This window comes from Arthrobacter sp. 49Tsu3.1M3 (genome assembly GCF_900168135.1).
Lineage (GTDB): Bacteria > Actinomycetota > Actinomycetes > Actinomycetales > Micrococcaceae > Arthrobacter.
Genome location: NZ_FUZD01000007.1, coordinates 111,746 through 169,416, shown reverse-complemented (window position 1 = coordinate 169,416; position 57,671 = coordinate 111,746). Strand labels below are relative to the sequence as shown.

Below are 57,671 nucleotides of genomic sequence, written 5' to 3'. Positions count from 1 at the left end.
GCATCACTACCTGTTGCGGGCCACCGGCGGGGAACTCACCATCGAAAATGATCCGGACAAGGAAGCCGTGGACGTCGCGTGGGTTCCGATCCAGGAGCTGGCGCGCAAGCTGTCCTTCCCCAATGAACGCCGCATCGCGGATCTGGCCAAGGAAGTCCTGCCGGAAGACCGTTGAAGGCCGTCGGTGCGGCCGGTCACGTCGACGGATAGCGACTAATGCCCCGCGCGGGTGAGACGATGAAGACGATGTCATCAGCCAAACCCGCCCCCGTACCCTCCGGCCCCGCCGATTCCAAGGCTGCCCAATCCGGAGAAGCCCGTTCCAGCGCCGTCATGGCCGCCGGAACCCTCGTTTCGCGTTTCCTGGGCTTCGCCAAGACCTGGATGCTGGCCGCCGCCCTGGGCCTGGGCTCGACGGTCAACGACACTTTCATCAACGCCAACAACCTTCCTAACCTGATCTTCCTGCTGGTGGCCGGCGGGGTGTTCAATGCTGTTCTGGTGCCGCAGATCATTAAGGCCAGCAAGGCGCCGGACAAGGGCGCGGACTACATCAGCCGGCTGCTGACGCTGGCGGTGCTGGTGCTGCTCGTGCTCACGCTGCTGGTCACGCTGCTGGCGCCGTCAGTCATTCAACTGACCACCCAGGGCTACTCGCCGCAGCAGAAGGCCCTCGCGGTGTCCTTCGCGTTCTGGTGCCTTCCGCAGATCTTCTTCTACGGCCTGTACGCCCTGCTGACCCAGGTCCTCAACGCCCACGGCGCCTTTGGACCCGCGATGTGGGCGCCGATCATCAACAATGTCGTGGCGATCGCCGGGCTGGGCATGTTCATCGGCATCATGGGGGCCAACGCCACCAATCCGCACACGATCGACAACTGGGGCCCGTTCCAGACCATCCTTGTCGCCGGGTTCTCCACCATCGGCGTCGTCACCCAGACCGCCGTGCTGCTCATTCCGGTGTTCAGGCTCCGGCTGGGGCTGCGGCCGCGCTTCGGCTGGCGGGGGGTCGGCCTGGGCCATGCCGCGAAGCTGAGCGTCTGGACCCTGGCGACGGCTGCCGTCGGGCAGTTCGCCTTCCTTTACGTCATGCGCATCGCGACGATCCCGGGCGCGGAACGGCTCCGCCTTCAGCAGGCGGGGGACACTGCCGCGGCCGGCAATATTCCGGGCAACGCGGTGCTGGAGGTGGCCAGTCAGCTGTACCTGCTGCCGCACTCCATCATTGCCCTGTCCCTGGCCACCGTGCTGTTCAACCGGATGACCCGGGCGTCCCAGGACGGAGACCGGGCCGCCCTGCGAAACGCGCTCTCCCACGGGCTGCGGACCATGGCCGTGGCAACCGTCTTCGGCGCGCTGGCGCTCTTCGCGCTGGCCGGACCGCTGGGCATGTTCTTCTCGGGCGGGCAGCGCCAGGACGGCGTCATGCTGGCCCAAACCCTTACGATCCTGGCCCTCAGCACCCCGTTCATGAGCGCCAACTTCATGATGTCGCGGGTGTTCTACGCCAATGAGGACGCCCGGACACCGTTCTTCATCCAGCTGGTCCTGGCGCTGGTCAACCTGGCGGCCGCGTTCGCGATCCAGTTCCTGCCGTTCGATCAGATCATCTTCGCCATCGCGATCCTCTACACGGCCGGCAATATCCTCTCCGTGATCGTCAGCGCGACCTTCCTGCGCCGGCTCCTGGGCCACCTCGACGGACCCCGCATCGCCAGCTCCTACATCCGCATGGGGTATGCGGCCCTGGGTTCCGCCCTCGCCGGAGCTGTGGCGTTGTGGCTGCTGGGCAGCTACAACCCGGACGGCTACGCCTGGAGCGACCGGACCGCCGCCCTGGTGACAATCGTCGTCGTCGGTCCCGTCATGCTCGCCGTCTATTTCCTGCTCCTGAAGCTCTTCCGGGTCACCGAGCTACAGGACCTCCTGCAGCCGCTGCTTGGGCGGCTCCGCCGCAGCACCGCCGCAGGGCCCGGCACGGGGCCGCAGGCAGGCGGCGCGGCGGAGGTCCGCAGGGCACCGGAGCGGGCCACCGTCTCGGTGGATACGGGCCTGATTCCGCGAATTTCCGGCGAGTTCGACGCCGAGTCGTTCCGTGCCGGTCCCGACATCCGGGAAGAGGATTCGTTCCCTTACGGCCGTCCCGCGGGTCCGGATGGCGGTTACCTGCCGGCAGAAGACCTCCCCAGCACCGCGCAGGGCGGCTTGGGCAAGGGCGATGTTCCCCTGCCGGGCCGCCGCACCTACCAGGGGCCGGCCGGCCACAACCCCTACTTCCCGTTTGGCGGGAAAAAGAAAAAATGATCCCGGCTCGGTTTCGAACTGCCGTGCTCACGCGGCCTGGACAGAGCATCGGCTAGGATCGAAGACTAACAAGGGAAGTTGCGGACCAGCGGTCAACCGGCTTACCGGAGGGCACACGGTCGCTCTCGGAGTGACCACGTCGGCAGGTCCCGGACAGTCTAGGAGGAGCCCGTGTCCCACCCGATCGATGTCGGATCAGTACTCGGTGGCCGCTACAAGGTCACTGCCACCGTACTGACCTCACATGACCAGGATCTGGTGCTGGACGGTGTGGACCAGGTGCTCAACCGCCCCGTGAGCATCCTCGTCGCAGGCCCGGGCAACGCCGACCAGGTGGCCCAGAGCGCCCGTGAAGTGGCTACGGGCGAACGTCCCGGCAACGTGCAGATCCTCGATCTTGGCGTCAGCGATGCCACCACGTATCTGATCACCAACCACACCTCGGCGGCGGATCTGCTGGATCTTGTGGTCTCTTCCAACCCGCCGTACGTCGAACCCTTCTTCACGGACACGCTGGGCAGCGAGATCTTTGGGCAGGCCCGCTCCCACGAACCCGAAACTTACGACGGGCTTTACGACGACGAGGAAGTCGACGCCGGGTACATCAACTATGGCCAGGCCCAGGGCGCAAACGGACAGCCGCCTGCCGCGCCGGCGGCGCCCGCCGCCGGCGTACCGTCGCGGCCCGCGTCGTCTCCTGCTGCCGCGGCAGGCGTCGGGGCCGCAGCCGGGGCTGCCGCGGCGGCCGCCAGGGCACCCAAAGCCCCCACCACCGCACCGCAGGAAACGGCGGCGCATTCAACGGCGCCGCAGCCCGTCCAGAACGGCGCTGCGCCCCGCCCGGCCGAACCGGCAGCCCAGCAGCCGGCAACCGCCGCGGCACCAAAAGTTTCCTTGTGGTCCGACGACGACTACACAGGTGACGATGAGCGCGGCGGAGAGCAGCACGGCGGCGCCGCCGCGGCTGCCGGAGTGGCTGCTGCCGGCTTCGACTCCGCGGACCGGGCCCCGGGCAATTTCCCCGCCTCCGCCCGTGCCGCCGTCGACCAGGATGAGGACGAGTACGAGTACGAAGACGAGGACGAGCCCAACCGGGAGCCGCGTTCCATGCGCTGGCTGGTGGGCGGGCTCCTGGCTGCCGTGCTGGTGGTGGGCCTGATCTTCGCAGTCACCAACCTTGGCAGCCTCTTCAAGAGCAGCCCGCAGACCAACGCCGCAACCTCCGCCTCCTCCAGCGCCCCGGAACCGTCCACCGCGCAGCCGTCGTCGACCGCCACCGAGGCGCCGGCGGCCGGACCGCCGGTCATCGAAGACGTGACGCGACTCGGCAACTTCGATTTCGCCGGAAATTACGACTCCGACCTCGTCAAGACTTTCGACGGGAACGGCGCGAGCTTCTGGTCCGACATGGAATTCGCGACGGACGACTGGGGCGGACTCGCCTCCGAAGTTCCGCTCGTGGTCAAGCTGAAGGACCCTTCCAAGGTCTCCTCCGTGACCCTGAGCCAGTTGGGGGCCTCCGGTGGCAACATCAGTGTCTTCACCAATGACAAGCCGACCCTGGACGGTGCAAAGCAGATTGGCAGCAACAGCTTTACGTCACCTGACCTGACCATGCCGCTGTCTGAACCCGTCACGGCACAGTACGTGATCGTGTCCATCAAGAAGCTTCCGAAGCTGGCCGCCCCCAAGACCCGCTACGGGTACGGCCTGCGCCTGGCCGAAATCAAAGTCCAGTAGCGGCCCTGCGCGGCCGCCGTTGCGCTGTGGGGCTGCGGCTGCGCTGTGGGGCTGCGGCTGCGCTGTGGGGCTGCGGCTGCGCTGTGGGGCTGCGGCTGCGCTGTGGGGCTGCGGTCGTGCGGCGGAGACCGTGCGCGCCGGCGGGCCGGTAATCCTGGGCCGTCTCCGGCCCCGGACCCGGCAAACCGGTACCCTGAGTAGTGGTGTTGCTCCGTGACGCCCATTTCGGCCGGAATATTCAATGCCCGGCAATAGTTGTGCCATGTGGCCGGCCATCGAGGCGGGCGCATCGACAAAGGAAGAGGTTCACCGTTCAGTGAGCAACGCAGAAAACACTGCCTCCGAAGTACGTGATGTCATCATCGTCGGCTCCGGCCCGGCGGGCTACACCGCAGCGGTGTACACGGCGCGCGCGAACCTGAAGCCGCTGCTCCTGGCAGGCTCGGTTACAGCCGGCGGCGAACTGATGAACACCACGGACGTGGAGAACTACCCGGGGTTCCCGGACGGCATCATGGGCCCGGACCTGATGGAGAACTTCGAGAAGCAGGCCGCCCGTTTCGGCACGGAGATCCAGTTTGAGGACGTCACCGCTTTGGACCTCGAGGGCGACATCAAGACCGTCACCATCGGCACGGGGGAAACCTTCAAGGCCCGTTCGATCATTCTTTCCACCGGCTCGGCCTACCGTGAACTCGGCTTGCCGAACGAGAAGAGGCTCTCGGGCCACGGTGTGAGCTGGTGTGCAACCTGCGACGGTTTCTTCTTCAAGGACCAGGACATTGCGGTCATCGGTGGCGGCGACTCGGCCATGGAAGAGGCCCTGTTCCTCACCAAGTTCGCCAAGTCCGTCACGGTGGTACACCGCCGCGATACCCTCCGTGCTTCAAAGATCATGGCTGACCGCGCCTTGGCCCACGAGAAGATCAACTTCGTGTGGAACACCGGTGTGGAAGACGTGTTGGGACAGGACAAAGTCACCGCATTGCGGTTGAAGAACCTGGTGGACGGCACGGAATCCGAACTGGCCGTGACCGGAGTGTTCGTAGCAATCGGCAACGATCCCCGCACCGATCTGGTCAAGGGCAAACTCGAGCTGACCGCAGAGGGAACCATCGCCGTGGACGGCCGCACCTCGAAAACCAGCGTCCAGGGCGTCTTCGCTGCCGGCGACGTGATTGATCCGACCTACCGCCAGGCCATCACCGCCTCCGGTTCCGGGTGCGTGGCGGCCCTCGACGTCGAGCACTACCTCGCAGATTTCCACGCCTAAACGGCGCGCAGCAACCAACGGAAGAGAGACAAAGGTTATGAGCAACGCAAAAGACGTAACGGACGCCAGCTTCAGCACTGATGTACTGGCCTCCGAGAAGCCCGTCATTGTCGATTTCTGGGCAGAATGGTGCGGCCCCTGCCGCAAGCTCGGTCCGATTCTTGACGAAATTTCGGTCGAGTACAGCGAGAAGGTCGATGTGGTCAAGGTAAATGTTGACGACAACCCGGCCATCGCCGCCGAGTACGGCATCACCTCCATCCCCGCCGTTTACCTGTTCCAGGGCGGCGAGGTCAAGAGCACGGTGATCGGCGCCCGGCCCAAGCAGTTCTTCGAGAAGGAATTTGCGGACGTCCTGTCCTAGGCTGACCTAAAGTGGCCCCCGCTTCTGGCGGGGGCCACTTTTTTGTTGTGCTCCACGACCCTCGGGCGGGGAGTAGGGCCTGCCGGATACCATGGAATTTTCCAGATTCCGCTATTGCAACCTGGGGCGGATGTCTTTGGGCGCAGTTTTCGCTGTAGCGGCTGACAGTTCCCTGGCCGCCGCCGTCGGCTCGCGGGGTGCGCCGCCCCTCGGCCGGCAATCTGCGATTCCTCCTGACATGCACGGATCGTGTCTGGCCATTGGATACGCGGCGCCGCCGTCTGGTTTCACGTGAAACATGATGGTTACGACACCCCACTCCACAGCACAGTGCACGGTCTTCACGTGCGCATCTAAAGTCTGTGGATTGCGAAAAAGGCCAATCTACCCGAGTTCGATTGCGTACATTGCTCGCCAACAAGATTGTTGGCCCAAATTCCACAGGATGGCTATATGCCAGGTCGCGCGCCGAAGAGTTTCACGTGAAACATCCAACTTCGCGGGGATAGGAAATTTCTGGCAGCTTTTTGGACTGAACCCCAATTTGAAGTGCCCTCCGTGCACTCCCGGGGCCCGCCGCGGGGGAGATGAAGACGGAAATGCCACTCACTGGGAATCTGACATTCGGCTGGGAAGATCTTCGGTCACGAAGGCGCTCGGGCGAATTGCCGTTAAGGTGCCGTACCCCCGCTGCAACCCGAGTTCAGGAAAGGCCAGCGTATGCCTGTCAGCGCTACGGGTTGCAAGAATTCCTGTAGGTCGCCGCGGATCTGGGCGCCGCGATGGGTCCACCCGACCCTGGGCGGATGGGCTGACCCTGGTCCGCGGCGAAATCGTCGACTAGTCGGCGAATGACCACGGCTGCTATTGACTGTCACTTAGACAAACTATTCAACGTGTTCCGGGACCGGCAATCCGGACCTGCCAGTAGCTGCCAGCCGTAGCCAGTGGCCGGCTGGTTCGGACACTATTTCACATGAAACAGCCCTGTTCGCACCTCAAGCCGAAGAACGTCACCGCTCACTTCCGCCGTTCCGATGTTTCACGTGAAACAGATGGGCTCATCACGAGATTGCCGACAACTCCCGCTCAACTCTGACTGCTGATGTTTCACGTGAAACAACCCCTGGATAGAATCCCCGGCTCGAGAAAGTCAGTTACGTGAGGGAGGGCTCTTAGTTAGAGCTGTGAGGCGACAGCCTAACGAGCTACATACCGTTGAGGGGAGCAGACGAGACCTAAAAATAGGCTCCCAAGCGTGCTGCCTGTTCGTCGGGCGCAGCTTAAGCCCTTGCTGAGCGGCCTGGGGAATCCAATTCATGCCCGTGAACCTCCATCGTTCCTGGCCCAACGTTCCTGCGCCATCGCCGATTGCGGCACCAGTCCCGGGTTGTCGACGGGATCTCAGGCAGATCGCCGCATCCGACCCCGTCGCAGCATCTCCAGACTTGCTGGTTTCACGTGAAACATGTCAGTGGACCCGGAACAGTCTGCGGTGAGGCAGAACCACACCCAGCTCCATAGCCCCGATGGGGGAGCTGTCACCAGCCCATTACAACCTCTGCGACCAACCCGGTGCGTGGACATGCGACCCAGGTGCCCCTGAAGCGGCGTGCAGTGCTCCCCGGAAACGGTGCGGGCACATGCGGATCAGCTCAGTCATCCGCAGTCTGGGGCAGAATCCCCATGCGTGTTCTTAGTTGCCCTGAGTCTGGGGCGGAGTGCCCACGGATGTTTCCAGCCTCCGGCTACAGCCATGAGCCCATGTTGTCTGATTTGATGCACACACGATGATCGATGTCGCTTCGATGCCGCAATTGAACGAACATGCCCCGCCGCTGTCACGTCCATCGCGGGCCCCGCTCCCTGTGCGGCGTAGGAGCCACGGACGAGACCTGCATTCCATAGTGCAACAGAACCGACACAGGGCGCTGAGACGACTCCACCGGTTAGGCCCGCCACGTTGTCCGATCCGTGGCGCGCCCCGAGAACTGGTCCGTCTGCGCCTCAGGTCCGCGTCCTACGTGCCAGCCCGTGCCGCGGCTCCGCTTCTACAGGGTTCCCGTTCGGGGCCCCTCCGGCGGCGGTCAAGGTCACTCTTGCAGTGCCTGTTCACGGTTCGTGGGCTGATCGGTTCATCAAACACGATCGCCGTTCAGCTCGCGGCTTGATCCTGCCCTCCCTGATCGATGCCCGCCATTTTCCGCCCCGGCCCGGTTCGGTCCCAGGCCCTCCAAGCTGCATTCCACTTGCCCCAAACCCCTGTGCTTTCAGAAGCCGGTCGCTCCACTTCTGCTCCAGCGGGGGACAGGATTGAGCCTGCTCCTGTGTCCCCGAGTAGGGCCCATTCGATATGCGCGGGACAAAGAGATCGCACGCTTGTTCCCACGAAGATTGGTGTCTGTACCCTGACCGTCGCGGCTCAGCGGGTTCAACTCCACGGCGGCTACACGAAGGACACCCAGGTCCAGCCGTGAACCTGCCCCTGCCCCGGCAGGCGTCGAAACCGCCGCTGCCCGCTATGGATATCCTGCGAGCCCTCGGCGTCTGCCCGCAAATCGTCACCCACTGAGTGACCACGTGCCGGCCTTCCGACTGTCAATCCACGCGTCGCCACCTCCGTCATCCTGGGCGTCAGGCGGAGGTCAGCGGCTGCCGACACCCAAGCTCTTCCGGCCCGTGAAGCGGCTACTAAATGCGGAGCTGACGTGATATCCACCAGTTTCTCCACAGAAGTTATTCACACGGTTATCCACAGGCCCTGAGAGATTATTCACATGCCTGTCCTAGTGAGCGGCCGAGCGCTGTCGCCCCACCGGCCCTGGCCGTTTGACCAGCCAGCCACGGTGGCTGGGATCTGCCAAGAACCTTCACTCAGGGCTCTGGACCCCAACCAGGACTGTGAGCGCAAATCCACGAAAAATTAACCGTAGAACGGCGATTTAGTACGTCTTCGCCAATGAAGCGAGCACCGTCGCCACGCACCATGGTCATGTTTCACGTGAAACGGGCAGCCCGCCCTGAAAGGAGGTTCGGGGCAGTTGTCACGGCACCCGATGGCGCGCGAATCCGGCGACACGAGCGGGCTGCAACCAGCCATTAATCCACAAAGTTATCCACAGCAATATCCACCGCTCTATCCACCGCGCCATCCACCGGCCGCTGGGTAAGATTCGAGCCAGGAACAACCCCGTGAACCTCCTCTGGATGCACCCTTGACCTGCGGTGAAGTCCCCTCCGGACGTGTCATCCCACGGCGGCCGGAAGCTGCAAATCCACCTGGGTCGAACCAACGTACGTCGAACGCCGGGACCGCCGACGTGCCATTGCATGGATCGCCGCGCGGGCCGAAGCCAGCTGTTGCACAGCACAAGGCGGAGACTTCACGCAGACGGGGGGAGCGGAACCGATGTCCCAAGGAACGCTCCCATCCCACCTCCATGGGATCGCCTTGCCATGCCAAGATGCGACGGCGGCACCCGCGGGCTCGATGAACTTTTCCCGGCAGCTCACCCTTCTGAGATCGGAGATCCTGACGGGCCTCACGCCCCGCTGAGTCTGCCTGGTCGGTCATCTTCCACGCCACGGACCCACCGTGTCCCCTGGCCGATTCAGACACGAAGAGCCTCGTCGACGGTGTGCATTCCCTGCGTTGTTTGCTTGCGACAGCACTGGACCTGTACCGACCAAAACACAGCCGGTCGACCTGGGGATTCGGATGAGGGAAGGGCCGGTCTGCCTAAGCGGTCGGGCTGGTCGAGCCAGCACAGTTGATACGACCAAGCACGCGTCCTGAATCCACGCAGACTGAGCCGTATGAACACCGTCCTTCTTTGCGGATTGAATCCCTCCGGCTGCTGCACTGACTTTCGGACCGTGTACGGTTAGCGGATTGAATCCTGCAGGCGACCGCGCCCTGGCGCCCGAGGGCGACAAACCTGGCCGCCCGCACCACCGGGCTCCGGGGGAGCGGACCCGCCCCCTATCCGTGTCTTGAACATGCAGCAGCTCGGGTGCTTCCCTGTGGTGGCCGCCGAAAGGAAACACATAACAGCCGAAGATCCCAGCCAGGCTGAGTCCGCAGCAGGCGTGGTCAACTTCTGGGATTAGTCGGCACGACCCCGGCCCTGCTTCACATGGACTCCACCTCCCTTCTCGCGGGTGCGTCGAGGCCGAAGCTCTTGCCGGAAGGCCCCGTTCCAACCGCCCTGCAGCCAGGATCCGCCGGTGTGCAGCAGTCCATACGCTGCACTCACATCCAGCAGCTACCGGCAAGCGGGCAAGTGCGTCAGCAGCATCAAAGTAGATGCGGGAGCTGTGCGGTGCCCGGTGTGCGATTCCGGATGACTGGTGCCGCGCGCGGCGTGCCGGGAAAGCCTCATAGAGGGCCACCCCGGCTATGGGATGAGCGTCGGGATCGCCGGCGGAAGCTGAGACCTGGCAGGAACAGCACGACCGACAGGGCACAGGAAGATCAGGCGCGGCTGGCACGCTGGCACGCTGGCAGGGCGCAACCAACAGCTGAATGCGGCGTCGGGATTGCAACCGTATGTTGCCGGTCTGGGACCCGCGGCAACCTGGTCGGGGAGTATGAGCGTAAGGATCAGAGTTCCTCTTGCCCGGGTCCCGACAAGCGGACCGGCACAATCAGGTACTGATTGGGGAATGGGGTCCGTGGGTGCCAGCCAGCGAAAAGGGGATGAGTGGCAAGTTGGCGGGGGAGTCGAAGGGACTGCAGCCATCCGCAAAATGAGGCAACTCGGGCCGGCTTTCGCGGTCCGACTCCCTCAAGAGGCCTTCTCCCGCGCGATCGAGACGACATGCTTCCTGTGGCACCGACGCCAGATCACCCTCCGTAGCAACGCCCGCATCCGTTCCCGCGCCAAGGTCGGCGTCCATGTCTCCACATTCGCCCTTGTCCCCATCTTCGTCGACGCCCGCATCGAGACCTCGGTCCAAGGATCGTTTCGAGGCGCGTCTCAAGCGGCGCCCACTTCTACCGTGACTACCTGACCGGGCCCACACATCCATCGCCCGAACCTGACGAAGCAGGTAGCCGGCCACCCTGCCGGCCAGTGCACGAGCTCAGGGTTCAACCCACTTCAATTTTCGTCCACGGAAGGTGCCTCCACGCCCCGTGATCGTAAGCAGAGAGAGTGCCACGGGCCTCTGCCAGGTGCGGACAGTGCCGCATCAGGGCATCTCGAGGCGTGCAAGGGCGCAGAAGCCCTCCAGCCTGCGTCGACTTCCTTCAGTCAACCACGCGGCCACACAACGCATCCGCGGCGCAATATGGCGCTCTCAGAGGCTCCAGGTACGTGACCCCGCAGGGACTGGCAACCGGTATAACAGTCGCTCCGAGGTTCGTCCGTAGCTGCGGCGAGCTTGCGCCGCCTCCACGCAGCTGCCGCGCCGTAGTGAGCCGCTTCTCCGAGTGAAGGCTGAAACCTCTTGATGCAGACGGTGGACCCTTGGTCAAACGACTGCATTCGGACGGCATCCCAGTCCACTGGCATTGCGGTGACCACGGACGGCGCCATCCCAGAGCCGGATTGCCACGTCGCAGGCGGACTCGCGTCGACGGGGGACGTAGTCCCGCTGCCGGATTGACGACTGCGCATCGATCTCCATCCGGTGACCGGAATCCTCTGCCCTTTTGTCCCCTCGCCTGGACGCCCAGCCTGCATGGCGTTCGATGGAGCAAGGCAAGGATTTGCCGCCCGGTTTCACGTGAAACATTGATGGACCCCTCCGTACCAACTGTTCATTGACCTCTGGAAGGTGGCAAAGATGGCTGTTGCTGACTAGCGCGGTCGCGGCGGCACCGGCGGAGACGGCGCCTGTCCGCATGAATGCAGAACTTTACAAGTGCCGTTTCGCTCCCTGAACCCCCTTCTCTGCAACAGAAGTATCCACCCACGGAACAACAGCGTGGACCGTAAGGCCACCTGCGGCGCAACGAATTCAACAAACTGGAAGCTCGGTCCCGGTCAGGGGTATCCGCCTGGATAGCACCCGCGCGTCACGCCGTAGGTTTCACCCGGTCTCGCCGAAGCAGAGCCAGCGATGCTGACAGGTTCCACAGAATAGCCACGGCGCAGTATCGGTCCCACTCCTGCAGCCGCAACGCGCAAAGGCCCGGGTCAGGAAGTCGGGAGAGTCACCGGTCACTCGTCGGCGGCACCGGTGTCGCAACTTGGAAATCCGGCAGTGGCGGGCACGGCAGCGTCGGACTCGGCACCACCGAATCCGCCGACACCGGCAGCATCGGCAGAGACAAAAAGGGAGGGTCTGTTTCACGTGAAACAGACCCTCCCGGACAATTCAGCGAGTCGCGACCTAGCTGGGCGCCCCCGGCGTGAGGACGTCCATGATGCGGTTCAGGTCCTCGACGCTGGCGAACTCAATGCTGACACGCCCCTTGCGGGCACCAAGCGAAATCTTGACATTAGTATCAAGGCGGTCAGACAGCGACGAGGCCAGGTAGTCCAATCGCTCGTGGCGGGCTCCCGGCCGCGGGATATTGTTCTTAGCCGGCGAGGCGGGGCTCTGATACAGGGTCACGGCTTCTTCGGTCGCCCGGACCGACATGCCCTCTGCAACGATCTTCTGCGCCAGTCGTTCCATGGCCGCGGCGTCAGGAAGTGCCAGGAGTGCGCGGGCATGCCCTGCAGAGATGACATTTGCCGCGACACGGCGCTGAACCAGCGGGGGCAGCTTCAGCAGGCGCAGGGTGTTGGAAACCTGGGGCCGCGAACGCCCGATCCGATCCGCCAGCTGCTCGTGCGTGGTGCCGAAGTCCTCGAGCAGCTGCTGGTAGGCCGCCGCCTCTTCAAGAGGATTCAGCTGGCTGCGATGCAGGTTCTCCAGCAGCGCGTCGCGAAGGAGGTCATCATCGGTGGTGTCACGGACAATCGCCGGGATAGTTTCCAGGCCCGCGGCCTGTACTGCACGCCATCGTCGCTCGCCCATGACGAGCTCGTAGGGTTCGCCACCCTCTTCGGTTGAGGTACGGACCACAATTGGCTGGAGGACGCCAATTTCCCGCACGGAGTGCACCAGCTCCGCCATGTCGTCCTCATCGAAGACCGAGCGGGGCTGCTTGCGGTTGGGATGGATGTCCGTGACCGGAATTTCGGCAAACCTGACACCGGGCACCTCGACGAGGTCAACAGTTGACTCGTTGCTGTCCTCCGGCGAGGAGTCGAACGTCAGCTGCTCGCCGGCGTCAGACGCGGCCGCCTTGGCAGCTGCGGGCGCCGACTTGGAGCCAGTCGACTTGGAGGCAGCCGACTTGCGGGCGGGCGTTTTCTTGGTCATTGCGGCGGCAGCCGCGTCGGCCTTATCGGCAGCAACGTCGGCTCCAACAGCAGCGGCGCCGGCTTCCGTGGTGTCAACGGAATCATCGGCCTTGACAGGCGTGGACTCCGGCTCCTTGGCCCGCGGGGCGTTGGCGTCCCGGAGTGTCTCGGCGTCGGAGGTCTTTTTTCGGGCTTCAGGGAAGAAAAGGTCCACGGGCCGGGATGGGGCAGCACCGTTTCCGGAGGCGTTAGCCGCGGCGGAACTTGGAATGAGTGCGCCAAGTCCACGGCCGAGGCCGCGTCGCTTATCGCTCATGGATAAATCCCTCCAGTGGAAGAGCCGGGATTCACCTGGCTCTGGTTAGTGCAATTCTTGAAAGATTCTAACGTTCCGCGATTTCCGCGGCGGCTTCCAGGTAGGACAGGGCACCGCTGGAAGAAGGATCATACGTCATGACAGTTTGCTGGTAGCTCGGTGCCTCGGAGATACGGACCGACCTCGGCACCACAGCGCCGAGCACCTGCTTCGGGAAGTGCTCCCGGACCTCGGCTGCCACCTGGGCGGCGAGGTTGGTGCGGCCGTCATACATGGTCAGCAAAATCGTGGAAACAACCAGATCAGCGTTCAGGTGCTTCTGGATCATCTCGATGTTCTTCAGGAGCTGGCTGAGGCCTTCGAGAGCGTAGTACTCGCACTGGATCGGGATGAGGACTTCGCCGGCCGCACAGAATGCATTGACCGTCAGGAGCCCGAGGCTCGGCGGGCAGTCGATGAAGATGTAGTCCAGCCGCTCCTCGCCATTCTTGGCCCGCTCCTTGGAGTACACATCGATTGCGCGGCGCAGCCGCTGCTCGCGGGCCACCAGGCTCACGAGTTCGATTTCGGCACCGGCAAGGTGGATGGTGGCGGGCGCACAGATCAGGTTGTCGATGTCGGGGCACGGGGCCACGACGTCCTTGAGCGGGACGTCATTGATCAGCACATCGTAGATGCTGTCGACATCGGCGTGGTGCTCGATTCCCAGGGCGGTCGAGGCGTTGCCCTGCGGATCGATGTCGATCACGAGCACGTTCAGGCCGGCTGCCGCCAGCGCGGCCGCGATGTTCACGGTCGTCGTGGTCTTCCCGACGCCGCCCTTCTGGTTGGAAACGGTGAAGATCCGGGTTTTCTCCGGTTTGGGGAGCTGCCGGCCGAGCAACCGCTCGCGGCGCTTGTTTTCGTGCGCGAGTTCGCGGGCGATGGGACTGGAATCATCGATGGAATCCAGTACGTTCCCTGTGTGCGGAAGGGATGTTTCACGTGAAACACCGGCCATCCCGGTCGTCTTCGCAACCGAAGCCGTGTGATTTCCGGAGTAGTCAAAAGCTGCTGCAGGAGCCGTAAACGCCCGTGCGGACCCCAGGGACACAAACGGCGGGATCCGTTGTGTGGAGGCTTCGCTACTGCTCACTATGACACGCTCACTCTCATTCGGCTCTTACTGCCGGTTACTAGCCTAACCTCTTCCCCTCAGACTCCCCGGGCACCGGGGCCGGTGCTAGGTAATCTTTTGAGGCTTGTTCACTACGATTCGCACAACGGTGGTGGGTTCCTCAAGCAGGTCTTCACCCACCACCACCACGGACGTCTGAATGCCGCCGAGTTTGCGGATAACCTTGGCGGCCTTTTCGATTTCCTGGCCGGCGCTGCGTCCCTTGATGGCGACGACTTCGCCCTTGCCGGCCAGGAGCGGAATGGTCAGCCCGGCGAGATTGGACAGCGCGGATACTGCGCGGGCAGTCACGACGTCGGCGTTCACGAGTCCCACAGCGAGTTCCGCGCGGGTGCGCATGATCGTGACGTTCTCGAGGCCAAGATCATCCACCACCTCCTGGAGCCAGATGACACGGCGCTCCAGGGGTTCGATCAGCGTCAGTTCCAGATCCGGCCGCGCAATGGCCAGGCAAAGGCCGGGCAGGCCGGCGCCGCTGCCGACGTCGGCGACATGGCTTCCGTGGGCAATCTGGCTCTCGATGACGGCGCAGTTAAGAACGTGCCGGCTCCAAAGCCGCGGTACTTCGCGGGGCCCGATCAGGCCCCGTTCGGTCCCGGACGTCGCCAGGTGCTCGACGTAGCGTTTCGCCAGTTCCAGGCGGTCGCCGAAGATGGACTCTGCTGCCTTGAGTTCCGGGGCGGTAATTTCAACCATCAAGCTAGTCAACGGTTCAGTCTGCGGAGACAACGATGTGCCGGTCGGCGCCTTCGCCTTCGGACTCGCTCACGAGTCCCAAATCAGCGACGGCGTCGTGCACGATCTTGCGCTCGTAGGCGCTCATCGGAGCCAGGGCAACTGCCTCACCGGAGTCCTTCACAGCGGCGACGGCGTCTTCAGCGATCTTCTGCAGGTCGCCGGCACGCTCGGCACGGTAGCCGTTGATATCCAGCACCAGGCGGGAGCGGTTCTCCGTCGCGGAGAGGACCGCGAGCCGCGTGAGCTCCTGGAGGGCCTCAAGGACTTCGCCGTCACGGCCGACCAGGCTGTCCAGCCCGGCGGCTTCTTCTTCGGCGACGATCGAGATGTACGTGCGGCCGTTGCGGACCTCGATGTCGATGTCGCCATCAATGTCCGCGATATCCAGCAGTTCCTCGAGGTAGTCCGCTGCGACGTCGCCTTCTTCTTCGAGGCGGCTGGCGGAAACACCCTTGCCGGTGCCGGCCTCCGCACCCTGTGACGAGTCGTCGGCCGCGCTCTGGGCGTCGTCCCGGTCCTCGTCAAACTCGGCGGAAATAGCGTGTTCGGTGCTCTCGGCGGACATTACTTCCTCTTCCTGTTCTTACGTTGCGGCTGGACGCGCTGGGTCTTGGCTTCGACGGCGGCCGCGGCGGAGGCTTCGGCTGCCTCGGCGTCGACCTTCTTGCCGCCCAGAAGGGGCAGGGCGGGCAGGCCCTTGGCTGCCCGGCGCTCGGCGAGAGCCTTGGCCGCCGGCGATCCCGGCGTAGGCATCCGGCGGATCACGAAGAACTGCTGTCCCATGGTCCAAAGGTTGGTGGTGGTCCAGTAGATCAGGACGCCGATGGGGAAGTTAATACCGCCCACACCGAAGACGACCGGCAGGATGTAGAGCATCATTTTCTGCTGGCGCATGAACGGGCTGGCCAGGGCCTCTTCGGACATGTTCTTGGCCATGATCTGCTTCTGCGTGATGAACTGCGAGGCCGTCATGGCCAGGATCATCACGATGGAGAGGATCCACACCGACATCTGGTTCCCGCCGCCGCCGTGGAGCAGGGAGGCGGAGAGCGGGGCACCGAAGATGGTGGATTCATCGAACTGCTTGACCTGTTCGGCGCTCATCGCACCGATGCCCTGGCCGCTGGATTTGGCCGAGCTGATGCCGGAGAGCACCTGGAAGAGCGCAAAGAAGAAGGGCATCTGGATCAGCATTGGCAGGCAGGCGGAGAACGGGTTGGTGCCGTGCTTCTTGTACAGCGCCATCTGCTCCTGCGCCATGGCCTGGCGGGAGAGCTGGTCCGTCTTGCCCTTGTACTTGTCCTGCATTTTCTTCAGATCCGGCTGCAGCAGCTGCATCCCGCGCTGGGCCTTGATCTGCTTGACGAAGACGGGAATCAGTGCGGCGCGGATGACCAGCACCAGCCCGATGATGGACAGGGTCCAGGTCCAGCCGCTGGCCGGCGACATGCCGATGGCGCTGAGTCCGTCATGGAAGCCGACCATGATGGCTGAGACCAGCCATTTGAACGGGGCCAAGATTGTTCCAAAGATGTCCATACGATTCCCTATTCGTCAGGCCGCAGTGCGGCCTTCTCCATCAGGCTGAGCAGCCAGGTATATGTCCGGATTGTTCAGCACAACAATTGTGGGGGTGCGGCCCGCGGGCCATTCCCGATGCCCGGCGGGGACATGGTCCACACCGCCGGCATTCCATGGATGGCAGCGCAACAGGCGCCTCGCAGCGAGCCAGCTTCCTTTCACCGCGCCGTGGACGGTGATCGCCTCAAGGGCATAGGCCGAGCAGCTGGGGAAAAAACGGCAAACCTGGCCGTACAGCGGTGAGATCACCTTGCGGTACGCCAGGAGCAACAGGATGAGGATATCGCGGGGCAAGTTCCAGACTGCCCGGCCCAACCATGCTGCTGCGGATTTTGCAGGAGGGACGACGGCGGCAGTTGAGTTACGCACGCGGGGTCCCTTCCTGTGTCGTCTCGTTAGAACCTGGTGAAGCAGCCTGCGAAAGGCGGTTGCCCAGCCTTTTCATGGTCGTCTCCAAAGCGGCGTCATAGTCGGCGAGCAGCTGGTCCCAGCTGGCTCCCGCTGCGGCGGGCAGGGCCCGGACCACAATGGCGAACCCGCTGCCGTATTTCTGCAACGACAATGCACCGGCTTCTCTCAGTCTCCTCTTAACGAGGTTCCTGACAACAGCGTTCCCGACACTCTTGGAAACGATGAATCCGATCCGGCTTGGTTCATCGGCAGCGAGAGCTGCCGCATATAACACTACGTTCCGGCGTCCATTGCGGACACCGGAACGTACAGTTGTTGAAAAATCGGTTGATGTCCGCAGACGGTTCCTGGTGGCTAGCACCGTTCAACTCGCACAGGGATGGACCGACGAGTCAGTTATTTAGGCCGACAGTTCGGTGCGGCCCTTGCCACGACGGGCTGCCAGGATGGCACGGCCGGCACGGGTACGCATACGAAGGCGGAAGCCGTGCTTCTTGGCTCGACGGCGGTTATTCGGCTGAAAAGTCCGCTTGCTCACGTTAGTTACTCCAGTGGATCAAAGGTGCGCCCACCCGATCAAGGGGAAGAACTGGCCGACGCTAAGTTTTGGTATGTGCCGCTTCCCTCGTATCTCACACGACGCGGGGCGTCAGGAAAGATGCAGATGAGGCGAAAAGCGTACACATGGGACTTCACAACGTTAGGGCTTGCCAACCTCCTGAGTCAAACCGGGGACCGCTCCGCAAGCTATCCCCAGCTGTGGCTAACTGCTCCCGCAGCCTGTGGATGAAGTGCGTCACGCGCCCCATTTCAGAACCACAACGGTGTAATTATCCACAGGACTGAACCCAGCTATCTTCTGGCGTTTTCATCCCCTACAGTGTCTCAGTAACCCCTTATCCACGGACTGTGCATAACCCTGTGGATTGAGCCGGCCGGTGGACAGCTCCGGACCGCGTGGATGCACGTAATGCAGGCCAGCAAGTTTGAGGAACTGATTGATGACAGTAGACGAAGCCAACCAAGCCAACACTGTCGGAAGTTCCTGGCGGCGGGTAGTGAGCCTCCTGGAGAACGACCACCGTGTCTCTCCCCGGCAGCGCGGCTTCGTCATCCTCGCCCAGGCGCAGGGGCTCATCGGTTCCACCCTGCTGGTTGCAGTTCCGAATGAGCTCACCCGCGAAGTGCTGCAGACCCAGGTCAAGGAAGCCCTCGACGACGCGCTCCGCAGCGTGTTCTCCGACGAAATCCGCTGCGCGATCGACGTCGACACGGATCTGGTGCCGCTGCACACAGAACCCGAACCCGCCGTCGAACTTTCCCTGGCCGCCGACCCGACCGTGGAGTTGAAGCCGCAGCCGATGCTGCCGAGCACCTCGCACGAATTCGGCCGGCTGAATCCGAAGTACGTCTTCGACACCTTCGTGATCGGTTCCTCCAACCGGTTCGCCCACGCAGCCGCCGTGGCTGTAGCCGAAGCGCCGGCGAAGGCCTACAACCCGCTGTTCATCTACGGCGACTCCGGACTCGGCAAGACCCACCTGCTGCACGCGATCGGCCACTATGCGCGCCGGCTCTACAGCGGGATCCGGGTCCGCTACGTCAATTCCGAGGAATTCACCAACGACTTCATCAACTCCATCCGCGACGATGAAGGCACCAGCTTCAAGACCACGTACCGCAACGTGGATGTGCTGCTGATCGACGACATCCAGTTCCTGGCCGGCAAGGACCGGACGCTGGAGGAGTTCTTCCACACGTTCAATGCCCTGCACAACAACAACAAGCAGGTGGTCATCACCTCGGACCAGCCGCCGAAACTGCTCGCCGGCTTTGAGGACCGGATGAAGTCGCGCTTCGAATGGGGCCTGCTGACCGACATCCAGCCGCCCGAACTGGAGACCCGCATCGCGATTCTCCGGAAGAAGGCCCTCAGCGAGGGCCTTTCCGCGCCGGACGATGCGCTCGAATACATCGCCTCCAAGATCTCCAGCAACATCCGCGAACTTGAGGGAGCCCTCATCCGCGTCACGGCGTTCGCCAGCCTGAACCGGCAGCCGGTGGATGTGGCCCTGGCCGAGATGGTGCTCAAGGACCTGATCACCGACGACGGTGCCCAGGAAATCACCTCCGCGCAGATCCTCACCCAGACCGCCGACTACTTCAAGCTCAGCATGGAAGAACTCTGCAGCAAGTCGCGCACCCGCACGCTGGTGACCGCCCGGCAGATCGCGATGTACCTGTGCCGGGAGCTGACGGACATGTCCCTGCCCAAGATCGGACAGGAGCTGGGCGGCCGCGACCACACCACCGTGATCCACGCTGACCGCAAGATCCGCGAACTCATGGCCGAGCGCCGGGTCATCTACAACCAGGTGACCGAGCTGACCAACCGGATCAAGCAGCAGCAGCGTAATTCCTGAGCCATCGGCCGGCGCCCTCTTACCTTATTAACAGGGCCCTGTGGACAACCCTGTGGATAGTTAAGGGGACAACCGCGGTTAATGGGCTTAAAACCCTTAAGGCGCCTGTGGATTGGCCAGCCGGCCAAAAATCTTGTCCCCATCCACACCCTGTTTAAAACCTGCTCCGCCCACAGTCCATGAACAGGGCTTAACCGCGGAATCGCACGGCAGGATCGAGTTATCCACAGTTTCCACAGCAGTTATTAACACTACTAATCCCAAGAAAATGAAATTCCCTCAAACAACAATCTCCTTCCCACCTCCGAGCAGCGCCCAGGCCCGTTCCGGACCGGCGCAGGAGACCGGCCCTGCGAACAACACTGATGTAACCCGGGGATGGGAGAAACGCTCACCTTGGGGCTAAGCTGTCTGCAGTGCGTCCGTCCCGGACATCTTTTGTGGTTCCTACCGGGCCATGGGGCCCGGGTGGGCGGACGATTCCCTTGTTGACGGAATTCGGCGTCCCTGCCGGGCTCCGCCGCAGCTTGAGCAGTTTCAGCGATTTTCAGCACTAACAGCAGCAATGAAAGGCGGCACCCTTCCGTGAAGTTCAGAGTCGAACGGGACGTCCTGGCAGAAGCCGTGACATGGACCGCCCGGTCGTTGTCTCCGCGGCCGCCCGTTCCCGTACTTTCGGGCCTGCTCCTGAAAGCTGAAGCCGGTACCGTCAGCCTTTCGAGCTTCGACTACGAGACCTCCGCGAGGCTCGAAATCCCCGCTGACATCAGCGCCGAGGGCACCATCCTGGTATCGGGCCGCCTGCTCGCGGACATCTGCCGCAGCCTGCCGTCCGCCCCCGTCGAGGTCGAAACCGACGGCAACAAGGTGACGCTCACCTGCCGCCGAAGCAGCTTCCACCTGGCCACGATGCCCGAGGCCGAATACCCGCCGCTGCCGGCCCTGCCGACGATCAGCGGCACTGTGCCCGGCGATTCGTTCGCCCAGGCCGTATCCCAGGTGATCATCGCCGCCAGCAAGGACGACACCCTGCCGATCCTGACCGGCGTGCGGATGGAAATCGAGGACGACCTCATCACTCTCCTGGCCACCGACCGCTACCGCCTGGCCATGCGGGAAGTCCCGTGGAAGCCTGCGACGCCGGGCATCTCCACGAGCGCACTGGTCAAGGCCAAGACCCTCAACGAAGTGGCGAAAACCCTGGGCAGCAGCGGCGACATCAACCTCGCCCTCGCCGACGACGACAGCCGGCTGATCGGCTTCGAGAGCGGCGGCAGGACCACCACCTCACTCCTGGTCGACGGCGACTACCCGAAGATCCGTTCGCTCTTCCCGGATTCGACCCCCATCCACGCCACCGTGCAGACCCAGGAACTGGTCGAAGCCGTGCGCCGCGTCTCGCTCGTGGCCGAACGCAACACGCCTGTCCGTCTCGCTTTCACCCAGGGCCAGCTGCACCTGGACGCCGGCACCGGCGAGGACGCCCAGGCCTCCGAAGAGCTCGAAGCCCAGCTGTCCGGTGAAGACATCACCGTGGCCTTCAACCCGCACTACCTCATCGAGGGCCTGAGCGTCATCGAAACCAAGTTCGTTCGATTCTCCTTCACCACCGCACCCAAGCCGGCCATGATCACGGCCCAGCAGGACGCCGAGGGCGAGGACCAGGGCGACTACCGCTACCTCGTCATGCCCGTCCGGCTGCCCAACTAGCCTGCCACTGCCGTGCCCCGGACCTCCGGAGCACGGCAGCTGCGGGCCATCACGGCCGTCCCCAACGAAGCACCCCAGCGCAGAAAAGAGTTCATCCCCGTGCACATCGGACTAATCGGCCTTGGAAAAATGGGCTTCAACATGCGTGAACGGATGCGCAACGGCGGGATCGAGGTCACCGGGTTTGACCGCAACCCCGACGTTGCCGACGTCGCCACCCTCGCCGAACTCATCGCCGCCGTCCCGGCGCCGCGCCTGATCTGGGTCATGGTCCCCTCGGGCGAGATTACCGACGCCGTGATCACCGAACTGGGCACCAAGCTCGACGCCGGTGACCTCGTGATCGACGGCGGCAACTCCCGGTTCACCGAAGACCAGAAGCACGGCGCAGCGCTGGCCGAAAAGGGAATCCGCTTTGCGGACTGCGGCGTGTCCGGCGGGGTCTGGGGCCTCCAGAACGGCTACGGCCTGATGGCAGGCGGCGATGCCGCGGATATCGAACGGGCACTCCCCGTCTTCGATGCGCTCCGTCCGGCAGGTGAGCGGGCCGACAGCTTTGTTCACGTCGGCGGCATCGGGGCCGGCCACTACGCCAAAATGGTCCACAACGGGATCGAATATGGCCTGATGCAGGCTTACGCCGAGGGGTACGAGCTCCTGGCCGCCAAGGAGATCGTCGCCGATCTTCCCGGAACATTCCGGGCCTGGCAAAAGGGGACGGTTGTCCGCTCCTGGCTCCTGGACCTCATGGTCAAGGCCCTTGACGAGGATCCCGGACTGGAATCCATCTCGGATTACGTCGAGGATTCGGGCGAGGGCCGCTGGACCGTCGAGGAGGCCATTGCCAACGCGGTGCCGGCCCCGGCGATCACGGCTGCCTTGTTCGCCAGGTTCTCCTCCCGCGAGGACAATTCGCCGGCCATGAAGATGGTCTCGGCGCTGCGCCACCAGTTCGGCGGCCACGCGACCCGGCCGGCCAAATAATCCTGCCCGGCCAATTGATCCTGCCTGTGAAGTCCTGAATCCCGCGTGTACCTAGAAAAACTCTCGCTCACCGATTTCCGCAGCTACGCCCAGGTCGATCTCAGCCTCGAGCCCGGAGTCACCGTCCTGGTGGGTTCCAACGGCATTGGCAAGACCAACCTGATGGAAGCGATCGGGTATCTGGCCACGCTCAACTCGCACCGGGTCAGCACGGACGCGCCGCTGCTGCGGTTTGGCACCGAGCGGGCCATGATCCGGGCCAAGCTGGTCCGTGGCGAGCAGTCCACCGTGCTGGAGCTGGAAATCAACGCGGGCCGGGCCAACCGCGGACGGATCAACCGGAGCAATCCGGTCCGCGCCCGGGACCTGCTCGGGATCTGCCAGACGGTGCTGTTCGCGCCGGAGGACCTGGCGCTGGTCAAGGGCGATCCGTCCAGCCGCCGCCGGTTCCTGGACGAGCTCCTGGTCAGCCTCATGCCGCGCCACGCCGCGACCAGGAGCGACTATGACCGGGTCCTTAAGCAGCGCAACGCGCTGCTCAAGTCGGCCCGCGCCGGAAAATTCAGCACCGGCCACGAGGCAACGCTCGATGTCTGGGACCAGCACATGGCCCGGGCCGGAGCCGAGCTGCTGCACGCGCGCCTGGAGCTGGTGGACCGGCTGCAACCGCACCTGAAAAACGCCTACGCGCAGCTGACCGACGGGTCCAAGGAGGCCGCTGCGGTGTACCGTTCGACGCTGCAGGACAGCCTGGACGACGACGGCACCACCTCAAGACCTGCGGATTCCAAACCTGCGGACGGAACCGCTGCCGAGGAGGCCGCACCGGCGGAAGACCTGCGCCTGCTCTCAGTCGAACAGCTCACCGACCGCTACATCCAGGCCTTCGCCGCAGCCCGGCGCAAGGAACTGGAACGGGGAATCTCGCTGGTCGGGCCACACCGCGACGAACTTGAGCTCGTGCTGGGCTCGGCACCGGCCAAGGGCTACGCCTCCCACGGGGAAACCTGGTCCATGTGCCTGTCCCTGCGGCTGGCCTCCTACTACGTCATGCTCGACGATGCCCGCACCGGCGGCTCGCCCCCGATCCTGATCCTGGACGACGTCTTTGCCGAACTCGACGTCCATCGGCGGCGTAAACTGGCGGCAATAGTATCCGGCGCCGAGCAAGTGCTGGTCACTGCCGCCGTCGAGGACGATATCCCGGCGGAGCTGACCGGACGGCGGGTGAAGGTCATCCCGGGAGGAATCGATGAGCAGGAAAATCGATGAATAAGGATACCGACGGCGGCCTGCAGCCCGGCCGTGACCCCGACGATATCGATGCCGCGCAGGCCGCATTGAACCGTATGCGCGACGCCGCCGCGGCCCGCGGCGAAATCCGGCGGGCGGTTCCGCGCTCCGGTGCCGGCAGCCAAAAACCCGCCCGCGCCGCCCGGGGAACCCGCGGGTTCTCCCAGTTTCACGGCACCGGCAGGGATCCGCTGGGCCTCGGAAAAGTCGTGGGACGCCTCGTGGCCGAACGCGGCTGGAGCTCGCCGGTGGCTGTCGGCTCCGTCATGGCGCAGTGGGCCGTGCTGGTGGGCCCGGAGATCTCGGCGCACTGCACTCCCGAGAGTTTTACCGACACCACCTTGCATGTGCGGACCGATTCCACGGCTTGGGCCACACAGCTGCGGCTGCTCAGCAGCAGCCTGCTGGAAAAATTCCGGACCGAGCTTGGCGATGGCGTCGTCACCAGCATCCAGGTGCTCGGACCCGCCGCCCCGAGCTGGCGCAAGGGCCTCCGGACGGTCAACGGCCGGGGTCCCCGCGACACGTACGGATAGCCCCGGCCCCTGGCGGGCACCGGATCTGAAGCACTTCTTGCAAAAACCCTTGAAAAATCCGCAAGCGGCGTGTAGGGCGCTTGAACGCCCCGGAGTCGTATAGGAACCCTAGGGCTGGACCCCGAAAGCCTTGCAGGGGGAGCCAGCGCCCTCCCAGCGGCACTTTCCCGCCCGTTTGGCGCCCTGGAATGCAGGTTTGGCCCCTATAACACGATAGAATCGGTGTAGATAACTGGGCGCCGGTGAAGCGTTGACTGAGTCCGTTTCCGACGCAATTTCTGCGTGCGGCGGACGGGATCCCCAAGTCAGCGGAAACACCCGGCGTCGTCAGTGACGTGCCTGTTGGCAGGAGCCTTTTCCACGGAAGGGGCAACGGCCGGCCTTCAACGAACATAGAGGAGTCGAAAGCGCCTGTGGCTAACGACAATGCAGAGATCCCGGCAGTGGAAGACGTAGCGGAAGCGGTGGAACAAGAGGCTGCGGCAGCGGCGCCGTCGGGGACCGCGACATCGCGCGAATACGGCGCCAGCGACATCACCGTACTTGAAGGCCTGGAAGCTGTCCGGAAACGTCCCGGCATGTACATCGGCTCCACCGGCCCCCGCGGTTTGCACCACCTGGTCTATGAAGTGGTGGACAACTCGGTGGACGAAGCCCTGGCCGGCTACTGCACGCACATCGAAATCGTGCTGCAGGCTGACGGCGGGGTCAAGGTGGTCGACAACGGCCGCGGCATCCCCGTGGACATGCACCCCACCGAGCACAAGCCCACTGTGGAAGTCGTCATGACGATCCTGCACGCCGGCGGCAAGTTCGGCGGCGGCGGATATGCCGTCTCCGGCGGCCTGCACGGCGTCGGCATTTCGGTGGTCAACGCGCTCTCCAGCCGGGTCGACACCGAGGTCCGCCGCCAGGGACACGTCTGGCGGATGTCTTTCGCCGACGGCGGCAAGCCGCAGGGCGGCCTGGTCCAGGGCGAGGAAACCACGGAGACCGGCACCACCCAGACGTTCTACCCCGATGCCAGCATCTTCGAGAGCACCGATTTCGACTTCGAAACACTGCGGGCCCGCTTCCAGCAGATGGCATTCCTCAACAAGGGCCTGCGCATCACGTTGACGGACGAGCGCCGCGCTCCGGAGGAACCGTCCGAGGACGACGACCTGGACCTGGACACCGTCCCCACCGAAGGCGAAATCCCCGCGGAATTCCACACCGTGGTCTATCAGTACGACGACGGCCTGCTGGACTACGTCAAGCACCTGAACTCCGGCAAGAAGGTTGATGTGGTCCACGAGGACGTCATCGCCTTCGAGACCGAGGACACGGAACGGCACATTGCCCTGGAAATGGCGATGCAGTGGACCAACGCGTACTCCGAGAGCGTCCACACCTACGCCAACACGATCAACACGCACGAGGGCGGCACCCACGAAGAGGGTTTCCGCGCCGCGATGACTTCACTCATCAACCGCTATGCGCGGGAGAAGAACATCATCAAGGAAAAGGAAGACAACCTCACCGGGGACGACATCCGCGAGGGCCTGACGGCAGTCATTTCCGTGAAGCTCTCGGAGCCGCAGTTCGAGGGCCAGACCAAGACCAAGCTCGGCAACTCCGAGGTCAAGGGCTTTGTCCAGCGCGTTGTCACAGACGGACTGGGCGACTGGCTCGAGCGCAACCCCGGCCCCGCCCGGGACGTCATCCGCAAGGCCATCTCCGCAGCCCAGGCACGCATGGCCGCGCGGAAGGCCCGGGACAACGCCCGCCGCAAGAGCCCGCTGGAATCCTTCGGCATGCCCGGCAAACTGTCCGACTGCTCCTCGAAGAACCCGGAACTGTGCGAGGTCTACATCGTGGAGGGTGACTCCGCCGGCGGCTCCGCCAAGCGCGGCCGCAACCCGGAGACCCAGGCCATCCTGCCGCTGCGCGGCAAGATCCTGAACGTGGAACGGGCCCGCCTGGACAAGGCGCTCGGCAATGCCGAGGTCCAGTCCATGATCACGGCCTTCGGCACCGGCATTGGCGAGGACTTCGACCTCGCTAAGCTGCGCTACCACAAGATCGTGCTCATGGCCGATGCCGACGTCGACGGCCAGCACATCACGACCCTGCTGATGACGCTGCTGTTCCGCTACATGCGACCCCTGATCGAAAACGGCTACGTCTACCTCGCGCAGCCGCCGCTGTACCGCATCAAGTGGTCCAACGCCCCGCATGACTACGTCTACAGCGACCGCGAACGCGACGCGAAGCTGCTCTCAGGCCAGGCCGCCGGCCGCCGAATCCCCAAGGACAACGGCATCCAGCGCTACAAGGGCCTCGGTGAAATGGACTACACGGAACTGTGGGACACCACTATGGACCCGGACCACCGGACCCTGCTGCAGGTCACGATGGATGATGCCCTGGCGGCAGACCAGATCTTCTCGGTCCTGATGGGCGAGGACGTTGAATCGCGCCGAAACTTCATTCAGCAGAACGCCAAGGACGTTCGGTTCCTGGACATCTAGCGGGCTTCCACGCCCCGAATATGCCCGGACTGATATATACCTGAAACGGAAAATATAGACTATGAGTGACGAAACACCCGAGGTGCCGGCCGGCTCCGAGCCCGTCCTTGAAGGCGCCATCCTCGACGGCGACGTGCTGACCGACCGCGTCGAGCAGGTGGACCTGCAGACTGAAATGCAGCGCTCCTACCTCGACTACGCCATGGCCGTGATCGTGGGCCGTGCCCTGCCGGATGTCCGCGACGGCCTCAAGCCCGTCCACCGCCGCGTGCTCTACGCGATGTTCGACGGCGGCTACCGGCCGGAGCGCTCCTTCAACAAGTGTGCCCGCGTCGTCGGCGAAGTCATGGGCCAGTACCACCCCCACGGCGACACCGCGATCTACGATGCCCTGGTCCGGCTGATCCAGGACTGGACCATGCGGTACCCGCTGGCGCTCGGCCAGGGAAACTTCGGCTCGCCGGGCAACGACGGCGCCGCCGCGCCGCGGTACACCGAAACCAAGATGGCGCCGCTCGCCATGGAGATGGTCCGGGACATCGACGAGGAAACTGTCGACTTCCAGGACAACTACGACGGTAAGAACCAGGAGCCGACTATCCTGCCGGCCCGGTTCCCCAACCTGCTGGTCAATGGCTCCTCGGGCATCGCCGTCGGCATGGCAACCAACATCCCGCCGCACAACCTCCGCGAAGTCGCCGACGGCGTCCAGTGGTACCTCGCGAATCCGACGGCCAGCCGGGAGGAACTGCTCGAAGAACTCCTCCTGCGCATCAAGGGACCGGACTTCCCGACCGGCGCCACGATCCTCGGACACAAGGGCATCGAGGATGCCTACCGCACCGGCCGCGGTTCCATCACCATGCGCGCGGTCGTCAGCGTCGAGGAACTCCAGGGCCGCACATGCCTGGTTGTCACCGAACTGCCGTACCAGGCCAACCCGGACAACCTGGCCATCAAGATCGCCGAACTGGTCAGGGACGGCAAGATCTCCGGCATCGCCGACCTCCGCGACGAAACCTCGGGCCGCACGGGCCAGCGCCTGGTGATTGTGCTCAAGCGCGACGCCGTGGCCAAGGTGGTGCTGAACAACCTCTACAAGCACACCCAGCTGCAGGACAACTTCGCCGCCAACATGCTCGCGATTGTCGACGGCGTGCCGCGCACGCTGAGCCTCGACGCGTTCATCCGGCACTGGGTCACGCACCAGATGGACGTCATTGCCCGCCGCACCCGGTACCGGCTGCGGAAGGCGGAGGAGGAAGCGCACATCCTGCGGGCCCTTTTGAAGGCGCTGGATGCGCTCGATGAGGTCATTGCCCTCATCCGCGCCTCCACCACCACCCAGGCCGCGCGCGACGGGCTGATGGAACTGCTCGAGATTGACGAGGTGCAGGCCACGGCCATCCTGGACATGCAGCTGCGCCGGCTCGCCGCCCTGGAACGCCAGAAGATCCAGGACAAGCATGCCGAGCTCGAGACCCTGATCACCGAGTACAACTCGATCCTGGCCTCCGAGGAGCGCCAGCGCGAGATCATCAGCACGGAACTGGCCGAAATCGTGGCCAAGCACGGCGACGACCGCCGCACCAAGGTGCTCATGGGCTTCGATGGCGACATGTCCATGGAGGACCTGATCCCCGAAGAGGAAATGGTGGTCACCATTACCCGCGGCGGTTACGTCAAACGGACCCGCAGCGACAATTACCGCTCGCAGCAGCGCGGCGGCAAGGGCATCAAGGGCGCCCAGCTGCGCGGAGATGACGTCGTGGAGCACTTCTTCGTCACCACCACGCACCACTGGCTGCTGTTCTTCACGAACCTCGGACGCGTCTACCGGGCCAAGGCCTACGAACTCGCCGAAGCCGGACGCGACGCCAAGGGCCAGCACGTGGCCAACCTGCTGGCCTTCCAGCCGGACGAGCACATCGCCCAGGTGCTGGACCTTCGGGACTACCAGCACGCGCCGTACCTGGTGCTGGCCACCAAGCGCGGGCTGGTCAAGAAGACCCGGCTGGAGGACTACGACACCAACCGGTCCGCCGGCGTGATCGCCATCAACCTGCGCGACGGCGACGAGCTCGTCTCGGCCCAGCTGGTTTCTGAGACCGACGATCTCATGCTGGTCTCCCGCAAGGGGCAGTCCGTCCGCTTCACCGCGACGGATGATGCGCTGCGCCCGATGGGCCGCGCCACCTCCGGTGTGACGGGCATGAAGTTCCGCGAGGACGACGAACTGCTCGCGGCCGACGTCGTCAAGGACGGCTCGTTCGTCTTCATCGTCACCGAGGGCGGATTCGCCAAGCGGACCGCGGTGGAGGAATACCGGCTGCAGGGCCGCGGTGGGCTCGGCATCAAAGTCGGCAAGTACCAGGAGGAGCGCGGGCACCTTGTCGGTGCCCTGATTGTCCAGGAAGAGGACGAAGTCCTCGTAGTCATGGAAGGCGGCAAGGTGGTCCGCTCTTCGGTGACCGGTGTGCCGGCCAAGGGCCGCGACACCATGGGCGTGATCTTTGCCAAGCCGGACAAGAACGACCGCATCATCGCCGTTGCACGAAACAGTGAACGCGGGCTGGAAAGCGAGGACTTGGCCGACGGCGAAGCGGCAGGTGAGGACGCAGAAAATCGGGCTTCCTCGCCGGATGACGTAACGTTGGCTGAAGATGGCGGACAGCAGGACGAGTCCGCAACGGCAGAATCAGTACCGGCCCCGGAGTCAGATGAGTCATCAGGCAATGCCGAGCTGGACGAAGACAACACCGGAGGTAACGAGTGAGTAATTCCGACTCATATCCCAAGCCGAGCAGCGGCGTGCCGAGCGGAGTGCGGCAGCCCGCCGCCGCACCGCGCGTAGGCGCCCCCTCGCGTCCGCAGCAGCGCCCCGGCGTGTCCGGCGCAGCCACGGGAACGGGACAGCGGCCCCCCGCACCCGGCCAGCGCCCCACGGTCCCCGGACAGCGCCCCGCCGTACCGGGCCAGCGCCCCGCCCAGTCCGGCGGGCAGGGCACTCCCGGGCTGATCAAGCCTGCTCCCAAGGCCAAGGTGCGCCGTGCCAGGCTGCTGGTCAGCAAGGTGGACCCCTGGTCCGTGCTGAAAATGGCCTTCCTGCTCTCCGTGGCTCTGGGAATCGTCACCGTGGTGGCGGCGATCGTGCTCTGGACCGTCCTGGACCTGACCGGGATCTTTGACCAGGTGGACAGCCTGCTCGGGACCCTCGCCGGCTCCGAAGGCGGCGGCTTCGAACTGAAGAAGGTGGCATCCCTGGGGCAGGTGGCGTCATTCGCCACCATCATCGCCGTGATCAATGTGGTGCTGCTGACGGCGTTGTCGATGCTTTCGGCGGTGCTCTACAACATTGCCGCGACCCTCGTCGGCGGCATCGGCGTGACCCTCACGGACGACTAATTCCCGTATTTTTCCGCGGATTCCCGCGGAAAAGGGCCTCGATTTGAGATCGGGCCGGGATGTGCTGTACAGTCATATCTCGGCCCGATGAGGCATCGGGGCGTATAGCTCAGGCGGTTAGAGCGCTTCGCTGATAACGAAGAGGTCCCAGGTTCAAGTCCTGGTACGCCCACGGAACCTGTACTGGTTCTGGCAGAGGTTAGTGAAGGTTCGTCCATGACAGAACCGGAACGGGGTGCATGTGAAGAAGTTGCTGGTTATCGCAGCCACGGTCGCAGGCGTCCTCCTCTACAGGAAAGTGCAGGAATCCGAAGCCCGGAAAGTGATCTGGAGCAATTCAACCGATACGGTTGACTAGCCCGGAACCCGGGGATGGAAGCTGGAAATCAGCTCTCCGGACCTAGGGTATGATTGTCGGGTTGCTTCTTATGGGGGCATGGCGCAATTGGTAGCGCACCTGCTTTGCAAGCAGGGGGTTCGGGGTTCGAGTCCCCGTGCCTCCACCATAGGAAATAGTGAAAAGAGCCAGGCGGCTAGACCGCCTGGCTCTTTTGTTTTCCCCGGAATGTCGCGGATTTTGCCAGCGCCGGCAGGATGTTCTGGTCTCACAACCAAACGCTGCTAGAAGCCCGGCCGGTAGTAGTTCGGTGAATTTTGGTAGTAATAGGTGTTAGGTTCAGTGTGCCCCGTGTGCCCCGGAATCCTGCGGAACTGGTGTCTTTATCTCCCTGGGTGCGCCCGGCGTGCGTCCGGCACCGACCCGGGAGCTGCCCGACCCAAATCTAGCCGAAGCTGTCGGCGGCAGCGGTGCGAGTGGTCGTTCAGCCCTTGGCGGCTTCAGAACACTCTGCAATCATGAACCCAACATGCAGGGAGGGATGACCCAATGTCTCCTCTTGATGAGGAAGCCCGAGCGTACAGAGAAGAAACAATTCTGCATATACGGAGGGGCATCCGGGGTGCCCAACTCCGGGTCACCTTGGACCAGCTACGGGGACGGCAGACGCCCTACGCAGTGAAGCGCCTGGCCCAGCGAACGCTCCCGAAACTGCCGTCTCCATTCGATACTTTGCGAACGCCGAATGGGAAGGTTCCGTCGGATCCGGCGTCACGGCGTGAAATGGCTCTGTATTTGCGCCGTGGGATCAGGTCCGCGCAGCTGAGGGTCGCCCTAGACGAGCAGCGGGGCCGTCCGACTCCCGAGGCTGTCAAGAGACTGGCCCAGAGAAAGCTTCCGACATGGTAGGTCGTGGGCTTGCCCTTAGCGTGGACGCATGCCCGTGGAACAGATCGAGGTGTTATCGTCCTCGTGGTCCTGTAGGGGCGTACAGATGCCCCCGCCGCGGATGCCCGTTTCGGGTCGTCTGCGCGCGCCGGCATTCACGAGGCCCTTCGGGAGCGCAGGCAGCACACCGCAGGAGCCTGTTCTCGTTATCGGTAAAACACTCCGCACACATACCCGGTCCTCCCGGACCGGAGAATCGGACGACTGATGGTGACCACAGAGATCGTGAACGCGTTTCGGCTCGAGAAGGAATTGGAAGACTATCTGGAAGCACATCTATCGCTTCCCGGACAGCGCCTGTTAGTCATCGGAAGGCAGGTTGAGAGGGGAAACCAGATAAAGCGGGGAAAGCAGGTCCTAACAGTCGGAGCACGAATCGACTTGCTCGCGATCGACGCGACCGGGGTCATCTACATCATCGAACTGAAGCTGGGTAAAGCCAGCGAAAGCATCATTGCCCAAATTCTCCGCTATCGCCGCAGGATTAAGCGGATGGACAGGGTGGAGCTCGTTCGGCACGTAGCGGACGGGCAACTCAAGCTCGACTTGGTCATGGCCTTCCGGCAGCATTTCGGTCACCCGCTGCCCGAGACGATCAACGGATCTCAGGTACTCGTCATCGCCGCAGCCTCCATCGACCCCAAAATCACTGACTCCATCCTGGAGCTGCTGGAGACGTCTTATTCAGTCGCAACATTCCGATACGTGGTCCGGTCAGGCACAGTCAGTTTCATCCCGTGTTGTCGCAGCGATCAGGACGTGGCTGAAGGCTCACACCTGGTGCCTATCGCGTCGGCGCCCCCCAAGCGCACCGCTGTGGCGCCAGGTCCAACCATTCGGATGCCCGTTGACGAGAACACCCGACGATTTTGGCTGGCTCATACTCAAGATTTCGCCTGTGTCGTGACCTTCAGATTCATTTACGAGCGCTACCAGCACTGGGTTCGCGCGCAAGATCCCGAAGCACGCCCCCGACAGGACGGACTGTTCGCTCGCGATCTATCTGCGATCGTCTCCGAGTCCAACGGGTGGATCCACGTCTTCGTCCCTCCACCTGGCAATAGGGCTGCAAACGACACACTCATGGCCCCGCCATCAGTTCGGACCTATCGCGCCCAAGGTCATTCCCATTCGGCATACCAGCGGAACCCCGTTCACTACGCCTCGGAACTCTAACGACGGTCACGGCAGCCCTCCCTCTTGCCTGACACCGTTCGGACTTCCTACTTGTCGTTCCTGGGGATGGGCGTGGACGGGGGGCGATCTCCGGAAACCTTGCCCCCATCCCTCCGTCGGGTTCGTTTACCTGACCCTTCATCTCGCTGCTACTTGTGCTCGACGGGCCTCATCAATCGAACAGATATCCACATGTGCATAATCCTGTGGGGAATGTGTGTTCGATAACGGTTGCGCATTCGTCCTAAAATTGAGCCGTGATCAAGGCTGGTTCCCCCGAGGACATGGACCGGATGATGGCGCGCCTGGACGCCGACAAGGTCCGTCCGATAGATGACACCTCGCCGATCCGGGACTTCCCGAAGTACGGCCGCCCTCTGGTGCAGGTCGGCAGCATCTATGGCAAGGCCGTCGCCTGGTCACGCGGCTACGGCCTCATCGAGTGGCTGGATCCCTCGGGCGGGTACCACCTGGGCTGGGCGCAATCGACCAGCATTAAGCGCGTGACGGCCGAGGAGTGGAAGGGAAGCAGCGGGCTATAGGGGGCTGGCGACGGGTCGCAGACATGTCAGAGAGTCAGCTCGCACTGAGGCGTCGAACGCAGGTGCTAATCGACGCAGGCAGTACTGGCATGCCGCGAAGGACTGAACCGGGATGCGATGGGAGCTCCGCCGTCCACCTTCCGAATCCAGGCCCATAGAAACTCTGGTGTGGCCGCGAACTTACACTCCGAGCTATTGCAGGACACGAACGGAACTGAGACAGCCGCAGTCGGGCGCGCCCCTCGATTTGCGGGTCAGATTCGCATGTCGGTGAAAGTGCGGTAACAATATCTGCATGGATCAAGTTCCCCAGCTACAGCCGCGCCCCTCCCTGCTTGGGATGCGACTCTACGGCCCCCCTCTTTCTGACGTGACCGTTCAGTTCGGTCCAGCGCTTACAGCTTTCTACGGTAGAAATGGTGCCGGCAAAACCTCTATTCTCAACGGCCTGCGAAACGCGTTTGCCGGACGAACAAAATACATTACTCAACTCATCATGCAGGCCGACAGCGGGTCGGTAGCTTTTGAGTGGGTAGTGCGGAGCATCAAAGAAACTGCCCGCGATCTTCCTTACAAGTTGAAATATGAAGGCACGGACGCTGATGTTATCGGGTACGCGATCCGCTCCTGGTTCCTATCGGGCGGAAGGCACTTTGATCCCTCCCTCAGCGAGGACGAGATAAAATCCGCGTTTGTCCATGAGTTAGCCGAACTGACCTCGATAGCCATCCTTCCTGCAGGTGGTGAGGAGTCATCTTGGGATGTCTGGCTCTGCATGCCTCCGCAAGGATCAGGATCCCCGGCCATCGAGGGAGCCGTGGCGCGGCTTGTCAATCTTTGGAACAAGGAGGACGAGCGGGAGACCCTGCTTCTAGCCAAAGAGGAGCAGCTTGAGGCGCAATTCGAAGCCGGGGAGATAACAGAAGGAAAGTTTTCGGAGAGACAAGACGAAATCGAAGTTGCGTGGGAAGAGATCGGTAAGGAAGTCGGATGGGGCGTTTTTGAACCAGTAGCAGGGTTCGCCTGGGACTTTGTTTGGTCCGACGATGCAGACAGCGTCAGACGGTTCATCAGCCGTATGCTTGGAGACGGCCTTCCAGTTCCCGTGGTCAAGCTCTTCTCCACCAAGACAATGCCATTCGAGTTGGAGGATGACGAGGACGACTCTGATCTAGACCGGGTTACAGCTGTGAAGCTGATGGCACGTCTCGATTCTCGGCCGGAGGAAGAAAAGGCGGCCCAAGACACAGACGAACTACTGCGTCGCTGGGTTCAGGAACTCGAAACTGAGGTTAATACTATCTACTCGACTCTCCTGCAGGATGCTCCTACTCTCACCCTTAAACTGTCACACCCGTCGCGGTGGCTGGCTGAAAAACCCGTGCAATGGATTGTTCGCTATGGCCACGAAGCCGTGCCTCTCATCTCACTCTCCCGGGCTGAACGTCGATGGGCCAGAATCGCCATCCGCAGGGCACTGGACTTCAACTCGCTTATCGCGGCTTCCGTCATTGACGAACCAGAAGCGGCGCTCCATCGCGCGGCTGAGCGGCACATGTCTGGGGGCCTCGAAGCACTAACGGCATTTGGACCCCAACTCATTCTCGCCACGCACTCTCCGGAAGTTCTCAACTCCAGTGCCACTAAGTGCGTCCATGTGTCGAAAACCGAGGGGAAAACGCGTGTCGGACAGGTTCCCGACTTGCGGCCGGAGTCCCTTGCAGTTTTGGGACTGTCTCCGTCCGACCTTCTGGGCCTTTACCGCATATTCCTCCTAGTCGAAGGTGTCCACGACGAGATCGTTTTGCGCGCCTTCTGCGGACCGGCCCTAGACGAAGCGAGGGTCAAGATTATCCCTATGCATGGAGGAAGGAATCTGCCTGGATCAATTGAGAGCCAGGTTCTGTTTGACCTCACAGACGCACATCTTGTCGCGGTATTGGACGATATCAGGATCCACGAAGTCAACGATGTGTGGAATGAAGCAGTGAAGCTATGGCAGTCCAACGAACAAGATCTGGCCATGACACGCCTGACCAGCGCATTCCGCGGGCGAAAGGGCAGCGAGTACGAGTGGATCACGAATTGGCTTGGGCGGGCGCTGAAGCACCAAGTACATTCACGCATAGAACCCTACGGTTTCCGTGCCCGCGACATTATCGAGTACCTGCCTGTCGAGGTGATGGTTCCAGAAGCCGAAAAGTCCTGGGACGATCTGCGGAGGGAACACGATCAGGCAATTCCGTCACTGGATAAGAGAAAGGGCCTTCATAACTTCAAACAGTGGCTGAGCAGGACCTACAAAGCTGACATATCCGTCAGCGCCATTAGCCGGGGCGCCGAAGCCGCGACAGATGTGCCTGAGGAGTTCCAGAAGTTCAGCTACCGGATACGTGAGATAGGGTCTCGAAGTAGGGCCGGGCGTTGATTCTGAAACGGAATATGACTTGCACAGCGGACCGGAGCACCATGAACGCCTATGGTGACCGCTGGAAGTAACGCGACCCAGTAACACGTCTGTGCTCCATCCCAGTAGTGCCGCGCGAATCCCGGACTCAACGTGGAGTTCGCGGCTGTCGAAGCTGGGGCGGGAGCACCTCAGTGCGTGTGGTGGCACTCGAAGCGGTCGTTGGGCCGGCCTGTGATGCTTATCGACGCGTTAGGCGGCCCCTGGTCCTTCCGGCCTGCCAACCGGGAACGGCGGTGTCCAGAAGTTTGACCTTTTCAGCTTCGAGCTCGCCGTGACGGTGCTTTTGTCGCTGGGCATGGACCCACACGCCGAGAGTGTGTTCCCGCTCAGAATCGCAGTTCTTGTGGCGGGGCCAATCGTTGCCTTCCTCACGGAAAACCACGAGCTGGGCCAGCCGCCGGTGCCATCTGGCTTCCTCGGCCGCTGCCCTGTGGTTCCAGCCCCACCCGGGGACACGGGCAAGGCCTTCGCCGTAAGCCGCATGAAGCGTGCCTTGGGCTGCCTCGCGGCGGCGGTCCGAGAGCCACCGCGCCATTGATCGTTCCTCTTTGTTCTCGGAGCGTTCGCGAGGGAGTTTGCCCTCGGCTTCAATCCAGGCGATGACCTCGTCCATGCGGGCAAGGCTCGAGGCAGAGGGCTTGGGTTTGGTGCCGGCGGCAGCCATGTGTGCCGCCTCGAGCCTCAGGTCCTGGCGGCGCGCGATGACAAGGTGGTAGCCGACGGTGGCAGGCTCAGCGCCGACGAGGTCAGCGATGCGTTTCCGGCTCAGCCCGAGCCGGTACATCAATACCCATTCCGCGTCAGGAGCGCGCCGCAACTTGCCGTCCATGATGGGTGTCATCTTGCCACGGGGCCGACTCAAAGGTCACCCGTGAGGGATGTTCTGATGCCGCTGGTGCTTGAAGTGGGCACCGATCGGAGTGTTCAGCATCCACCCGGTGCGACAGGGGCTATAGCCAGATATAGGAAGTTATAGGGGGTTATAGGAAAAACCCAATAACCCCCTATAACTTCCTATAACTGAGGGCGTGACCCTGTGGAAGCGCTTGGTGAAGGCTCACGTGCGCTGCCGCACTTGGACGCGTTGACGAATCCGAGGCCGCTCCTTCCAACTCCTCGGGGCATCCGATTGAGCTATCCGCGGCCGCGTATCAATGGTCTCAGCGAGCTCCGGGGACTGCGGTGAACAGTCCGGTTTTGAGCTGCAGTTCTCGGCAGGGCTGGATGGCCGATCAAGTCATCTGACGCATCGAGAGCCCACCCCGATTCGGGCGGGCTGTGTCCCATGGAATCAGTCAGATAGCTTGGCTTCCAGCCTGCCGCGACGAGGTTAGACCACACCCATCTGGTCATGCCGTTGGGAGCATTCGCTGCAAGTCTCGAGGTCCGTGTGATCGGCTGTGGGTACGAACCAATAGCCGCACAAACTAAGTACCGATGATCCCTCAACTTGGGCGTCAACGAGGCCATGTTTCCGGGCGTAGTGGGCGCGGAGGCCAATGCGGAGACCCCCCGGTACTGATTCCACGGGAAGGTTTCCTGTGCGGGAGAGTTCCTCTGAGTATGCCCGAGCAGCCGGGTCGATCAGAGCCGAGAATGCATAGGCGTCGTCTGTGTAGGTCGTCGAATGCCATACTTCCGCGTCACTTTGAAGAGCCGCGCGCGCGATCTGAACGGCAAGGTCAACTGCCTTTATTTGCTTGCGGTCGAGGACCGAGGCAACGAGAAAAACTTCCCCTAGCTCAACGCCGTCGACGTCGACTGATTCGATACTCATAGAGAGTTTCCCGATAGCGGCTCTTGAGGACGTGCGGGATGGCGCTGGAAATTCCAGTGTGAACGTCTCGCTGGGGCTTTGCAATGATTCGGCTAGCAACGCCAAGGCGCCGCAATGTATCTGCAGCTTCCAAGCATCCAGGGCCAGAATTTTGTCTTCGACCTTGCCGGCCAGGAGATCTTCTTCTGTGGGCAGCCAGGGTTGTGGACCTGAGCGGGTTACATCACGCATGAAGGCAGCGTAAAAATCATCGGTATCGCCTTGGCGGCGGACACCGGCGGCGCACAGCCATACGGTGCTCGTGCCAACAGTTGAATGGTCCGTGGCTGCACCTCTCCAACGTGAGGTCTTCTGTTTCCACCAGTGTGGTGCGGAAAGGCCCGAAATGCTTTCTCGCGACTCCGAACGCTGGTCGAGGCCAAAAGAGGCGTCGAAGTGCCTAACCAGCGGGTGATCGAGGGCGTTGAGGCGGGGCATGTTCCGGAGTTGAGCCGCTACCGAGGACTCCGGAGCTTCGCCAGCAATACATTTGTTGACGAGTGCACGAAGAGTCTTCGCGTAACGGTGATGGTTCGCATCATCCCAATCGGAAGTAAGGTCATCAACCAGGCACCTCAGGGTAACTCGTCTATCCAGCAACATCCGCCCAGCTTAGCTGGAGATCGAAATGCCGGCGTCGGGCTACTCCATCGAGTCGAGCAGGTCGTCTTCAAGCTCCTGACGCTTGGCGATGGACTGCGCATCCGCAGCGCGGAACGCCATCGTGCGGGTCAGGTATTCGCGGAGATCGACCATAAATATCCTGCGGTCACGCTCACCGACAACGTGGAATGGGAGCAGCCCGGCATCCAGAATCTTGTAGAGGTGTGTACGGCTGATTCCCAGCATCGCCGCGGCCCGGGCGGGGGTCAACTGGTCGTCATCACGTGCGACAGTGACGCCAACGCCGCTACGTAAGCCATCGCTCATCGCGCCCAATACCTTGCCAAGTTCCGAACCATCCGGAAGTGACGCACGCAGTCTACTCAGCGCATCAATTTCGTTCTCGGGCACGACGGAAGCGGACAAAGTGGTAGTCATGTGGAGTTCGCCTTCATAAGAGAACGCGCTAGCGTTCCGGGTCCAGGAAAATAATTTCTAGGTGTCACAAGTGTCACACCCGCCATGTCGCGCGTCAAGTCGCCGAAAATTGGATTCGTTTTCAGTGCCGTTCGTTTTTCATGAGCGGCGGGAAAAATGCTTCCTAGTGGAAAATTACCCCGGAGCGGATAGACCGCTGCGTTCGTGGGCGCGTCAGGGATGCCCGGGCGTGTCCTGTGCCTAGTCGTGTAGATCGAAGTCCAGATCCAGGTCCTGCGGTGTTCTGAGTCGTCGCCACGTTGAAGCGACCGGGCGGTGGGCAGGGCTAAAGCTATGGGCATCCGATCTACGGCGGTCAGCTGTTCCAGGTCGAGCCCAGTCAGCACCGGGACATCTCTGTTGGGCACCTGGAATGTGCGGAACCAACGGCCGCGACATTATGAAGTGCTGTGCCCTACCTTGGGCAGGAATCTCGGTGGTCGTCGGTCCGGGCGATGGGCCGGAGGGTCGAAAAATCCAGCAACATAATGACCGTTATGTTGTAACGATTTGAGCGGGGTTCCATCAAGGGAGGTTACAACCCCGCTTGACTTTGGCACTCAGGGAAGTCATGCTGAGAGTATCAACCTCAGTTACAAGCTACCTTGGAGTTCAAGTGATTATTCCCGTTACCGTCCACGTCCCCGATCACCGGGTGGAAGAGTTCTACATCCGCTTTGGAGAGTTCGTGGCCGACGTCCCAAATCCCGATGTGCCCACCCTGTTGCCGTCCGGGACCGTTCCCTCCTGGGTTGAGACTGATGAAGCCCCTTCCATGGCGGCAGCGCTATGGGATGAGATCTCGTTGCCGGGAAAGGGCATTCTCCGTCACATGATTGAAGCGGCCCGCGATGAGACCGCGCACCTCCTTCCAAAAGAACTCGCCGATCTAAGCCAGTATCCGAAAGGCGCTCCGGGGGTAGCTGGCGTTCTCGGTGGCGTCGGGAAGGCAATTCGTCGTGCGGGTCTTCCCGTGTACACCACTCCTAGGGGCACTTCTTGGCACTACATCTGGGATTGGGACGGAGAGCGCTACTCCATGACGCCTGAGGTCGCTCGCCTCCTGCGCAAGGCATCGCAACCCGGAGGGCGAACGTCAGATAGATAGCCTACGTAGAAGTGCTTGGGGCGGCTCCCGCCTTGCTGACGTGAAGCCTTGGCGGTAGTTGCCCTCTCTGTAATCATGGACGCAAGGTGCAGAGAGGAGCTATCCGATGCCTGCTGCGGGTGAGGAAGCCCGAACGTCCAGGGAAGAAACCATTCTGCGTGTACGAAGGGGAATCCTGGCGGCCCAACTCCGGATTACCTTGGACGAGGTACAGGGCCGACAGACGCCGGAGGCGGTCGTACGTCTGGCGCAGCTGACACTGCCGCGGTTGCCTTCACCGTTCAAGACTTTGAGAACGCCGGACGGGAAGCTCCGGACTGACCCAGCGTCACGGAGAGAACTAGCTCTACATGTTCGCCGCAACATTCTGGCCGCACAGTTGAGGGTGGCCTTGGACAAGGAACGGGGCCGCGTGACTCCCGAAGCCGTGACGAGGCTGGCCCAGATGGAGCTACCGGCCTTGACGTAGGCGCGGCTATGACAGCTGTGGGAGGCCGGTCGTCTGAAACGCCCCCGATAGTGCGGGGCTATGCCGTCGCGGACTCATTGTCCACCCCCAACTTAATATCGGAAATGTGAAGAGTGCGAGTGCGGTCTTTCCACTTGGAACGGTATAGACCTTGACCGGGCCCGACTTCAAAATTCGCCACCTGCTCCATAAAAAAGGCGCCCTTTTCCGCCAGTGTGGCAGGCCCAAGTAGCAGGCTGCTGTTCGTCGCACTGCAGGGGAGTCGATGGAGGCTCATGGAACGGCCTGCGACCACGATGCTTAGCCGGTCTGGTCGCCAAGATCGACCAGACTTTCGACAAGCCAAGCGGGGCCGGGAGGGTACGGTCCAGGACGGTCCCGAGTCCATTCCCTACATAGAACATCGAAGTCGTCGATGAACACGATGGCCGGCTTGGACGCCGTCCACCCGGCGCAACTTCGGTGCGTGCAAACAGGCTGCCTGTTCTTCCTCACCCCGGTCTCCACCGCGGTTCGGTAGAGGAACGGTCCTCACCGCGGGACAGAGGCCACAAGGATCGATTCCGTCGAGACCCGCCCGTCCTAGCCCAGACTCAAGGTGTAGTCGTTTCTCGCACCACAGTCGAAGATTGACCGCTATATCTCCGGACTGACCGCCGATCAAGTCGCGAGTCTTGCCGCCGCGGCACCCGTCGTCTTCGACTTTGCTCACACTGCCGTGCGGAGCATGGCAGCCTCGGAAGCGCCGGTCGTTGGCGCATCGGGATCCTGAGTGCCAAGATCCTGTGGTCCGGACGGGTGGGCTTCCACCGACTTCTCTTCTTCGATAGCCGCAACCGTTTCGTCCTTCTCCAAGGGCTCCAGGAAGGTGAAACGGTCACACGCGTTTCTCAACGTCGATGGCGTCTTCTTTTCGCCGATCCCGATCACGCGCTTGCAGGATTGGCGGAGTCTGATGTGGCCATGCAGCGGTAGTCGCAGTCCGATGCGACGAGGCAGAACGTATCAACGTTTCCGATGTCGAAGGGCCGTGCCATAGCCCAGGGAAGTAAAGTCCCAGACCAGAGAGAGTAGAGCTGGGGACTGCTGAAGGTCTAGTTGACGGTGTCAAACCTTCAGCAGTCCTGCTTTATGCAGGGTCGGCACAGCTACTGTAATGGGCCCTCAGAGGAGCGTCGGCTGAGCCGGACCCCGTCGGTCGCGTTCCTTGGCGAGGGCAATGAAGTCATCCACGCCCATCAGCCATTGCCGCTGCTCCGGTTTGTACGGTTCGTGCAGGGTCCGGGGGATGACGAGCTGGATCCTGTGGTCCCGCATCTCATCCGTCTGGGCCGGGCTGATCGGGCTCTCCAAGGTCAGCAGATGCTTGTCATCGATGCGTTTGGCCTCGCTGAGGACCTGTCGCCAGCGGTCCTTACACGTGGTCTTGACGCCCAGCATGGTCAGGTCGAGGGCATCGAAACCAGGATCGCGGTACTCGCCGATGCCCGGGAAGATAAAGTCCGGGCGAGCCCGGTTCTCCGTCACAGGGTTGAAGGTGTGGCGCACATCCAAGGCCGCGAAAAGGGCGATGAGCTGGTTCTCCAGTCCCTTCCCGGCCCGGCTCTTGCGCCGGTTATGCAGCGACAACGACACTTCGATGAACTTGTCCACGTCCACATGGCCGTCCTTGTAGAGGGCGTCGAGAGTGTCCACCGCCAGATGCCGTTCCAAAGTCCGGAACAGGATTTCTTCCTGTTCCATCCACGCCATGAGGACCTTGTCTGGGTCATCGGCCGGGTGCAGATCGGGGAGGGTGGAGCGGGCGAAGGCGCCGAACTCAGCCGAGGTGGGGAAGCGGGGCCCGAATTTGACTAGAATCCGCTCCAGCCAGTCATCGTTGCGCGGTTCGATGGCGATGCCGAGCATGTCCAGCAGATACATGGCGGACAGGCCCAGGCTGTCGTGCCCGCTTTCCAGGCCGGAGCGGACCGAGAAACCATGGTGTTCGAGCACATCGGTGCCGAAGAGCCAGTCCAGCTGCGCGGCGATGCTGGACCCGGCCGGCGCCACGATGAACAGGGCATCCCCGGTTTTCTGCTTCGCGATAAAGACAATGTCGCCCGGTTGAGCCATTTTCATAGCGTCCACCGAGCCTGGGTAATAAAGGCGGTATTCGGACCGGTTCGGAGTGTTGATCCGGGCATCGTAGAACGTCAGCGTGCCGTCTTCCGCAACAGGTTCGTCTGTGTCATCGGTGACGAGCAGAAACCGTGTCCGGATGACCAGCTTTTCCGCGGGCCTGCCAAAGAGCCCCTGCAACGCCTTAACACCGTCGAGCTCGTGCTGGTTAGAACGCCGGCCGACCGTTTCAACGCTGCTGAGGATCTTCGCCGCGACGCCATCGAAGTGATCGGCAAGATCTCCGAAATCCATACGTAAATCCCCCAATAGTCATCATTCCCATGCGCAGGCCGCGCAGTTGACGGTATCGCGGCGCCGGGGCTTCCAGACGCCGAGACACTCTTACGATGTCACTGGCCGCCTCAGGCGGAAAGGGGCTGCGCCGCGGCCGGCTGGCTGACAATCTTGATCACATGTGGGGTCATGATCCGGGCTATTTCCTTCATCACCGGGGTGACGACGCTGTTGCCGAACTGCTTATAGGCCTGGGTGTCACTCACGGGAATCCGAAAGCTGTCTTCATAGCCCATCAGACGCGCGCATTCGCGTGGTGTCAGCCGGCGGGGCCGGTTGCCGTCCTGCGCGACAAGGATTTCCGAGCCGTCCTTGTAATACCGTGCCGACAGGGTGCGGCTGGTTCCCGTGGGGTGGACCAGCCCGAACCCGAAGCCGTTGCCGGCGGCCTTGTGCTTGGCGGCATAGGCCTGCAGGTACGCCCACAGCTTCGGCGTCAGGGTGAACTTGGCTTGTACTTCGGCGTTCTCGTGATCAAAGAACCTGTCCCCGTCCCATTCGAGCACCGGCTCGGTGCCGTCAGTCTTGTGCAGGATGGTGTTCAGTTTCGGGCCGACCGGGGGGACCTCCAGATCCTCCCAGCTGAAGTCCGTGGGTTCGCGGAAACCGACAATAATGATGCGTTCCCGGTGCTGGGGAGTGAAGTTGATGGCGTCAATAACCTTGACGTGGACCTCGTAGCCGAGTTCCTCCTGCAGGGTCTCCATGATCACGGCAAAGGTCCGGCCCTTGTCATGGGACCGGAGGTTCTTGACGTTCTCGAGCATGAACGCCGCCGGACGCTTTTCATTGATGATCCGGGCCACATCAAAAAAGAGGGTGCCTTGGGTTGCATCCTCGAAGCCGTGCAGCCGCCCCAAGGAGTTTTTCTTGCTCACTCCGGCGATGGAAAACGGCTGGCAGGGAAAACCGCCGAGCAGAATGTCGTGATCCGGAACTTCAGACGCAGGGAACGGCTGGATGTCCCCGACGAAGGTGTGGGAGTCCGCCTGGTCGTCCGGGAAATTCGTCAGATAAGTCTTCTCGGCGTACTTGTTCCACTCGCTCGTGAACACGCAGCGCCCGCCATGAGCCTCGAAACCCTTCCGGATCCCGCCGATGCCCGCAAAGAGGTCAACGAATCTGAAATCTTCGGGCCCGATGACCGCGGTAGGCAGCCCCAGTAGCTCCTTCAAAGCCGGGGCGAGCATCGTCGGACACGGCGTTTCGCCGCTTTCCCAGCGGGCCACCGTCCGGTCCGAGACGTGGAGCTGCTCAGCGAGCTGACGTTGGGTGTACCGGGCACGGGCCTGGCCGAGAAGGGTGGTTACGTTGTCCATCATGTCCTATCTGGGTTGTTCACCTGACATTCTGTCGCATAAACGACCCAGAGCACGGAGTGCCGCGCCGTTTGATGCCCCGAAGTTTTCCGTGTGGATCCACTGTACGGTTCCCCTCCGACAAGAATTCGAGCGATCCTCGGGCGGCAGGGACATGAGGTCGCGGGAAGTCATGCACAGCGGAGGGTTCCTGCAGCGCGGGTGCGCCGTCCTCGGATGCGGCTGTTTCATCGGGCGGACATCAGGGCACAGAGGCGGACCGGCATTTCCTCCCGCGAAAACGGGTGATGTCGCTGCTCTGCTATATGTTTTACGGAGTGTCCGCGAGGGAGAACCATTGGAATTTGAAGTTATGCCGCCGGGTCCGCAGCTCATGGAATCCATGAGGGCGGTGGGTTATTCGCTGAAGACCGCCATCGCCGATGTCGTCGACAACTCGATCACGGCGACCGCGACAGCAATTGATATCCGCTTCAGCGCGGAACCAGGAAACACTTTTGTTTCGATCAGCGACAACGGGACCGGTATGGATGCTGCCGGCGTGCGGCACGCGATGAAACTTGCCGGGCGAAACTCCACGTCCGCCAGAAACGCTGGCGATCTTGGCCGCTTCGGACTTGGCCTGAAAACGGCATCACTCTCCCAATGCCGGGTCCTGACTCTCATCAGTAAGCAGGACGGCGTCTTGGTCGGCGTTCAGTGGAATCTCGACCACCTCGCCGAATCCGGGCAATGGCAGCTCTACGTCCTTTCCGACGATGATCTCCTCGGGCTGTCACACACCCGGTATCTGGATGACAAGGCGTCGGGGACTGTTGTCCTGTGGGAAGAAATCGACGTTTCGGATCCTGACCACGCCCGGTTTACCGAGGATTTCACGGCGAAGATGGCGGACGCCAAGGAGCATCTTGCTCTGATCTATCATCGCTTCCTGGAAGGGGAGGATGGACAAAAGATCAGCATTAGCCTGAACCTGGAAAGAATCGAGCCCGCAGACCCGTTCCTGAGGAACAACAGGGCTACCCAGTCCGGGCACAAGGAACTGATCCGCGTCGACGGTGGAGAAATTACCTTCCGCCCCTACACCTTGCCTTTCATCAACAAGATGTCGGCCAAGGAACGGGCCCAGGCGCAGCTTAATGGTCCGTTGAGGGACAACCAGGGATTCTACATATACCGCGCCAAGCGTCTCGTGATCTGGGGAACATGGTTCCGGTTGGTCTCGAGAAGTGAATTGGGGAAGCTCGCCCGGGTTCAGGTTGACATTCCGAACACTCTTGACCACCTGTGGGCCTTGGATATCAAGAAATCCGCGGCCAGCCCGCCGCCAGCGATCCGGCAGGCTTTGAGGCAGGTGATCGATCGGATCATCCAGCCCAGTGAGCGGGCGTTCCGCCATAAGGGCGTCATTGACGACTCCCGGCAAAGCGTGATGCGTACATGGCTGGGACTGAGCAGCCGGGAGGGGTTCTACTACCAGATCAACCGTGAGCACCCGCTTTTGGAAAATCTTGCCGAGCAGCTTGATTCCGAGCAGAGACTTGCTCTCGACACGGCCTTGAAAGCCATAGAGTCCTCCTTTCCTGTCACGGATGCCTACGTGAAACTGACTGGGGATCAGCCGCAGAAGCCCCCCGAGACCACAGAGACTGCCCTGAAAGACCTCGCCACGGAATACTGGCGGCAGTGGTCCGCTGGGGGAGGATCGGCCGAGGACTTCATCAACGGCTTCAAGGCCGCTGAACAGTTCTCCCGGTGCCGGGACATCCATGCCTTACTGACTGAAGTTACCGAACTGGGAGTTATGCAATGACGCATCTTGAGGAAACACGTGCCCAGGAGGCTGCTCAGCTAGAACGCATGCTGAAGTCGCAGCTTGTTGGCGGTGCGCTGACAGAAGAGATGGTGAATACCAACCTGAAACTGTTGGCGGGTATGTTCGGGAAGAGTCTGGGGCCGGACGATTTGGCCGCTATCGTCCAGCGAATCCAGGCAGCGATGGGCATCTCGATGGACCGTGGAACCGTTCTGACTGCCGAAGGGTACGAGCCATGGGTGAAGCAGCAGCGCGGTGCGATTGACTGGCAGCGCTGGACCGCATACCAGGATTGGCTGGTCAACGAAAAAGGCATTTCACCCCGTGTGGTCCAAGACATGGGGGTGCTGACTGATGACATTCTCGATCTCGTGGGTGATCCACATCGTGAGGGCGCATGGAACCGGGTCGGTCTGGTTCTGGGAGACGTCCAGTCCGGAAAGACCGGAACCTACTTGGGACTGTTCAACAAGGCGATCGACGCCGGATACAGGCTGATTGTCGTTCTTGGCGGCCACACCGGGTATCTTCGCCAGCAGACTCAGAAACGTGTCGACGAAGGCGTCGTCGGGATGTCCAAACCTATGCCTGGCTCCAAGCTCGGGACGGATGCATCACCGGAAAAATACGTGGGTATTGGAGTGAACAACAGAGAGCTTGTTGGCCGGGTCGCCGCCAGGACGAGCGTCTGGTCCGACTTCAACTCCAAGACCCAGCAGACGACGATGATCCACGTTGGTAAAGCTCCGGATCAGACATTCGTATTTGTCGTCAAGAAAAATAAGGCCATACTCCAAAGCCTTGTCAACGAGTTCGAAGAACAGACCGGTTCCAACGGAAAACTTGAACTGCCGATGATCTTGCTGGATGACGAATCGGACTATGCCTCCGTAGATACCAGCAAGGAAGAGGACGACCCGACGGTCATCAATGCCCTTATCCGGGAACTGCTCACCAAGTTCGAACGCAGCTCCTACATCGGTTTCTCTGCAACACCATTCGCGAACATCTTTATTGACAGCGACGTTAAGGATGATCTGTTCCCCAAAGACTACATATATGCGCTCGAGGCGCCCTCGAACTACGTGGGAGCGGACAAGGTCTTCAGCTCCACAGACGGTGGCGCCGCCGAACAAGTCGTGGACCTGACGGATGCCGACGAGTTCTTCCCCCCCAAGCACAAGGCCTCACTGTCCGTTACGGGAATCCCGGAGAGCCTGCGCGAGGCGATCAGGACATACCTGATCGCAAACGCCATCCGTGATATCCGAGGAAACAAAGATGAAGCGAGGGCCATGCTGGTCAACGTCTCCCGCTTTATCAACGTTCAGGACCAGGTGATCACGTATGTCACCAGTGAACTGACCCACCTTCAGAACACCATCGGGCTCAACACGAAAACGTACGCATCAGGACAGCCGAACAAGGTGTTGGATCAGCTCAAGGAGACCCACGCAAAGCACTACGCGAATGCCGGGGTGACGTGGGAGCAAGTGCTCGCCGCACTCCCTTCCGCCGTAGCCGACATCACCCCGGTGGTGATCAACTCCTCCCTGAATAAGAAAAACACGGCGGAACCCATGAGTCAGAAGCGCCGGCCCCGGCAGATTGTGGTCGGCGGGGACGTCCTCAGCCGTGGGCTGACCCTCGATGGTCTTATGGTCAGTTACTTCTTCCGGCACGCGACGGCGACGGACACGCTCCTTCAAATGGCACGCTGGTTCGGCTATCGGGAAGGCTATGAGGACCTCTGCCGGGTCTGGATCACGGCAGAACAGGCCGACAACTTCGCCTATATCGACCGGTCCGTGAAGGAGCTCAGGGCCGACCTGATCAGCATGCACAATGATGGCTACACGCCGGAGGACTTTGGAGTCGCGGTCCGGAAACATCCTGGCGCGATGCTGATCACGGCGCGAAACAAGATGAAAACAGCCACTGAGTGGAAAGTGCGGGTGTCATTCTCCGGGCGGTCTCCGGAAACCACGAAGCTGTCGGCGCGGCCCTCGCACGTTAAAAGTAACTACGCGGCGGCGGAAAAGCTGATCCTGGCCATCGAGGAGGACAGCACGGCAACGTACGTCCCCCGAGAAAAAACCCTCAGCCACCGCTGGACGGATGTTGACCGCCAGCACGTCGCAGACTTCCTCGGTGCATTCACCGCCCACTTCAAGGACTTCCAGTTCTCGCCCGCACTGGAACGGCATGTGCGCTCAGGATCGCACCATGACAACTGGGACGTGGTGTTTATGGCAGGAACGGCGAAAGCGCCCACCCGGGAAATCGGGGATCGGGTGATTACGCTGAACCAGCGGACAATTGGGCTGGGCGACGAGTCTTACGCCGTGGCCGGCAGCAGCCGCCGTCTCGGTGGGCGCAGTGATTTTCGGCTGGTAGCCGATGCCCAGTCCGTGTCGGAGATGGAGAAGAAGTACGCGGAGAACAACACGTCCGCAAACCCCCCGGAGTCAGAATACATCCGGATTCTGGACCGGCCGGTTCTGTTTATTTACGGGATGGACCCCAATGAGATAGAAGACAACGGTTCGGGCCATAGGAAGCCCAAGGATCCGGTTGTCGCTATCAAGCTGGCGTTTCCGCACGCATCATCAGATCCATCGGATGAGACCGAGGATGTCGAGTACATGATCACCAAATCCATGCTCCGCAAGATGATGGGCCCGGAGGATTTGGAGGGTGCATCCGATGAATAGCCAGATTCCCGAGGACGTCGTCGCATCGTGGGACGAGCTGCTTCAACGCGGGGAGGGCCGGCAGCGTCTTCTGGGCCTTGGGCATCCCCTAAAAATCCACTTCGGCGACGGGGATGCCGGCGAGCCCATATTCTTCGTACGCTCCCGCGTCCGGCCGCGGAAACCTGATATCTCGGCGGCCGTCCGCGTGGACTTGGGGCTGCGGAAGGACGGGGAGTGGGCCATGACGTTCGCACTGACTGACATACGCTTCAAAAAAACGTTCATGAGTTTGTGCTGGGACCTTGCCGAGCGAAGCAAAGACGCCGCCTCCGAAGCCGAGGGACTGGCGCGGTTTGCCACTGCTTTGGGGGAGTGGAAGAAACTGATGACGTTCCACGACTCCGACACCCTTTCAGAGGCCCAGGTCCGGGGTCTGATCGCAGAGATGTGGTTCGGTTTTGTCTCCGGCCACCTGCACGCTCCCGTAGAGCAGATTCAGGAGGCCTGGCAGGGTCCTCTGGGAAGCGATCAAGACTACAAGTTCCTAGACGCGATCTATGAGATCAAATCCGTTCACGCCGATTCCACCAAAGTGAGGATCTCATCGGCCGAGCAGCTGGACGCCGCGCCTTTGGACCTCGTACTGGTAACTCTGACAGAAACCCCCGTAAAAACTGCCGCGTCCTGGACGCTGCGTGACCTCATTACCCACGTGGAAGATCTTCACGCCGGCGACCTGTCCAGTCTGGAACGGTTGACCTACAAACTCGAACAAAAACTCCGCGTTGATAAGGGCAATCCCTATTACGCCGAACATCACTATCTCCCCGTCGGCTACCGGGTGTTTGCGGTCTCCCCGGACTTCCCGGCAGTACGTTCTTCCGGGATCCCGACCGACGTGGTCGATGTTTCCTACAGTCTCAAGATTCCTGCTTTGAACAAGTTTCTGAGCTTCAGCGCCAAATCCGAAGAATCAGCATTCGTTCCCGACCCCGGAGTAGTCAGCCCGTGAACATCGAAGAATTCCATCTGAATCTCAAGTCCGATGTAAGGGTGCGGGCCGAAGCGGAAAACGACTTCGCCGCCGGCGCCTTCGCCAGCTTGATGGCGGAGCGGCTGTCCGACGTCGAAGAGGTTGATAGTCTTCAAGTCCTCCACTATGAGGGGCGGGGCTCCAATCGACAGCACCTCGCCATCGACGGATTTGACCTTGACGACACCGACGGCCAAATATCTCTCGCCGTTGTCGACTGGCGGGACTCCGAGGACATCGCGGTCATTTCCACCCCGGATGCGAGAAAGCGCCTGAAGGCACTCGAATACTTCCTCACGGAATCCGTTCAGAACTTCCTGGAAGATGCGCTGGAGGAAAGCTCTGCGGCCCACCAGCTCGCCAGAGACCTTCGCTCCCGGGGCCGCAACGTCAGCCGCTACCGCCTGTATCTTCTGACGGATGCGCGCACCAGTGACCGGATGAAGGACGTGGTCAGCTCCGAACTCAACGGTGTGCCGATCGAATATCACATCTGGGATCTGCAGCGGCTCCACCAGGTCCAGGAGTCCAACAGTGGTCGGTCAGAAATTGAGATCGATCTTGAGGAGTGGCTCCCGTTGGGCCTCCCGGTGCTCAAGACCACAGGGAAGAGCGATGACTTCGTAACGTACCTGGCATCAGTTCCAGGTGATGTGATCGCGGACCTCTACGGCCAGTACGGGAGCCGTCTGCTCGAAAGCAATGTCCGCAGCTACCTCAGTGCCCGCGGCATGGTCAACAAAGGCATCAAAAAAACTGCCCTTACCGAACCCGAAATGTTCCTGGCGTACAACAACGGCATTACGGCTACCGCAACCGCAGTATCCGTGGATGTGGCTTCCGGCATGCCGGTTCTACGGGGCATAGAAAACCTCCAGATCGTCAACGGCGGCCAAACTACAGCCTCCCTCTACAACCTGCGGAAAGAAACGTCCCCCAAACCGGACCTGTCCGGCATATTCGTCCAGATGAAACTCATCGTCGTCGACTCCGCGAAAGCAGAAGAGATCGTCCCGGACGTTGCCCGATACGCCAACAGCCAAAACAAGGTCAGCGCGGCCGACTTCTTCTCCAACAGTCCATTCCACCGCCGCATCGAGGACCACTCCAGGCATGTCGCGGCGCCGGCGCTGGCAGGCAAGTCCTACAACGTCTACTGGTACTACGAGCGCACCCGCGGACAGTACCTGAACGAAAAGTCGCGTGGTGGCGCTACACACGCGAAGATGTTCGAGTCGCAGCACCCCAAGAGCCAGGTGATGACAAAAACCGATGTCGCGAAGTTTGAACTTTCCTGGCAGCAGAAACCCCACGTTGTCAGCCAAGGTGCTCAGAAGAGCTTCATGGCCTTTGCCGCTTCGGTGGCGGAGACATGGGAACGATCGGAGTCGGACTTCAACGAGCTGTACTTCAAGAACGTCGTGGCCCGGGCCATCATGTTCAACACCATTCGCGCGGACATAGCCAACGCAGACTGGTACGAAAAGGGCTATCTCGCCAACATCGTCACGTACACGATGGCCAAAATCGCACGCGAAATCGAGAAACAGGGCCGAGGGTACCTGATGGACTTTAACGCCGTCTGGGCGCAGCAGTCACTGCCCCAACCAGTCCGCGATTTTGCCGTCCACGTAGGCAGCTTGGTCCTCGGGGCACTCAACTCGCCAGACCGTCCCGTCAATAACGTAACGGAATGGGCCAAACGTGCCGAATGTTGGAACCTTGTCCAGCAGATTCCCGTCATCTTGCCGGAATCGTTGCTCAATACACTGGTCTCGCCCGCTAGACAGATCGACCGCCGACGCGACGCTGCGGCCACACAGAAAATTGACAATGGAATCAATGCAACCATGAGGGTGCTGCAGATCTCGCCCGCGGACTGGTCAGAGGCCATCAGCTACGGTCAGCAGCATCGTGCGCTCACTGAAAAGGAAATCAGCGTCCTTAGACTTGTGGCCCGGCCCACCCCGGCAGTTCCTACGGACCGCCAAAGTGCGGTCATACTGGGGGCACTCCAAAAAATTCAGGATCTTGGATTCGCCAAGATATGACGGCCAGGCTAGGGGCCATTGGCTGAACGACGTACCGTCCCGCAAACATCTCCTAAATAGGACGAGACCCGTTCGCCGGTAAACCACCGGAGAACGGGTCTCGGAACGTTGTCTCAGAAGTTCCCACCTCGGGTTTGGGGTTTACGAGACTCCAGCTGCCGAACGGTGGCGGTAGTACGTTGCCTTAGACCACCCGACGGTCCGGGATGCATCGACGACTCCGAGTCCCTCGGAGTCGATGAGGTGCTTCACCGTCCGGAGATTCAGCGCGACCTTATCGGCGTCCGGGGTCGGACGGCCGAACTTCACACCCCGGGCCCTGGCGGCATCGACGCTGGCCTGAACTCGCTCTTGGATGAGCTCGCGTTCGTACTCGGCGAAGGTAGCCATGAGGTGCAGCATCAGGCGTCCTTCGCGGGTCGCCGGGTCGATGCCGTCCGACAGGGATCTCACCTCGATTCCCCGGTCGAGGAGGTCCTCCACCGTGGTGATGACGTCGATCATGGAACGCCCGATGCGGTCGATGCGCCAGACAACGAGCTCGTCACCTCGACAGAGCCGATCGTCGAGGTTTGCCCATCCCGAGCGGGACCTGGCTTCCTTGGAACCGGAGACCTGGTCGGAGAAGATCTGCTTCGCGTCGACGCCTGTATCGATGAGTGCCCGGCGCTGGAGGTCGTCGTCCTGCTTGTCCTTCGTCGACGTCCGCGTGTAACCAAACTTCATGGTGGATTCCTTCCCGGGAATGTTGATCAGGACGCTGCCAGGAGCTGCTCGCGCCAGGCTTTCTTGATGTCGGACCGCGGCGGCTTAAGGGTGATGATGTCCGGGTAGCCGCCGAGCCTCTGCCGAAGGGACAGGGCCGTTTCGAAATCGTGATGGCTCCCATCTGCTGCGCGCAGTTCGGGGCCGCCGAGGACAAGCGTGGCTGATGAGATCGTCCGGCGGTGGTCGATGAGATCCTGCCGAATTTCGGGCATGATCTCATCGGTAACAGCGTCGGCAGGCTCAATGCCAAGAGCCAATTCGGCATAGGTCAAAACAGCACCCAGATGAGTCAGCGTTCTGTCCGGGCGGACGTGCGCGGAGGAAGTCAGACCAAGACCGGCGGCGTATCTTCTCGCGTGCGAATTCCGAGCGGAACGACTGCCCTTGGCGTCGTTCCACATTGCGATCATGTCGATCAAATCAACACGATCGCGTTCGGCCTGTTGGACGGCGAGACGTTCCTGGTACTCGGGTCTGGCCCGCTCTGCCTCGAGTGCGGCTTCGCGAAAGGCACTTTCCTCGGCCAGCTTGCGGGCCTGTGCATCGCGTTCCGCCTCCCGCCCAACAGCGGCCTGGCGTTCCCGTTCAGCCTGTTCCGCGGCGAGGCACGCCCGCTCGGCCTGTTCTGCCTCGGCCGCCTGCCGGCGCTCTTCGTAAACCTTGAGCGCGGTTTCTTCGGCTTTCTGGCGCTTCCACTCGGCAGCCTGGCGCTCCAGCTGGGTCCAGTGGCCCGTGCTCTTGGCCAAGAAGATCCGCTTGTTCTGGTCATAAACATCGCGTGCAGTCAGTTCGCCAGCGAGTATCCGCTGAGCGAAGCGGTCGACCGCCGCGAGACGTGCCGGACGCTCAGGATCGACCTTCTCGCGGGCATTTAGTGCGTCGACCTCGGCGCGCCAGTCCCAGCCCGGTGTCGCGATCATCTCATCGTCGCCGTACCGGGCCTTGCCGAGTGTCTGCTGGTCAGGGTGTTCATGGGTGTTGTAGCGGGCGCCCCGTGACATGGCGAACTTTCCGCGATCGGTGCCGGGTTCACCCGGGTGGGCGATGAAGGGCTTCACGATGACCGGCACCGGGAACTTGCGCTGCATCGCCGCGGCGGTGCGCTGGGTCTTTGAGTAGAAGAAGACATGGCCGTGTACTTCGGTGCCGGGGTCGCGGTCGTGGACCGCGCCGTGGCCGAGGTCTCTGGGGTGGGCGGCGACGAAGTCTTCGATCATCTCCCGGGTCAAGGCATTGGAGACGATGGACCAGCCACGACGGCGGGGAGGCCTTGGCGCGGTAGGGTTAGTGGTGTTCTTGGACATGTGCTGATGTCCTCTCTGAAACCCCCGGTTGCCGCCGGGGGTTTCTTCGTTATCTGGGTAGTGCCGGTGTTGGGAATTGGTCTGGCATGCTCACTTGTTCCTAGGCGTACTCACTTTTCTGTAGCGCGTACTCAGTTTGCATAGAAAAAGTGAGTGCAGATCCGAAGAGGAGAAGTGCGGAAAAATCGGGAAGTAGGAGGTCCACGAGTACTCACTTTTTCGGCAACCAAATCAAGCCGGGTACGAGCGCACACGCATTGATCCGCATGATTCCACGGGTTGATGGAGTCCCGAAGGTGAAACGTACTCAGTTTTCGTGTGTTGCTGTCAGAGCTGGCTGCCGCACATTTCTGTGCGATGGATTCCGTGCTACATGTCATCGCTTCCCCTTCCGCCACCGGGACCACTGCGGCATCCCGGCGCCCTGCCATGCAGCGACCAGTGAAGTGGTCCACCTGGCTCCGGCGAAGAGCCCGTACCCGGTCGCGGAGAAGCCGCACACGACGGCCAGCCAGCGCCCGATCCCGAGCCAGACACTGCCGTCGACATTGGAGGCCCACTGCAGTCCCGTAAAGAGTCCGGCGATGACCATCCAGATCCCGGCGACGACTATTGCCACCGGCAGGAGTGTCAGGAACATCGCTGCAGCGGCCGACCAGAGCTGGCGGTCGGCCAGTCTGGCGGTGCCTGCCATGACCAGCTCCGCTCGTTCGTTAGCTGCGGCCAGCCTGACAGTGACTACCTGGGATGCTTCGCCGGCGACCTGGCCGACCGCCTCTTCGATCTGCTGGCCAGCTCGCTGCTCGAAGCGATGCAGAGCCACTGCGGCATTGCTGATGAAAGCCCTGTTCTCGTCACCCTGCAGCTGGAACTTTTCAATCGCCGAAGCCATGCCCTGCCGGTGCCTCTGCGTCTCGAGGATCAAGCTCTTCGAGGCGGCGCTGAAGTTCTTTCCGTCGAGACTGCGCGAGAAGTCGATGAGCGTCTTCTCGATCTCGCTCAACCTGTATCCGATGCTCGCGATCTGCGGCGACATGCCGGCGAAGGGCTGTGAGATCGGTGGAAGGGCCTTCTGCAGTTCCTCCTTCACCGTCTCCTCTATGACGATCTGTAGGTACGCCTTCAGATCGTTCACGGCCTTCGTCTGCGCGTTCACCGCGGCGATGACTTCCGCGTTTGACGGCTCCGAGGGAGTCGATGATGTCGAGTTCTGCTGCTCCTGACGCAGCCGGTCCGCGAGTCGCATGGGTGGTTCCCTTCTGTTGGTTCTGTTGGTGGATGTCGAAGACGGCCGCGGCCCCTTCGGCTGTGAATTCCGGGGTGAGTGCTGAGGCCTTTTTGCGTCCGAGCTTTCCGTCAGAGCGCCTCATCTTGTAGCTCCACCCGTCACGGTGGGTGACGGCGAGCGTTACCCCCTGTTCCTCGAGCACTTGCTCAAAGGCCTGCTGATCGACCGAGCGGGGATCAGAAAGCGCAATGTAGACCTTGTCGCCGAGGGTCTGTTCGAACCCTCCAGATGTGAAGGCTTCGCGCCGGAGCTCCCAGTCGGGCTTTGGCTCTTCGGGGTCGGGGAGCACTCGCAAGCCCTCGTCGCGCATGAGATGATCGTTCAGTTGGCGCAGCCCGTGCTTCCAGCTTGTGTAGCGCTGGAGAGACTTCCCGGTGATGTTGTCGTGGTTGGCCACAAGGATGTGCGCATGCGCGTGGCCACCTGCTGAATCCGCGTGCACGGCAATGAGGTAGTCGGCGGTATGCATCCGCTCGACCAACTTGATCGAGACGTCCAGAACACGTTTCAGATCGTCCGGGTCGGTGACGTCGAGCTCGTCCGGAGCAAAAGCCAGGACGTAGGACTGGAGCTCAACCTTGCGGCCACGGGCAGCGGCCATCATCTCGGTCCGTTCGATAAACCTGGCTGGCGAAGCTGTGTGATCGCCGGTGACAGATATCGCTAACGCCGCGGCACGGGTCCGGCCGGACTCGATGAGATCTGCGCGGCGCTCTCTCGAGTTCCCGAAGAGGACGTAATTCACAGCGCCGGCGGCATCACGGGAAGAACGGACGTTTACTGTGCTCATGACGCCGTCCGGTCTCCGAGGGAGGCACGCACCTCATCGACCGAGACCTGCACCTCGCGAAGCAAACCTTCATCGACCGCCGGGGCGTCTCCAGAGTGGACGGCCCGGAGCGCCTGGTTGAGATTCTGACCGACCCTCCGGAGCTGTTCCACAGCCGTCACCAGCTCCGGCTGAGGCGACCCCTGGGCCGCCAGATGCATCCGTGAAACCTCATCCCTGCGGGCGTCCAAAGCGTCAAGGACGACCCCGCGCACCCACGCACTCGGCTTGACGCCGAGCACGTGTGCACGGAGACGGATCGCTTCGCGCTCCGTCTCCGTGAGCCGCACGTCCAACGAGACCTGGCGACGCTCACGGGTGGTCTCGTTGGACGTACGGCTGTGCCTACGCGGAAGGGACAACGGATGCAGGCCAGCAGGGTTTTTGTCGGACATTTCGCTGGCGCTCATGTCCGACAAAAACCCCTCCCCCTCGTCCTCGGTCGCTGCGCTCCCTGCGGGCGAGGGGGAGGGGGCATCCGCTTCGGGGTCGGCTGGAGCAGCAGAGGACGGCTCCGAAAACTGCCTCCTGAGGAGTGCGGCATGCTTCTCGATGAGGAGCATGGCTTCCAGACGGCTGCCAGTCATACGCCGAGAGCCTGGTGCTTTGGCACCAACTGAAGTCAGGCGGTCGGTGCCTCGGCTCGTTTGACCTGGGGCGCTCATCGAAGGTCACCCCCGCGCGGTGCGGCACCGGATACGCGGTGAACATGAGTGGTGGAAGCAGCGGCGATGTTACGTACCCGTGTCCGGCCGCTGGCGATGGCCGCCAGGGGAAGACCTCTGAGTTGGGAGCTGCCAAAGTCGCGTGGTCTGTTCTCCCGATCGCGCATCCAAGCGTTCAAGTCTTCGGGGTCAATCCGCCAGCGTGCGGCCTTCTCAGGGCCGCCGACGTTAACGGCGCGCAAGTCCCCCTTGGCGATGAGCTGACGGATCCACCAGGGAGTCACGCCTATCACCAGTGCTGCGTCCTTGACCTCGAGGAGTGCGTGATCGCGGCCGATGCTGGCGAGGATGCTGGTCAGGGTGGTGTGGATGGTGCATTGCATAAAGGGGCCCCTCGGACTTCGAGTTGAAAATCCGATGCCGGCACGCATCTGGCGTACCTCGGCCCCGTACGGCCTCGTGGCCGGTTTCGCTCGCCTCGTTCGAGACGCGCGCAGCTCAGGTGGCTGCGTCTTGACGGTTCGGCTCGGTGGAGCCTGGCAATAGAAGTGTATCAAATTGGTAGCAGTTTGTAGTAACGTGTGTTGTATGAACGAATCCCTCAATCATCCAGAGCTTGACTCGCCGCCCGAGAGTGCAATGCTGAAGGCCGCCTACCGAAATTCCGGTCTCACCGTTGCAGACCTCGCGTCCGCCACCGGACTTAGTGTCGGCACTGTGCACATTGCCCTGAACGGCATCCGGTACCGGGACGGCAAGGCCAAGGTTGCGATCCCGCCGGACAGGACGCTGGTCAAGCTGGCGTCCGCGCTTCGCATCCACCCGGACGTCCTCCGCGTCCACGATCGAGCCCGAGCCGCAGACCTGCTCGTCGAAGCCAGCCGAGTCGAAGCCGGGGAAGAGGTTTCCTTTGCTTCGGAGCGGGAAGCCCAGGCAGCTGTGGCCGGCCGCTATGTCCTCGCGCGGCAGGTCCTGGCAGCGTTTTCCGATGAAGAACTCCGTGCAGAACTCGAGCGCCGTGACCGTAGCGAGCAAATTCTCATGCACCGCCAGGACGAGGCGGACCTCGCTGAGACGCTGACGACCGACAGGTGGCCACTATGACAGTGCATGATCTCTGGGCGGGTCTGCCAAAGGCAGAAGTGGCGCAGAAGCGTGCACGCAATGCGCCGCGCTGGCAGAGGAGATGGCGGGAGGGTGTCGGACGGGAAGCACCCCAGCGCAAGCAGGCGTACAAGGAACACCAGAAGGCCCAGGCGTACCAAGACGACGCCAATCAAATGGGCCTTCCCAGAGCTCAGGCCATACGCGCAGCGTCAGTGACCGTCGGCACCCTCCTGGACCGCCATCTCGCTGCCAAGGCAGACCCCGGCAGCTCTCCGAACACAATCAGCACTGACCTTCATCACGCAGGCGTCGTCCGTGAGGCG

At 62.1% G+C, this 57,671-nt stretch carries 44 protein-coding genes and 2 tRNA genes (2 of these 46 running past the window's edge); 26 read left to right on the top strand and 20 right to left on the bottom strand.

The window, feature by feature from the left end:
• From B5X90_RS10725 to trxA, 5 genes are all read left to right on the top strand, one after another.
• Positions 1-175, top strand: partial view of an NUDIX hydrolase gene (locus B5X90_RS10725; protein WP_243178145.1) — the final stretch only. 374 nt of this gene lie to the left of the window's left edge; the window shows 175 of its 549 coding nt (coding positions 375-549); its start codon lies off the left edge, out of view; the stop codon is at positions 173-175.
• A gap of 62 nt (positions 176-237) precedes the next feature.
• Positions 238-2,304 (top strand): murein biosynthesis integral membrane protein MurJ, encoded by a 2,067-nt coding sequence (gene murJ, locus B5X90_RS10720; protein WP_079552781.1) that lies wholly within the window; start codon positions 238-240, stop codon positions 2,302-2,304.
• A gap of 171 nt (positions 2,305-2,475) precedes the next feature.
• Positions 2,476-4,044 carry an ABC transporter substrate-binding protein gene (locus tag B5X90_RS10715; protein WP_079552778.1) on the top strand — a complete coding sequence of 523 codons (1,569 nt, stop codon included), beginning with the start codon at positions 2,476-2,478 and terminating at the stop codon, positions 4,042-4,044.
• A gap of 316 nt (positions 4,045-4,360) precedes the next feature.
• The gene (gene trxB / locus B5X90_RS10710) at positions 4,361-5,317 is read left to right on the top strand and encodes a thioredoxin-disulfide reductase (RefSeq protein WP_079552837.1); all 957 of its coding nucleotides are present in this window, start codon (positions 4,361-4,363) and stop codon (positions 5,315-5,317) included.
• Positions 5,318-5,354: 37 nt separating this feature from the next.
• Positions 5,355-5,681, top strand: a complete 327-nt coding sequence (trxA, locus tag B5X90_RS10705; protein ID WP_018775302.1) for a thioredoxin — start codon at positions 5,355-5,357, stop codon at positions 5,679-5,681.
• A 6,339-nt stretch (positions 5,682-12,020) separates the two neighbouring features.
• On the opposite strand, the gene B5X90_RS10695 is transcribed toward trxA, so the two are convergent.
• The 8 genes from B5X90_RS10695 to rpmH form a co-directional block, all read right to left on the bottom strand.
• The gene (locus tag B5X90_RS10695) at positions 12,021-13,298 is read right to left on the bottom strand and encodes a ParB/RepB/Spo0J family partition protein (RefSeq protein WP_079552773.1); all 1,278 of its coding nucleotides are present in this window, start codon (positions 13,296-13,298) and stop codon (positions 12,021-12,023) included.
• A 67-nt stretch (positions 13,299-13,365) separates the two neighbouring features.
• Positions 13,366-14,433 carry a ParA family protein gene (locus B5X90_RS10690; protein ID WP_306292826.1) on the bottom strand — a complete coding sequence of 356 codons (1,068 nt, stop codon included), beginning with the start codon at positions 14,431-14,433 and terminating at the stop codon, positions 13,366-13,368.
• A gap of 87 nt (positions 14,434-14,520) precedes the next feature.
• Positions 14,521-15,171 carry a 16S rRNA (guanine(527)-N(7))-methyltransferase RsmG gene (gene rsmG, locus B5X90_RS10685; protein ID WP_079552771.1) on the bottom strand — a complete coding sequence of 217 codons (651 nt, stop codon included), beginning with the start codon at positions 15,169-15,171 and terminating at the stop codon, positions 14,521-14,523.
• A 16-nt stretch (positions 15,172-15,187) separates the two neighbouring features.
• Entirely contained in the window at positions 15,188-15,778 is a 591-nt protein-coding gene (locus B5X90_RS10680) for a Jag family protein (RefSeq protein ID WP_079552769.1), read from the bottom strand.
• Positions 15,778-16,752, bottom strand: a complete 975-nt coding sequence (yidC, locus tag B5X90_RS10675; protein ID WP_079552767.1) for a membrane protein insertase YidC — start codon at positions 16,750-16,752, stop codon at positions 15,778-15,780. The genes B5X90_RS10680 and yidC overlap by 1 nt, the downstream gene beginning before the upstream one ends.
• Before the next feature lie 15 nt (positions 16,753-16,767).
• Positions 16,768-17,163, bottom strand: a complete 396-nt coding sequence (gene yidD / locus B5X90_RS10670) for a membrane protein insertion efficiency factor YidD (RefSeq protein ID WP_179129109.1) — start codon at positions 17,161-17,163, stop codon at positions 16,768-16,770.
• Complete coding sequence (gene rnpA, locus B5X90_RS10665; RefSeq protein ID WP_079552763.1) at positions 17,156-17,566, bottom strand: ribonuclease P protein component; 411 nt, start codon at positions 17,564-17,566, stop codon at positions 17,156-17,158. Before rnpA ends, yidD begins: the two co-directional genes overlap by 8 nt.
• A 39-nt stretch (positions 17,567-17,605) precedes the next feature.
• A complete protein-coding gene (rpmH, locus tag B5X90_RS10660) occupies positions 17,606-17,743 on the bottom strand; it encodes a 50S ribosomal protein L34 (protein ID WP_003800212.1) in 138 nt (45 codons plus the stop codon).
• Between the two features lie 463 nt (positions 17,744-18,206).
• Here rpmH and dnaA point away from each other — a divergent pair, with 463 nt between their 5' ends.
• From dnaA to B5X90_RS10595, 14 genes are all read left to right on the top strand, one after another.
• Complete coding sequence (dnaA, locus tag B5X90_RS10655; protein ID WP_018775671.1) at positions 18,207-19,628, top strand: chromosomal replication initiator protein DnaA; 1,422 nt, start codon at positions 18,207-18,209, stop codon at positions 19,626-19,628.
• A gap of 585 nt (positions 19,629-20,213) precedes the next feature.
• Positions 20,214-21,338, top strand: coding sequence for a DNA polymerase III subunit beta (gene dnaN, locus B5X90_RS10650; protein WP_079552761.1), 1,125 nt, complete (start codon positions 20,214-20,216; stop codon positions 21,336-21,338).
• 99 nt (positions 21,339-21,437) lie between these two features.
• Positions 21,438-22,322, top strand: coding sequence for a phosphogluconate dehydrogenase (NAD(+)-dependent, decarboxylating) (gene gnd, locus B5X90_RS10645; protein WP_079552835.1), 885 nt, complete (start codon positions 21,438-21,440; stop codon positions 22,320-22,322).
• 45 nt (positions 22,323-22,367) lie between these two features.
• Positions 22,368-23,594, top strand: coding sequence for a DNA replication/repair protein RecF (gene recF / locus B5X90_RS10640; protein WP_079552759.1), 1,227 nt, complete (start codon positions 22,368-22,370; stop codon positions 23,592-23,594).
• The gene (locus B5X90_RS10635) at positions 23,591-24,151 is read left to right on the top strand and encodes a DUF721 domain-containing protein (RefSeq protein WP_018775667.1); all 561 of its coding nucleotides are present in this window, start codon (positions 23,591-23,593) and stop codon (positions 24,149-24,151) included. Before recF ends, B5X90_RS10635 begins: the two co-directional genes overlap by 4 nt.
• A 413-nt stretch (positions 24,152-24,564) precedes the next feature.
• A complete protein-coding gene (gene gyrB / locus B5X90_RS10630) occupies positions 24,565-26,664 on the top strand; it encodes a DNA topoisomerase (ATP-hydrolyzing) subunit B (RefSeq protein WP_079552757.1) in 2,100 nt (699 codons plus the stop codon).
• Between the two features lie 61 nt (positions 26,665-26,725).
• Positions 26,726-29,440: a DNA gyrase subunit A gene (gene gyrA / locus B5X90_RS10625; protein WP_079552755.1), complete on the top strand. Its 2,715-nt coding sequence runs from the start codon at positions 26,726-26,728 to the stop codon at positions 29,438-29,440.
• Complete coding sequence (locus tag B5X90_RS10620) at positions 29,437-30,069, top strand: DUF3566 domain-containing protein (RefSeq protein WP_079552753.1); 633 nt, start codon at positions 29,437-29,439, stop codon at positions 30,067-30,069. Before gyrA ends, B5X90_RS10620 begins: the two co-directional genes overlap by 4 nt.
• A 98-nt stretch (positions 30,070-30,167) precedes the next feature.
• Positions 30,168-30,241, top strand: a tRNA-Ile gene (locus B5X90_RS10615).
• A gap of 63 nt (positions 30,242-30,304) precedes the next feature.
• Complete coding sequence (locus B5X90_RS21405) at positions 30,305-30,427, top strand: DLW-39 family protein (RefSeq protein WP_306292825.1); 123 nt, start codon at positions 30,305-30,307, stop codon at positions 30,425-30,427.
• Between the two features lie 72 nt (positions 30,428-30,499).
• Positions 30,500-30,575: transfer RNA gene (locus B5X90_RS10610), tRNA-Ala, on the top strand.
• A gap of 986 nt (positions 30,576-31,561) precedes the next feature.
• Positions 31,562-32,530, top strand: coding sequence for a hypothetical protein (locus tag B5X90_RS10605; protein WP_079552751.1), 969 nt, complete (start codon positions 31,562-31,564; stop codon positions 32,528-32,530).
• Between the two features lie 257 nt (positions 32,531-32,787).
• Complete coding sequence (locus tag B5X90_RS10600) at positions 32,788-33,072, top strand: hypothetical protein (protein WP_079552749.1); 285 nt, start codon at positions 32,788-32,790, stop codon at positions 33,070-33,072.
• Positions 33,073-33,367: 295 nt separating this feature from the next.
• Complete coding sequence (locus tag B5X90_RS10595; protein ID WP_079552747.1) at positions 33,368-35,500, top strand: ATP-binding protein; 2,133 nt, start codon at positions 33,368-33,370, stop codon at positions 35,498-35,500.
• 220 nt (positions 35,501-35,720) lie between these two features.
• Here B5X90_RS10595 and B5X90_RS10590 read toward each other — a convergent pair whose 3' ends face one another.
• From B5X90_RS10590 to B5X90_RS10580, 3 genes are all read right to left on the bottom strand, one after another.
• Complete coding sequence (locus B5X90_RS10590) at positions 35,721-36,383, bottom strand: helicase associated domain-containing protein (RefSeq protein WP_256860172.1); 663 nt, start codon at positions 36,381-36,383, stop codon at positions 35,721-35,723.
• A 489-nt stretch (positions 36,384-36,872) separates the two neighbouring features.
• Positions 36,873-37,796: a DUF3039 domain-containing protein gene (locus B5X90_RS10585; RefSeq protein WP_179129108.1), complete on the bottom strand. Its 924-nt coding sequence runs from the start codon at positions 37,794-37,796 to the stop codon at positions 36,873-36,875.
• Positions 37,797-38,000: 204 nt separating this feature from the next.
• Positions 38,001-38,399, bottom strand: coding sequence for a helix-turn-helix domain-containing protein (locus B5X90_RS10580; RefSeq protein WP_079552740.1), 399 nt, complete (start codon positions 38,397-38,399; stop codon positions 38,001-38,003).
• Between the two features lie 586 nt (positions 38,400-38,985).
• Here B5X90_RS10580 and B5X90_RS20990 point away from each other — a divergent pair.
• The gene (locus B5X90_RS20990) at positions 38,986-39,546 is read left to right on the top strand and encodes a hypothetical protein (protein WP_143264713.1); all 561 of its coding nucleotides are present in this window, start codon (positions 38,986-38,988) and stop codon (positions 39,544-39,546) included.
• A 1,177-nt stretch (positions 39,547-40,723) separates the two neighbouring features.
• On the opposite strand, the gene B5X90_RS10570 is transcribed toward B5X90_RS20990, so the two are convergent.
• From B5X90_RS10570 to dcm, 3 genes are all read right to left on the bottom strand, one after another.
• The gene (locus B5X90_RS10570) at positions 40,724-40,945 is read right to left on the bottom strand and encodes a hypothetical protein (protein WP_079552736.1); all 222 of its coding nucleotides are present in this window, start codon (positions 40,943-40,945) and stop codon (positions 40,724-40,726) included.
• A 234-nt stretch (positions 40,946-41,179) separates the two neighbouring features.
• Positions 41,180-42,430, bottom strand: a complete 1,251-nt coding sequence (locus B5X90_RS10565; protein WP_079552734.1) for a type II restriction endonuclease — start codon at positions 42,428-42,430, stop codon at positions 41,180-41,182.
• Positions 42,431-42,540: 110 nt separating this feature from the next.
• Positions 42,541-43,794 (bottom strand): DNA (cytosine-5-)-methyltransferase, encoded by a 1,254-nt coding sequence (gene dcm, locus B5X90_RS10560; RefSeq protein ID WP_143264712.1) that lies wholly within the window; start codon positions 43,792-43,794, stop codon positions 42,541-42,543.
• 334 nt (positions 43,795-44,128) lie between these two features.
• Between dcm and B5X90_RS10555 the strand changes: the two genes are divergently transcribed.
• The 4 genes from B5X90_RS10555 to B5X90_RS10540 are packed head-to-tail and all read left to right on the top strand — an operon-like array spanning position 44,129 to position 51,387.
• A complete protein-coding gene (locus B5X90_RS10555) occupies positions 44,129-45,604 on the top strand; it encodes an ATP-binding protein (RefSeq protein ID WP_179129107.1) in 1,476 nt (491 codons plus the stop codon).
• The gene (locus B5X90_RS10550) at positions 45,601-48,321 is read left to right on the top strand and encodes a Z1 domain-containing protein (RefSeq protein WP_079552727.1); all 2,721 of its coding nucleotides are present in this window, start codon (positions 45,601-45,603) and stop codon (positions 48,319-48,321) included. Before B5X90_RS10555 ends, B5X90_RS10550 begins: the two co-directional genes overlap by 4 nt.
• A complete protein-coding gene (locus B5X90_RS10545; RefSeq protein WP_079552725.1) occupies positions 48,314-49,315 on the top strand; it encodes a PD-(D/E)XK motif protein in 1,002 nt (333 codons plus the stop codon). The genes B5X90_RS10550 and B5X90_RS10545 overlap by 8 nt, the downstream gene beginning before the upstream one ends.
• Entirely contained in the window at positions 49,312-51,387 is a 2,076-nt protein-coding gene (locus B5X90_RS10540; protein WP_079552723.1) for an AIPR family protein, read from the top strand. Before B5X90_RS10545 ends, B5X90_RS10540 begins: the two co-directional genes overlap by 4 nt.
• 141 nt (positions 51,388-51,528) lie before the next feature.
• On the opposite strand, the gene B5X90_RS10535 is transcribed toward B5X90_RS10540, so the two are convergent.
• The 6 genes from B5X90_RS10535 to B5X90_RS10510 all read right to left on the bottom strand — a co-directional run bounded on the left by B5X90_RS10535 (position 51,529) and on the right by B5X90_RS10510 (position 56,624).
• Entirely contained in the window at positions 51,529-52,113 is a 585-nt protein-coding gene (locus tag B5X90_RS10535; RefSeq protein ID WP_079552721.1) for a recombinase family protein, read from the bottom strand.
• 26 nt (positions 52,114-52,139) lie between these two features.
• On the bottom strand, positions 52,140-53,459 hold the full coding sequence (locus tag B5X90_RS10530; protein WP_143264711.1) for a hypothetical protein: 1,320 nt from the start codon (positions 53,457-53,459) through the stop codon (positions 52,140-52,142).
• Between the two features lie 376 nt (positions 53,460-53,835).
• Positions 53,836-54,351: an ABC transporter permease gene (locus B5X90_RS10525; protein WP_256860171.1), complete on the bottom strand. Its 516-nt coding sequence runs from the start codon at positions 54,349-54,351 to the stop codon at positions 53,836-53,838.
• On the bottom strand, positions 54,335-55,537 hold the full coding sequence (locus B5X90_RS10520; RefSeq protein WP_079552716.1) for a relaxase/mobilization nuclease domain-containing protein: 1,203 nt from the start codon (positions 55,535-55,537) through the stop codon (positions 54,335-54,337). The genes B5X90_RS10525 and B5X90_RS10520 overlap by 17 nt, the downstream gene beginning before the upstream one ends.
• Positions 55,534-56,163 carry a plasmid mobilization protein gene (locus B5X90_RS10515; protein WP_256860170.1) on the bottom strand — a complete coding sequence of 210 codons (630 nt, stop codon included), beginning with the start codon at positions 56,161-56,163 and terminating at the stop codon, positions 55,534-55,536. Before B5X90_RS10515 ends, B5X90_RS10520 begins: the two co-directional genes overlap by 4 nt.
• A gap of 74 nt (positions 56,164-56,237) precedes the next feature.
• Entirely contained in the window at positions 56,238-56,624 is a 387-nt protein-coding gene (locus B5X90_RS10510) for a helix-turn-helix domain-containing protein (protein ID WP_179129105.1), read from the bottom strand.
• A 205-nt stretch (positions 56,625-56,829) separates the two neighbouring features.
• On the opposite strand from B5X90_RS10510, the gene B5X90_RS10505 reads away from it, so the two are divergent.
• Together B5X90_RS10505 and B5X90_RS10500 are read left to right on the top strand one after the other, a co-directional pair.
• The gene (locus B5X90_RS10505; RefSeq protein ID WP_143264710.1) at positions 56,830-57,345 is read left to right on the top strand and encodes a helix-turn-helix domain-containing protein; all 516 of its coding nucleotides are present in this window, start codon (positions 56,830-56,832) and stop codon (positions 57,343-57,345) included.
• Positions 57,342-57,671, top strand: the start of a protein-coding gene (locus tag B5X90_RS10500) for a tyrosine-type recombinase/integrase (RefSeq protein WP_079552710.1). Its footprint extends 792 nt past the window's final position; the window shows 330 of its 1,122 coding nt (coding positions 1-330); it begins with the start codon at positions 57,342-57,344; its stop codon lies beyond the right edge, outside the window. Before B5X90_RS10505 ends, B5X90_RS10500 begins: the two co-directional genes overlap by 4 nt.

Bases quoted from the DNA above. Each gene is read 5' to 3' on its own strand.
- murJ (WP_079552781.1), top strand. From the start codon at position 238: ATGAAGACGATGTCATCAGCCAAACCCGCCCCCGTACCCTCCGGCCCC.
- trxA (WP_018775302.1), top strand. From the start codon at position 5,355: ATGAGCAACGCAAAAGACGTAACGGACGCCAGCTTCAGCACTGATGTA.
- B5X90_RS10695 (WP_079552773.1), bottom strand. From the start codon at position 13,298: ATGAGCGATAAGCGACGCGGCCTCGGCCGTGGACTTGGCGCACTCATT.
- rsmG (WP_079552771.1), bottom strand. From the start codon at position 15,171: ATGGTTGAAATTACCGCCCCGGAACTCAAGGCAGCAGAGTCCATCTTC.
- B5X90_RS10680 (WP_079552769.1), bottom strand. From the start codon at position 15,778: ATGTCCGCCGAGAGCACCGAACACGCTATTTCCGCCGAGTTTGACGAG.
- yidC (WP_079552767.1), bottom strand. From the start codon at position 16,752: ATGGACATCTTTGGAACAATCTTGGCCCCGTTCAAATGGCTGGTCTCA.
- dnaA (WP_018775671.1), top strand. From the start codon at position 18,207: ATGACAGTAGACGAAGCCAACCAAGCCAACACTGTCGGAAGTTCCTGG.
- B5X90_RS10635 (WP_018775667.1), top strand. From the start codon at position 23,591: ATGAATAAGGATACCGACGGCGGCCTGCAGCCCGGCCGTGACCCCGAC.
- gyrA (WP_079552755.1), top strand. From the start codon at position 26,726: ATGAGTGACGAAACACCCGAGGTGCCGGCCGGCTCCGAGCCCGTCCTT.
- B5X90_RS10605 (WP_079552751.1), top strand. From the start codon at position 31,562: ATGGTGACCACAGAGATCGTGAACGCGTTTCGGCTCGAGAAGGAATTG.
- B5X90_RS10595 (WP_079552747.1), top strand. From the start codon at position 33,368: ATGGATCAAGTTCCCCAGCTACAGCCGCGCCCCTCCCTGCTTGGGATG.
- B5X90_RS10590 (WP_256860172.1), bottom strand. From the start codon at position 36,383: ATGACACCCATCATGGACGGCAAGTTGCGGCGCGCTCCTGACGCGGAA.
- B5X90_RS10585 (WP_179129108.1), bottom strand. From the start codon at position 37,796: ATGCCCCGCCTCAACGCCCTCGATCACCCGCTGGTTAGGCACTTCGAC.
- B5X90_RS10580 (WP_079552740.1), bottom strand. From the start codon at position 38,399: ATGACTACCACTTTGTCCGCTTCCGTCGTGCCCGAGAACGAAATTGAT.
- B5X90_RS10565 (WP_079552734.1), bottom strand. From the start codon at position 42,430: ATGGATTTCGGAGATCTTGCCGATCACTTCGATGGCGTCGCGGCGAAG.
- dcm (WP_143264712.1), bottom strand. From the start codon at position 43,794: ATGATGGACAACGTAACCACCCTTCTCGGCCAGGCCCGTGCCCGGTAC.
- B5X90_RS10550 (WP_079552727.1), top strand. From the start codon at position 45,601: ATGACGCATCTTGAGGAAACACGTGCCCAGGAGGCTGCTCAGCTAGAA.
- B5X90_RS10545 (WP_079552725.1), top strand. From the start codon at position 48,314: ATGAATAGCCAGATTCCCGAGGACGTCGTCGCATCGTGGGACGAGCTG.
- B5X90_RS10535 (WP_079552721.1), bottom strand. From the start codon at position 52,113: ATGAAGTTTGGTTACACGCGGACGTCGACGAAGGACAAGCAGGACGAC.
- B5X90_RS10530 (WP_143264711.1), bottom strand. From the start codon at position 53,459: ATGTCCAAGAACACCACTAACCCTACCGCGCCAAGGCCTCCCCGCCGT.
- B5X90_RS10525 (WP_256860171.1), bottom strand. From the start codon at position 54,351: ATGGCTTCGGCGATTGAAAAGTTCCAGCTGCAGGGTGACGAGAACAGG.
- B5X90_RS10520 (WP_079552716.1), bottom strand. From the start codon at position 55,537: ATGAGCACAGTAAACGTCCGTTCTTCCCGTGATGCCGCCGGCGCTGTG.
- B5X90_RS10515 (WP_256860170.1), bottom strand. From the start codon at position 56,163: ATGACTGGCAGCCGTCTGGAAGCCATGCTCCTCATCGAGAAGCATGCC.
- B5X90_RS10510 (WP_179129105.1), bottom strand. From the start codon at position 56,624: ATGCAATGCACCATCCACACCACCCTGACCAGCATCCTCGCCAGCATC.
- B5X90_RS10505 (WP_143264710.1), top strand. From the start codon at position 56,830: ATGAACGAATCCCTCAATCATCCAGAGCTTGACTCGCCGCCCGAGAGT.